General features: G+C 48.5%; 58 protein-coding genes and 1 pseudogene (2 of these 59 running past the window's edge). 37 read left to right on the top strand and 22 right to left on the bottom strand.

All coding sequences use genetic code 11. The features are described from left to right. On the top strand, positions 1-433 hold the end of the coding sequence (locus S7335_RS11825; protein WP_006456504.1) for a polynucleotide kinase-phosphatase. The gene continues 2186 nt to the left of window position 1, outside the view; only the last 433 of its 2619 coding nucleotides appear in the window; its start codon lies off the left edge, out of view; its stop codon occupies positions 431-433. Positions 434-453: 20 nt separating this feature from the next. Here S7335_RS11825 and S7335_RS11820 read toward each other — a convergent pair whose 3' ends face one another. Then, a complete protein-coding gene (locus tag S7335_RS11820; RefSeq protein ID WP_006455988.1) occupies positions 454-1689 on the bottom strand; it encodes a CD225/dispanin family protein in 1236 nt (411 codons plus the stop codon). A gap of 388 nt (positions 1690-2077) precedes the next feature. Between S7335_RS11820 and S7335_RS11815 the strand changes: the two genes are divergently transcribed. The 5 genes from S7335_RS11815 to S7335_RS11790 all read left to right on the top strand — a co-directional run bounded on the left by S7335_RS11815 (position 2078) and on the right by S7335_RS11790 (position 7781). Then, positions 2078-3040 (top strand): daunorubicin resistance protein DrrA family ABC transporter ATP-binding protein, encoded by a 963-nt coding sequence (locus S7335_RS11815; protein WP_006454645.1) that lies wholly within the window; start codon positions 2078-2080, stop codon positions 3038-3040. 179 nt (positions 3041-3219) lie between these two features. Then, a protein-coding gene (locus tag S7335_RS29490; protein WP_369791677.1) for an IS630 family transposase occupies positions 3220-4298 on the top strand; the annotation gives its coding sequence in 2 pieces (ribosomal slippage) (positions 3220-3691 and positions 3691-4298; 1080 coding nt in all). A 162-nt stretch (positions 4299-4460) separates the two neighbouring features. Beyond that, on the top strand, positions 4461-5288 hold the full coding sequence (locus S7335_RS11800) for an ABC transporter permease (protein WP_006454702.1): 828 nt from the start codon (positions 4461-4463) through the stop codon (positions 5286-5288). A gap of 50 nt (positions 5289-5338) precedes the next feature. After that, the gene (locus tag S7335_RS11795; RefSeq protein ID WP_038016146.1) at positions 5339-6175 is read left to right on the top strand and encodes an ABC transporter permease; all 837 of its coding nucleotides are present in this window, start codon (positions 5339-5341) and stop codon (positions 6173-6175) included. A gap of 58 nt (positions 6176-6233) precedes the next feature. Continuing rightward, on the top strand, positions 6234-7781 hold the full coding sequence (locus S7335_RS11790; RefSeq protein ID WP_006455279.1) for a GMC oxidoreductase: 1548 nt from the start codon (positions 6234-6236) through the stop codon (positions 7779-7781). Between the two features lie 138 nt (positions 7782-7919). On the opposite strand, the gene cofH is transcribed toward S7335_RS11790, so the two are convergent. Beyond that, the gene (cofH, locus tag S7335_RS11785) at positions 7920-9077 is read right to left on the bottom strand and encodes a 7,8-didemethyl-8-hydroxy-5-deazariboflavin synthase subunit CofH (protein WP_198011367.1); all 1158 of its coding nucleotides are present in this window, start codon (positions 9075-9077) and stop codon (positions 7920-7922) included. Positions 9078-9256: 179 nt separating this feature from the next. Between cofH and S7335_RS11780 the strand changes: the two genes are divergently transcribed. Further along, positions 9257-9628 carry a hypothetical protein gene (locus S7335_RS11780; protein ID WP_006454012.1) on the top strand — a complete coding sequence of 124 codons (372 nt, stop codon included), beginning with the start codon at positions 9257-9259 and terminating at the stop codon, positions 9626-9628. 104 nt (positions 9629-9732) lie between these two features. Here S7335_RS11780 and S7335_RS11775 read toward each other — a convergent pair whose 3' ends face one another. After that, on the bottom strand, positions 9733-10611 hold the full coding sequence (locus S7335_RS11775; protein WP_006454164.1) for an IS982 family transposase: 879 nt from the start codon (positions 10609-10611) through the stop codon (positions 9733-9735). A 177-nt stretch (positions 10612-10788) separates the two neighbouring features. Between S7335_RS11775 and S7335_RS25935 the strand changes: the two genes are divergently transcribed. Continuing rightward, on the top strand, positions 10789-10986 hold the full coding sequence (locus tag S7335_RS25935; RefSeq protein ID WP_006453797.1) for a hypothetical protein: 198 nt from the start codon (positions 10789-10791) through the stop codon (positions 10984-10986). Between the two features lie 13 nt (positions 10987-10999). Here S7335_RS25935 and S7335_RS11765 read toward each other — a convergent pair whose 3' ends face one another. After that, positions 11000-11449: a gamma-glutamylcyclotransferase gene (locus S7335_RS11765; RefSeq protein ID WP_006454414.1), complete on the bottom strand. Its 450-nt coding sequence runs from the start codon at positions 11447-11449 to the stop codon at positions 11000-11002. Positions 11450-11538: 89 nt separating this feature from the next. Between S7335_RS11765 and leuS the strand changes: the two genes are divergently transcribed. The 5 genes from leuS to S7335_RS11745 all read left to right on the top strand — a co-directional run bounded on the left by leuS (position 11539) and on the right by S7335_RS11745 (position 17832). Then, positions 11539-14145: a leucine--tRNA ligase gene (leuS, locus tag S7335_RS11760; protein WP_006453374.1), complete on the top strand. Its 2607-nt coding sequence runs from the start codon at positions 11539-11541 to the stop codon at positions 14143-14145. Between the two features lie 137 nt (positions 14146-14282). Then, positions 14283-15056: a response regulator transcription factor gene (locus S7335_RS11755; protein WP_006453530.1), complete on the top strand. Its 774-nt coding sequence runs from the start codon at positions 14283-14285 to the stop codon at positions 15054-15056. Continuing rightward, positions 15037-15192: a hypothetical protein gene (locus tag S7335_RS27775; RefSeq protein ID WP_157620202.1), complete on the top strand. Its 156-nt coding sequence runs from the start codon at positions 15037-15039 to the stop codon at positions 15190-15192. Before S7335_RS11755 ends, S7335_RS27775 begins: the two co-directional genes overlap by 20 nt. A gap of 245 nt (positions 15193-15437) precedes the next feature. Next, positions 15438-17117, top strand: coding sequence for a DUF262 domain-containing protein (locus S7335_RS11750; protein WP_006456262.1), 1680 nt, complete (start codon positions 15438-15440; stop codon positions 17115-17117). Between the two features lie 229 nt (positions 17118-17346). After that, positions 17347-17832 (top strand): GtrA family protein, encoded by a 486-nt coding sequence (locus S7335_RS11745; protein WP_006453481.1) that lies wholly within the window; start codon positions 17347-17349, stop codon positions 17830-17832. A 379-nt stretch (positions 17833-18211) separates the two neighbouring features. On the opposite strand, the gene S7335_RS11740 is transcribed toward S7335_RS11745, so the two are convergent. Beyond that, positions 18212-19024: a helix-turn-helix domain-containing protein gene (locus tag S7335_RS11740; protein ID WP_006453916.1), complete on the bottom strand. Its 813-nt coding sequence runs from the start codon at positions 19022-19024 to the stop codon at positions 18212-18214. A gap of 132 nt (positions 19025-19156) precedes the next feature. Between S7335_RS11740 and S7335_RS25930 the strand changes: the two genes are divergently transcribed. From S7335_RS25930 to S7335_RS11725, 3 genes are all read left to right on the top strand, one after another. Beyond that, positions 19157-19531, top strand: a complete 375-nt coding sequence (locus S7335_RS25930) for a DUF2834 domain-containing protein (RefSeq protein ID WP_006456843.1) — start codon at positions 19157-19159, stop codon at positions 19529-19531. Further along, entirely contained in the window at positions 19528-19917 is a 390-nt protein-coding gene (locus tag S7335_RS11730; RefSeq protein ID WP_038016143.1) for a DUF6713 family protein, read from the top strand. Before S7335_RS25930 ends, S7335_RS11730 begins: the two co-directional genes overlap by 4 nt. 258 nt (positions 19918-20175) lie before the next feature. Then, a complete protein-coding gene (locus S7335_RS11725) occupies positions 20176-21399 on the top strand; it encodes a glycosyltransferase (RefSeq protein ID WP_006453559.1) in 1224 nt (407 codons plus the stop codon). A 63-nt stretch (positions 21400-21462) separates the two neighbouring features. On the opposite strand, the gene S7335_RS11720 is transcribed toward S7335_RS11725, so the two are convergent. Then, positions 21463-22689, bottom strand: coding sequence for a tetratricopeptide repeat protein (locus tag S7335_RS11720; protein ID WP_006454675.1), 1227 nt, complete (start codon positions 22687-22689; stop codon positions 21463-21465). Positions 22690-22761: 72 nt separating this feature from the next. Between S7335_RS11720 and S7335_RS11715 the strand changes: the two genes are divergently transcribed. Then, positions 22762-23085, top strand: coding sequence for a YbjQ family protein (locus S7335_RS11715; RefSeq protein ID WP_006454660.1), 324 nt, complete (start codon positions 22762-22764; stop codon positions 23083-23085). Between the two features lie 18 nt (positions 23086-23103). Here the strand turns inward: S7335_RS11715 and S7335_RS11710 are convergent, their stop codons facing one another. The 3 genes from S7335_RS11710 to S7335_RS11700 form a co-directional block, all read right to left on the bottom strand. Further along, the gene (locus S7335_RS11710) at positions 23104-23730 is read right to left on the bottom strand and encodes a DUF938 domain-containing protein (RefSeq protein ID WP_006457228.1); all 627 of its coding nucleotides are present in this window, start codon (positions 23728-23730) and stop codon (positions 23104-23106) included. Between the two features lie 59 nt (positions 23731-23789). After that, positions 23790-24143, bottom strand: a complete 354-nt coding sequence (locus S7335_RS11705; protein WP_255346462.1) for a phage holin family protein — start codon at positions 24141-24143, stop codon at positions 23790-23792. A 148-nt stretch (positions 24144-24291) separates the two neighbouring features. Beyond that, positions 24292-24756 (bottom strand): hypothetical protein, encoded by a 465-nt coding sequence (locus S7335_RS11700; protein ID WP_071776985.1) that lies wholly within the window; start codon positions 24754-24756, stop codon positions 24292-24294. A 502-nt stretch (positions 24757-25258) separates the two neighbouring features. On the opposite strand from S7335_RS11700, the gene S7335_RS11695 reads away from it, so the two are divergent. Then, positions 25259-27505, top strand: coding sequence for a caspase family protein (locus tag S7335_RS11695; RefSeq protein WP_006456638.1), 2247 nt, complete (start codon positions 25259-25261; stop codon positions 27503-27505). A gap of 83 nt (positions 27506-27588) precedes the next feature. On the opposite strand, the gene S7335_RS11690 is transcribed toward S7335_RS11695, so the two are convergent. Further along, entirely contained in the window at positions 27589-28227 is a 639-nt protein-coding gene (locus S7335_RS11690; protein WP_157620199.1) for a hypothetical protein, read from the bottom strand. Positions 28228-28722: 495 nt separating this feature from the next. Between S7335_RS11690 and S7335_RS11685 the strand changes: the two genes are divergently transcribed. Continuing rightward, a complete protein-coding gene (locus tag S7335_RS11685) occupies positions 28723-29367 on the top strand; it encodes a response regulator transcription factor (RefSeq protein WP_006455116.1) in 645 nt (214 codons plus the stop codon). Positions 29368-29475: 108 nt separating this feature from the next. After that, entirely contained in the window at positions 29476-30186 is a 711-nt protein-coding gene (locus S7335_RS11680) for a GUN4 domain-containing protein (protein WP_006455104.1), read from the top strand. Here the strand turns inward: S7335_RS11680 and S7335_RS11675 are convergent. The 4 genes from S7335_RS11675 to S7335_RS11660 all read right to left on the bottom strand — a co-directional run bounded on the left by S7335_RS11675 (position 30140) and on the right by S7335_RS11660 (position 34700). Continuing rightward, positions 30140-30856, bottom strand: coding sequence for an HAD hydrolase-like protein (locus S7335_RS11675; RefSeq protein ID WP_006456622.1), 717 nt, complete (start codon positions 30854-30856; stop codon positions 30140-30142). The two genes, S7335_RS11680 and S7335_RS11675, sit on opposite strands and share 47 nt — an antisense overlap. A gap of 51 nt (positions 30857-30907) precedes the next feature. Then, positions 30908-32722 carry an AarF/ABC1/UbiB kinase family protein gene (locus tag S7335_RS11670; RefSeq protein ID WP_006456805.1) on the bottom strand — a complete coding sequence of 605 codons (1815 nt, stop codon included), beginning with the start codon at positions 32720-32722 and terminating at the stop codon, positions 30908-30910. 184 nt (positions 32723-32906) lie between these two features. Beyond that, positions 32907-33680: an ABC transporter permease gene (locus S7335_RS11665; RefSeq protein ID WP_006454287.1), complete on the bottom strand. Its 774-nt coding sequence runs from the start codon at positions 33678-33680 to the stop codon at positions 32907-32909. Between the two features lie 6 nt (positions 33681-33686). Next, entirely contained in the window at positions 33687-34700 is a 1014-nt protein-coding gene (locus S7335_RS11660) for an ABC transporter ATP-binding protein (protein ID WP_006455223.1), read from the bottom strand. 224 nt (positions 34701-34924) lie between these two features. Here S7335_RS11660 and S7335_RS11655 point away from each other — a divergent pair, with 224 nt between their 5' ends. Beyond that, the gene (locus S7335_RS11655; RefSeq protein ID WP_006455597.1) at positions 34925-35569 is read left to right on the top strand and encodes a hypothetical protein; all 645 of its coding nucleotides are present in this window, start codon (positions 34925-34927) and stop codon (positions 35567-35569) included. 183 nt (positions 35570-35752) lie between these two features. Here the strand turns inward: S7335_RS11655 and S7335_RS11650 are convergent, their stop codons facing one another. Together S7335_RS11650 and S7335_RS11645 are read right to left on the bottom strand one after the other, a co-directional pair. Next, positions 35753-37225 carry an MlaD family protein gene (locus S7335_RS11650; RefSeq protein ID WP_006455013.1) on the bottom strand — a complete coding sequence of 491 codons (1473 nt, stop codon included), beginning with the start codon at positions 37223-37225 and terminating at the stop codon, positions 35753-35755. A gap of 7 nt (positions 37226-37232) precedes the next feature. Further along, positions 37233-38066 carry an ABC transporter ATP-binding protein gene (locus S7335_RS11645; protein ID WP_006456840.1) on the bottom strand — a complete coding sequence of 278 codons (834 nt, stop codon included), beginning with the start codon at positions 38064-38066 and terminating at the stop codon, positions 37233-37235. Positions 38067-38253: 187 nt separating this feature from the next. Between S7335_RS11645 and yvcK the strand changes: the two genes are divergently transcribed. Beyond that, on the top strand, positions 38254-39582 hold the full coding sequence (gene yvcK / locus S7335_RS11640) for a gluconeogenesis factor YvcK family protein (protein WP_006456194.1): 1329 nt from the start codon (positions 38254-38256) through the stop codon (positions 39580-39582). Positions 39583-39799: 217 nt separating this feature from the next. On the opposite strand, the gene S7335_RS11635 is transcribed toward yvcK, so the two are convergent. The 4 genes from S7335_RS11635 to S7335_RS11620 form a co-directional block, all read right to left on the bottom strand. Then, a complete protein-coding gene (locus S7335_RS11635; protein ID WP_006455991.1) occupies positions 39800-40054 on the bottom strand; it encodes a hypothetical protein in 255 nt (84 codons plus the stop codon). A 149-nt stretch (positions 40055-40203) separates the two neighbouring features. After that, positions 40204-40398, bottom strand: a complete 195-nt coding sequence (locus S7335_RS11630) for a hypothetical protein (RefSeq protein WP_006453449.1) — start codon at positions 40396-40398, stop codon at positions 40204-40206. A gap of 368 nt (positions 40399-40766) precedes the next feature. Continuing rightward, positions 40767-41186, bottom strand: a complete 420-nt coding sequence (locus S7335_RS11625; protein ID WP_006457159.1) for a M48 family metallopeptidase — start codon at positions 41184-41186, stop codon at positions 40767-40769. A 42-nt stretch (positions 41187-41228) separates the two neighbouring features. Beyond that, a complete protein-coding gene (locus S7335_RS11620) occupies positions 41229-41597 on the bottom strand; it encodes an iron-sulfur cluster assembly accessory protein (protein WP_006456026.1) in 369 nt (122 codons plus the stop codon). Positions 41598-41837: 240 nt separating this feature from the next. On the opposite strand from S7335_RS11620, the gene S7335_RS11615 reads away from it, so the two are divergent. From S7335_RS11615 to S7335_RS11600, 5 genes are all read left to right on the top strand, one after another. Then, positions 41838-43523, top strand: a complete 1686-nt coding sequence (locus S7335_RS11615; RefSeq protein WP_006455473.1) for a hypothetical protein — start codon at positions 41838-41840, stop codon at positions 43521-43523. A gap of 189 nt (positions 43524-43712) precedes the next feature. Beyond that, positions 43713-44006, top strand: a complete 294-nt coding sequence (locus tag S7335_RS27770) for a hypothetical protein (RefSeq protein ID WP_157620196.1) — start codon at positions 43713-43715, stop codon at positions 44004-44006. Positions 44007-44225: 219 nt separating this feature from the next. Next, positions 44226-44672: a YtxH domain-containing protein gene (locus S7335_RS27300; RefSeq protein WP_083785072.1), complete on the top strand. Its 447-nt coding sequence runs from the start codon at positions 44226-44228 to the stop codon at positions 44670-44672. Beyond that, complete coding sequence (locus S7335_RS11605) at positions 44672-45253, top strand: DUF948 domain-containing protein (protein WP_006455479.1); 582 nt, start codon at positions 44672-44674, stop codon at positions 45251-45253. Before S7335_RS27300 ends, S7335_RS11605 begins: the two co-directional genes overlap by 1 nt. A gap of 145 nt (positions 45254-45398) precedes the next feature. Next, positions 45399-46241 carry a TPM domain-containing protein gene (locus S7335_RS11600; protein WP_006456619.1) on the top strand — a complete coding sequence of 281 codons (843 nt, stop codon included), beginning with the start codon at positions 45399-45401 and terminating at the stop codon, positions 46239-46241. Positions 46242-46269: 28 nt separating this feature from the next. Here the strand turns inward: S7335_RS11600 and pgeF are convergent, their stop codons facing one another. Then, positions 46270-47088: a peptidoglycan editing factor PgeF gene (gene pgeF, locus S7335_RS11595; RefSeq protein ID WP_038016141.1), complete on the bottom strand. Its 819-nt coding sequence runs from the start codon at positions 47086-47088 to the stop codon at positions 46270-46272. Between the two features lie 44 nt (positions 47089-47132). On the opposite strand from pgeF, the gene S7335_RS11590 reads away from it, so the two are divergent. The 8 genes and pseudogenes from S7335_RS11590 (at position 47133) to S7335_RS11565 (ending at position 54168) form a co-directional block, all read left to right on the top strand. After that, complete coding sequence (locus tag S7335_RS11590; protein WP_006457605.1) at positions 47133-47477, top strand: 2Fe-2S iron-sulfur cluster-binding protein; 345 nt, start codon at positions 47133-47135, stop codon at positions 47475-47477. 202 nt (positions 47478-47679) lie between these two features. After that, complete coding sequence (locus S7335_RS11585; RefSeq protein ID WP_006454580.1) at positions 47680-48213, top strand: hypothetical protein; 534 nt, start codon at positions 47680-47682, stop codon at positions 48211-48213. A gap of 14 nt (positions 48214-48227) precedes the next feature. Further along, a pseudogene (gene thiO / locus S7335_RS28835) lies at positions 48228-49229 on the top strand (glycine oxidase ThiO); the annotation flags it as partial. Positions 49230-49373: 144 nt separating this feature from the next. Further along, the gene (locus S7335_RS28830; RefSeq protein WP_227500056.1) at positions 49374-50207 is read left to right on the top strand and encodes a thiazole synthase; all 834 of its coding nucleotides are present in this window, start codon (positions 49374-49376) and stop codon (positions 50205-50207) included. A gap of 164 nt (positions 50208-50371) precedes the next feature. After that, complete coding sequence (gene psb34 / locus S7335_RS27765; protein WP_006455079.1) at positions 50372-50542, top strand: photosystem II assembly protein Psb34; 171 nt, start codon at positions 50372-50374, stop codon at positions 50540-50542. Between the two features lie 178 nt (positions 50543-50720). Continuing rightward, positions 50721-52886 carry a hypothetical protein gene (locus S7335_RS11575; RefSeq protein ID WP_006453690.1) on the top strand — a complete coding sequence of 722 codons (2166 nt, stop codon included), beginning with the start codon at positions 50721-50723 and terminating at the stop codon, positions 52884-52886. 106 nt (positions 52887-52992) lie between these two features. Continuing rightward, entirely contained in the window at positions 52993-53706 is a 714-nt protein-coding gene (locus S7335_RS11570; RefSeq protein ID WP_157620193.1) for a hypothetical protein, read from the top strand. Between the two features lie 30 nt (positions 53707-53736). Then, positions 53737-54168 (top strand): hypothetical protein, encoded by a 432-nt coding sequence (locus tag S7335_RS11565; RefSeq protein WP_006454691.1) that lies wholly within the window; start codon positions 53737-53739, stop codon positions 54166-54168. Positions 54169-54209: 41 nt separating this feature from the next. Here the strand turns inward: S7335_RS11565 and S7335_RS11560 are convergent, their stop codons facing one another. Continuing rightward, positions 54210-54626, bottom strand: coding sequence for a Spy/CpxP family protein refolding chaperone (locus S7335_RS11560; protein ID WP_006456221.1), 417 nt, complete (start codon positions 54624-54626; stop codon positions 54210-54212). A gap of 251 nt (positions 54627-54877) precedes the next feature. Here S7335_RS11560 and S7335_RS11555 point away from each other — a divergent pair, with 251 nt between their 5' ends. After that, complete coding sequence (locus S7335_RS11555; protein ID WP_038016138.1) at positions 54878-56182, top strand: sensor histidine kinase; 1305 nt, start codon at positions 54878-54880, stop codon at positions 56180-56182. Continuing rightward, positions 56179-56634 carry the 5' portion of a response regulator transcription factor gene (locus S7335_RS11550; protein ID WP_006453593.1) on the top strand. The gene runs 273 nt beyond the window's last position, so the window shows 456 of its 729 coding nt (coding positions 1-456); it begins with the start codon at positions 56179-56181; the stop codon falls past the right edge of the window. The genes S7335_RS11555 and S7335_RS11550 overlap by 4 nt, the downstream gene beginning before the upstream one ends.

Below are 56634 nucleotides of genomic sequence, written 5' to 3'. Positions count from 1 at the left end.
TAGAATTGCCCAAGCTGATTTGGGATTGCTGTTGTCAACTCGCCATCAGATAGTTGATTTAGACAGCGATGCTAGCTGTACAGAGGGTATTCGCTGGTGGGAGAGGCTGAGCGCTGCGGGTGGTGAAGGGATGGTCATCAAGCCCATGGACTTTGTTCATCGCGGCTCAAAAGGATTCACTCAGCCTGCGGTAAAATGCCGCGGGGTAGAGTACCTAAGAATTATCTACGGGCCTGAGTATTCTCTGCTAGAAAATCTAAGTCGACTAAAAAATCGAGGACTAAACCGCAAGCGATCGCTCGCACTACGTGAATTTTCACTCGGGATTGAATCATTGGAACGGTTTATCAGCAGAGCCCCTCTGCGAGAAGTTCACGCGTGTGTCTTTGGTATTCTGGCTCTAGAAAGCGAACCTGTCGATCCAAGACTCTAGCGCATCAGCTCTCTAGCGCGTTAGTCCTCAAAGATTTCCTGATAAGGCGTTTTATTACTTTCTGTTAGCTGCTTTGAAATTTGAAAGGTAGGGTTTTCTTTCATTGAATCATAGGCAGCATACCCTAAGGGCAACAGGGTGAAGAACCCTAAGGTGATGCTTCCAGCTACACATAGGCCTTTGACTGCTTTTGAAGCGCTTAGCGCTTCAATGTACTTACCTTTTCTATAAAGGTCTTTTACCTGGGCAGCTTGAATAAAGGCAGGAACCCCGAAAGGTGGAAATAGCATCAGGGCTGAAAACGCTGCTTGCCAGTTGCTAGGAGGACAAGGTAGACCCTTATATAGATCGTATGTTTGGTTCCACTCGGCGCGTCTTACCCCTTCCACATGGCCAATCAAGTGAAAATGGCTAACTCCCGCAAGCTGCATAGGTACTATCTGTTCACGGATGAGATCGGGCAGCGTGTAATAGTTGATACCTGTGCCAACAGCTCGGTAGACATGAATGCTGAGCTGAGAGCCACTGTGTTGAACCTTGATAGATAAATTTCTGAGCGCAAAGGAGGCTGCTAGCAAATCGCTCAGTTCGCCATCATAAGCAGCCTGCTGACTATTGACTAGCTTTTGCTTAGCTTCTTCTAAGGTGAAATCGTTGCAGATAGCCAGTTCCCAGTCGGCGGTGGCACCTACTATATCGCCTAGGTGATGACGTAAATTGCCTCTATGAAGGTATGCTCTAGCAAAAGTTGGGTCGGCGGCAATCGCCCTGTCTAGATCAGATAGCGCCTCTGCGTGTTTCTTCTGTCCAAGATAAACTAGCGCTCTTTGGTAATAGGGTTCTGGGTAGCGAGGCCAGTAGGCGATTGCCGCCGACCAGTCCGCTAGGGCGCCCGCCGTATCGTCCGATAGCTGTCGCAGTTGACCTCTGTAGTGATACGCCTGCGCCAAAGGAATATTTAACGGAGCTTCTAAAGGTGGGGACAAGTCTATCTGAGGCGATACTTTAGAATAGCTAAGTGCTTCACCGATGACTGCTTCAAAGTCGGCGATCGCACCTTCAGTTTCACCTTGCTGAAGCTGGCTAATTCCCCTCATCACCTGAGCTTGTATGCTCGGCGCGAATCCCTTCTCTATTGCAAGGGTAAATGCCGATACCGCTTTACCATAGGACTGATGCCGTAGATGGGTTACCCCTTGTCGGTATACCAGCTTTGCCATTTGCTGTTGATATACAGATTTAAGTGATAGTGCCATGCAAGTTCTCTAAGTGTCTAAGAATGGTAACGCCGGGTACTGATCTAAAGTTGTATGGCTAATAACACTGCTTTAGGTATTAATTTAGTCATCGATTAGTCACCGATCGTACTTGATATTTCTAGCCTAGCGACCTTTCCCTAGAACGCAATCGGCGCTAAGACCGAAGCTTAAAGCTACAAAGCAGACACCCGAATTTACGTATTTTTATTGAGCGAATGTGCTCCAAGTATCGTTCCTTAGAAACATGTGCGTGGGTTTAGAAACCTATGTGTAAATATGCAAAAGACATCCATGCAGTTCGTAGAAATCGCCTGAGACATCGCGCTATGCTTAGCTTGGCCAGATTTGCTATGTCCAGATTTGCTATGTACTTTACCCTGTGTGAATGGTTGTGGGTTTAACCTCTGAATTACCCATTGTAGAAGTTAGCGGCCTAACCAAACGATTTGGGAAAGTGACGGTTTTACAAGGAATCGATTTATCGGCCTATCGAGGCACCGTGTTGGGAGTGCTAGGGCCTAATGGTGCCGGGAAGACTACGGCGATCAACTGTCTGACTACGCTGCTAGTACCCGACGGCGGGCGGGCGACCATCGCTGGATACGATGTCGTGAAACAACCGGAAGCGGTGCGATCGCTCATAAGCTTAACCGGGCAGTTCGCCGCAGTAGATGAGGCCCTAACTGCTAGAGAAAACCTAGTATTATTCGGTCGGCTGCTCAGACTCTCATCGGGCGCTGCCAAACGACGTACCCAAGAACTTTTGGTTCAGTTTGACCTAGTAGAAGCTGCCGACAGGCAAGTCAAGACTTTTTCGGGTGGCATGAGACGACGCCTAGATTTGGCGGCTAGCATTGTTGTACTTCCCCTTGTTCTCTTCTTAGATGAACCGACAACCGGACTTGATCCGCGCAGCCGTCAGCAGCTTTGGGCAGTAGTAAAAGATTTAAAGGCTCAAGGAATCACGATCATCTTGACAACGCAGTATCTAGAAGAAGCTGATGCCCTCGCCGATCAAATTGTTGTGATCGATCATGGGCAAGTGATTGCAGAAGGAACCGTTGACGAGCTGAAAGACCGGGTCGGGGGTAAGTTTTGCGAGCTGCGTCTGGCGAACCTAGCCGACGTGCCCAAAGTGAAGAAGTTACTCTTTGATATTGGAGATATGGTTACTGGCGAGATGGGAAATGGACCGCTGGCGATCGCTGCTCCCAAAGGGGCTAACACACTGACCGAGATTGTGTTGCGATTGGAGGAGGCCGGAATTGCGATCGCCGATATTTCCCTTCGCCGTCCTAGCCTAGATGATGTCTTTTTCAAGCTAACGGGCCACACTACTCAAGACTAATCTATGTTTCACCTGGCAAACTTCAGCATGATACCGCTAGAGCTAGGGAGACAAGTTAGCGTTTGCATGCGTCTATAGCCATCCGGTATAAAAAGCGAAAAGCTGCACTAGCGGTCGAACTAACCCGAACAAGGAGAAATAGAATAGGGTTAGCAATGCTCTAATGCGTGGTTACAGCGATGGATAAGGCGTTTGTTCGAGAGACTGCGGCTGTTGATAAAGTTGAGCAGATAGCCGAGCTCAAAGCGTTCATCCGTAAGGAACGAGATGCGCGTCAGGTGAAGAAGGCGCTGGCGGTCAAACTGTTGTACGAAGGGCACGGCTATCAAGGCGTCGTCGATGTTCTGAATGTATCGCTCGGCGCTATCAGCGAATGGAAGCAGTTGTACGAAGCGTCCGGGCTAGCTGGGTTTGTTCCCCAGCACAAGGGCAAGAAGAGCTTTCTAAGTGGTGCTGAGAAAGCAGCGGTGCTGGCTTGGCTAGGTAGCAAACGTATCTGGACGCTCGGCGAGCTAGAGAGTCATCTGGCAGAAGACTACGATGTGGTCTATGCCTCGAAACAGAGCTACTACGACCTGTTCGAGTCAGCGGGTATCACCTGGAAGAAGACAAGCAAAGTCAACCCGAAGGGCGATGCTGAGGCGGTGGCGGCAAAAAAGCCGACATCGAGCGCTGCTTGGCGCACTACCGAGACGAGATAGGGCGTGGGCAGCTCAGAGTGCTGTTCATGGATGAATGTCACCTGATGAGTGCTGACCTGGAAGGCTACGTTTGGGGTACTAGAGGTCAGCGCGTCGAGGTGCCGATTGTGAACGAACGCGACCGGCAAACTTACTACGGTGCGCTCGACTTGCTGAGCAAGCGCGTGTTGTTTGGGGCTTACGGCGCTGGCAACACGGCTAACACCATCGCCTACTTGCGGTACTTACAAGTGCAGTTCCCACAGCAAAGACTACTGTTGCTATGGGATGGGGCGAGCTACCATAGAGCTCATGAGATTCGAGACTTCCTAGCACGGACCAACGACGGCCTACCAGCGTCGCAGTGGCCGATTCACTGCATTCAGTTTGCGCCCAACGACCCGACTCAGAATCCGATTGAAGATGTTTGGCTACAGGCAAAGAACAGTGTGCGACGATTGGCAGGACTGAAGCCATCATTCAAAGGCGTCAAGTTCTTGTTCGAGCAATTCTTGTCGCTGGAAGTCTTCGACTTTCCCAAGATGCACATGTACGGCTCGTTTTCACAAATCATCTAGGATGGCTATATATCCATAACTGATCCATAACTGACAATAGAGGTCCTACAGCCCTTGGACAAATAGCCACAAACCAGCTAGCCACACCGAATAGCCACGAACCAAATAGTCACAGTGGGAGGATGCTTGTTAGTCTAGTCTACTAATGCGGAGCGTGGCCTTATGAATCTAGAGAGTGATATAGACCTGCTGGCACAACAGATGATTGCTCAGCGGCACGAGAGCGGATGGCGCAGGGCGATTACAGATAGCTGGTTGATTACTAGGCGAAATTTGATTCGGCTAAAGCGCAATCCCATCGTGATTGTGGCGATCGCAATCTTTCCGACTGTCTTTCTAGCAGGCTTCTGGATCATCGGCCAAAAGCTCATGGCTCGCCAAGGCATCGACTACATTCAATATCTCGTTCCCATTATCAACATTCAGGTCCTTTTCTTTGCTGGCTTAGGATCATCTATCATGCTTGCAAAAGACATAGAAACCGGTATGATGAACCGCTGCCGGGTAATGCCTATTTCAAGAGTTGCGGTGGTGGCTGGTCTGGTGATGGCGTACATGGTGCGAGCCATTCTCGCGACGATCATCCTGTTCTTAGTTGCCTATGGCTTTGGTTTTCGCTTTTACGGCAGTCTGTTTGCCTGGATTGGCTATTTCACCCTCATCGTTACCTTCACTGCCACCTGCATCACTGGCTATAGTATTTTGGCGCTCAAGCTGCGCGAACCCACACTAGTAGACGCTGTTTCTATTATTCCGTATACGCCTTTGCTGCTTTTGAGCAATGGATTTAGCCCTACTGAAAACTTTCCTAGCTGGCTTCAGCCTTTTGTACGCTATCAGCCAGTTAGCATCACGGGCGATGCGCTACGAGCGCTTTCGAGTGGAGAGAGTACAAGTTTCCTTTTGTTCATCGCTAGTATGGTTTGGTTGCTAGGTCTATTGCTCGCTTTAGGTGCTTGGTCTATTCGGCTTTATAACAGGCTTTCTTAAGCTTCAGTTGTCCTTATCTAATGCCGATACTCTCAGGTAGCTACAACAATATGACTAATCAACTACCATCACTAGATACTGGGGCGATCGCCGCCATGGTTGCCGCTCGCCGTGAAGGTGGCCTACGCAGAACAGCTCATGACATCGCTATGGTCGCTTGGCGAAACATCCTCATAGAAATTCGTAGTCCAGCCTCAATTCTAGTATCGACTGCCTTCCCAATTTCTCTTCTGTTCGTTTTTACCGCTAGCTTTGCTAGAGTTGTCTCGCCGAATGGAAGCTTCAGTAGTTACGCTCAGTTCTTACTTCCTTTTATCATCGTTCAAGGGTTGTTGTTTAACACAGTGAACCTTAGCAACCTTTTCTACGAAGATCTCGATAGTGGAATAGATATGCGGTTGCGGGCTATGCCAATTGCTCGCTTTGCCGCCGTTGGTGGACGACTGCTTGCTTCTGGCGGGCGGCTTTTGTTTCAAACAACAGGAATTGTGCTAGCTGCTCATCTAATTGGCTTTCGCTTTCAAGGAAATTTATTGAGCGTGCTGGGCTTCCTACTGCTGCCGATAATCTTTGCACTATCGGTCTCTCTATTTGGTTTTTATGTCGCTATCGGAGCAAAATCAGCCGAGGCTGTCTCCGCTGCGATCAATCCCTGGGTGCTGCCGTTAACGTTTATGAGTATTGGCTATGTGCCCAAAGAAGGTTTTCCAGACTGGGCCCAACCGATCGTCACTCATAACCCTGTTTCTATCGTTTCTGGCGCGATGAGAGCACTTTCTTTTGGGGAACCCGCTTTCCGCTCGGTTGGTATCGTCTTGTTGTGGAGTTTGTTTTTGATACTAATCTTAGGGCCATTGACAGTCAGAGCATATAGAAAAAGACTATGATCAGCTGTAGCTAGATACTACTCTTCCTCAGCCGACTTCACCTCTACTGAACTCTACTATGTCAACTTCTGAGCATTACGACGTTATCATCATCGGAACTGGCGCAGGTGGCGGTACATTAGCTCATCGCCTGGCACCTAGCGGCAGAAAAATTCTAGTTCTAGAGCGAGGTGCTTTTCTACCCAAAGAAAAAGATAACTGGAATACCACCGCCGTCTTTCGCGACGGTAAGTATCAAACGAACGAAGTATGGGCGGATAAGGAAGGTAACGATGTTAGGCCAGGCGTGAGCTACTGGGTAGGAGGGAATACAAAGTTTTATGGGGGAGCGCTGTTTAGGCTACGAGAAAAAGACTTCGAGGAAGTGAAGCTCAGTGAGGGGGTTTCTCCAGCTTGGCCGTTGAAGTATCAAGACTTTGAAGCCTATTACGATGAAGCTGAGGCTCTCTATCAGGTACATGGTAAGCAAGGACTCGATCCAACAGAACCGCCACGCAGCCATGACTATCCTTTTCCGCCAGTGAGTCATGAGCCTCGGATTGCCGGACTTGATAAAGCGTTTCAAGAAAAGGGACTAAAGCCGTTCTATCTGCCGCTATCGATTAAGCTCAACGAAAAGGATATGTTCTTGAGCAAGTGTATTCGCTGTAATACCTGCGATGGATTTCCTTGCTTTATCGATGCCAAATCTGATGCAGATGTTAACTGCGTTCGCCCGACTATGGGAAAAGAAAATGTGCATTTAATTACAGAAGCAAAGGTAAATAGGCTGCGTACGAGCGCTTCTGGGCAGGAAATCACAGGTGTTGAAGCAGAAGTTGAGGGAGAAGAACGAATCTTCTCTGGGGATGTTGTTGTTGTTGCCTGCGGTGCGGTAAATTCTGCGGTTCTGTTGCTAAATTCAGCTAACGAGCAGCACCCGAATGGATTGGCGAATAGCTCCGATCAGGTAGGTCGAAACTTCATGAAGCATTTGGCAGCAGCTATTGTTGGCCTGACTTTAAAGGAGAATCAAAGCGTTTTTCAAAAGACGCTGGCAATCAATGACTATTACTGGGGTGAGCCAGGTTTTGAGTATCCAATGGGCCACGTGCAATTGCTAGGCAAGGTGAACCACCGCATGCTGGCGCTAGATGTACCAAAGATTGCACCGACGCTAGCGCTGCGGCTCGCGGCAAGACGCACTGTTGACTGGTGGCTAACCGGAGAAGACGCGCCCGAGCCTCGCAATCGCGTAATGGTAAAGAATGGCAAGATTACGCTGAACTATACGCCGAACAACATGAAGGCGTTCAAGCGCCTAATTAAGCGCTGGATCTCTGTGGTCCGCGAAGTCGATAACCGGGGAAGTGTACTGCCGCTTTCTTGGTACTTTAGTAAAATTTTGCCGATTGGCGCGATCGCTCATCAAGTCGGCACCTGTCGCTTTGGCACCGATCCGGCTACCTCAGTGCTAGATCTCAACTGCAAAGCTCACGACATTGACAATCTCTACGTCGTCGATGGCAGCTTCTTTCCCTCTAGCGCCGCTGTCAATCCCTCACTGACGATCATGGCTAATGCAATGCGCGTAGGCGACCACCTTATCGAGCGGCTAGCAGGATAGGGTAGAAGCGACTTTCAACATAGAGTCATCGACATACTGTCATCGATACAGGTCATTGCTACAGAACCATTGACACAGAATCTCGAAGAGGAGGAGACTTCCTACCGCCTGAAGAAACAGCTATCTTTTAAGCAGCTTTTAGGCAGCCTGCGCAGAATATTGAGTAGCTTGCTGAACCTCTCCATACAGCGTGTCTCTCTGTCTAGCGGGTCTGCCTACAGATTCAATCGCGCTGATCAGATCTGCTTCACTTTGGCAGGTTCCGCCTGTAGCTCCAGCCATCGAGGTAATATGCTCTTCCATCAAGATCCCGCCAATATCGTTGCAGCCCCAGCGCAGCGCTTCAGTCGCACCGTCTAGACCCAGCTTCACCCAGCTAGGCTGATGGTTCGTAATCCAACTGCCTAGAAAGATTCTGGCGACAGCTGTTAGTAGCAGCGCATCTTCTAGCACTGGCTGATCTCTGCCGACTCTGCGGCGTAAGGGTTTAGGCGCTTCTTGTCCAACAAAGGGTAGCAAGATAAACTCTGTTATTCCAGTGTGGCCTGCCGCTTTTGACCTTTGTTGAAGCGATCGCAATAAGTCTAAATGCTTTACCTGCTGCTCTACTGTTTCAATATGGCCTGAGAGCATCGTGCTGGTGGTTGGCAATCCGACCTCATGCGCTAGTCCAACAATCTCTAGCCACTGAGCAGCCGTTGTTTTTTCGGGGCACAGTATCCGCCGTACGCCATCGTCTAGTACCTCTGCTGCCGTCCCAGGTAAAGAGCCAACGCCGACATCGCACAGCGCTTCTAACACAGCTCTCAAGCTCAGTCCATCTTCTCTAGCGATGAACTGCACCTCCTGTGGTGAGAAAGCATGTACGTGCAGATCAGGCGAAGCTGCTTTGATAGTTTCTACTAGCTTGCAATAATACGCTAAAGAAGAGCCTTCGATCTTGGCCTCAGGATTTAGTCCGCCCTGCATACAGATCTCTGTTGCACCTAGGGCTGCGGCCTCTTGCGCTTTTTCTAGAATGCCACTCCAGTCAACCCAATAGGCACCTGCTTGGTCGGCGTCACGGCGGAAGGCGCAAAAGCTGCAGTGCTGCTCACAGATATTAGTGTAGTTGATGTTTCGGTTTAGTACGTAGGTGACCGTATCCCCCGCCTGCTGATGTCGCAGGGTGTCTGCTGTTAGACGAACGGCTTCTCTATCTGTCTTAGAGTCTACTTTGAGCAGAGCGATACCTTCTTCTATCGAGATGTCCTGACCTGCGATCGCCCGCTCTAAAATCATCTTAATCTCTGACATCAACCTGCCTATCAACCCATTGCATCACCCTACTAGCTTAGCCTCTGAACGCCTTAGTGATAAACACCCTTCAAAGAGCTGTTTAGATAGCCGTCTAGGTAAAAGTGCTATCGTTAACCTACTGACCTATCTCGTGCATCCCTCATACCAGTGCCATGGTGCTTTCGAGCGAACATCCAATGGCAAAGCATAACGCAACTCGGGAACAGCCCACCGTTACTTGGGAACCACTTCCAGACAACTTTGTTCTGCCTGATGATCCTGGGGAAAATATTCAACAGCCCCCACTCGCCGCCGCTCTTACTGATGCACTAGGAGAGAATGGCCTTATTCAGCCAGAGATGCTAATCGGTTCAAACTTTGGCCTAGTTGCCAACCTCGACAAACGTATTGTTGTCAAAGCGCCTGATTGGTTTTATGTGCCATCCGTCCTACCTATTCGAGAAGACGTTATTCGCCGTAGCTATACGCAACATACCGAGGGCGACGATCCGGTCGCGGTTGTGATGGAATTTCTCTCCGCCGATGACTGCGGCGAACTTTCTATATAGATCAGTTCCTCCCTATGGCAAGCTCTACTTTTATGAGCAAATTCTACAGGTGCCCACTTACGTCACCTACAATCCCTATGAACCTAGCTTAACGTCAGTTCGGTTTAAGCAGCAGGGGGAAGTTCCCACTCCATATGGAGAGAAGGCTTCTTCGGTTGGTGGCAATAAGCAATCAGTCCACAGAGGATGTTGACCCAGCAGTTGACCGGACTACGGTGACGAGAATGCTCTATCTGCGAAATGTTCTTCAGTTGGTCGATAATCGTTTCGATGATGGAACGTTTGCGCGAGAGCAGCTTGTCAGTAAGCCGCACTAGCTGGTTCTTCATATTGCGCCGAGGCTTAGCAAAGAACTCGATGTTGAACACCTCGAGTAGTTGCTTAGCCAGCTGCTTCGATACATAGCCTTTGTCTGCGAAGACTTTTCCCCATAGTCCAGTGAGTAAGTCAAAGGCGGGCTCACGGTCGTCCGTATTGCCCGGGGTCAGGGTGAGGTTGAGTAGTTCACCGCACTCGTTCACCACGAGGTGTAGTTTGAAGCCATAGAACCAGCCGACAGAGGTTTTGCCCCTAGCCGCCGTATCTTTGCAGACCTTATGCTGCCAGATCCGACGGTTGTGGCAGACCGATAGACTGGTCGCATCGATAAAACTAATGCCTGTACAACGGCCGAAGCAGCGCTTTAGATAACAGCACAGCGGGAACAAACAAGAGGGCGTCCATTCGACAAAGCGGTTATAGCTGACTAGCGTTGGAAACGCTTGCTTCCAGTACTGGCATACATGATGAACGTAGTAGTGTTTGAAGGTGCGGTAGTGGCTTTGGTGAAAGCCGATGAGTATCGTCATGATTTCGCTCAAGCTCAGTGAGCGAGCGCGTTGTCGCGTCTTCAGATGGTGGCTTAGCAGCTGACGCTGCCAGAGGGGTTCAAACACTTGGCAAAAGTCATCGACGTGGCAGAACAGTTCTTCTAAGCTGAACATAGTGGAGGATAGGGCTGATGGGTTTTACAACTTCAGCTTACCTATCCTCCTTTCTTCAAGCTTTCCTTATCCCGAACTGACGTTAGCTTAGAGGTTCGAGGCCTTGAGAACGGTCAATACGTCCTACAGGCCGCTGATGAGGATGGCCGATTTTGGATACCAGAACTACAGCTAAACTTGGGAATATGGAAAGGGGAGCGCCTAGGTAGGACAACTCACTGGCTGCGCTGGTGGGATGAGTCTGGTAGCCTACTGCTGTGGAGCGCTGAACAGGTATTGGTAGAGCGGCAGAAAGCTGAAGCAGCAAGACAGAAGGCTGAGGCGCTTGCCATGCAGCTAAAGGAATTAGGGGTCCACCTGGATACTTTGACCTAATGTTTAAGGCTATTCATCTCCAATCGCCATTAGGTAGGTATATTCCACCACGCGATCGCACCCCTTCCTCAGACATCACATAGCTCCAAGCCGTTTGCAAAGGCTGCTGCGCTAAGTCAAAAGCTGTCATCTCACAGCGCAAGTACTCATTCTCAAAATCGCTTCGATTAGGAGAATAGCCTTCTAACCGATCCAAACCCTGGAGGATATCGGCGCAGGTTTCAGGCGGCTGAACGAACCTAAGTAGAGAGCCCTTCACCCAATCATTGCCGACCGTCATCGCCGGATAGCCTAGACGTGGAAAACTATACAGACGTCCCTTCACCATCGCCGGAATTGCCTCAGTCAAGTACATGCCACAAAATCGAACATGAAAGCGCCCGCCCGGCTTCAGCGTACCATAGACGAATACAGCAAGATCAGCATCGAGTTCACGAACGGACTTGGAAATATCAGATTTCATCGGATTCTAAAGCCACAACATATCCTCAAATCCACTTCACCCTCTAAAATACAACCTTAGGCAAGCGAACAAAAAGGAACTGTAGCAGCGTGGAAGTGCGATATAGCCCAGCAGAAATAGAAGCGAAATGGCAGCAGTACTGGGCTGACAATGCCCTAAACAAAACATCCGCAGATCTAGGGCCAGACGCCAAAAAGTTCTACGCCCTTTCGATGTTCCCCTATCCATCGGGCGATTTGCATATGGGCCACGTCCGCAACTACACGATTACCGACGTAGTTGCCCGCGTTCGTCGAATGCAGGGCTACAACGTCTTACACCCAATGGGTTGGGATGCCTTTGGCCTACCCGCCGAGAACGCGGCGATCAAGCGTGGGGTCCCTCCGGCGGACTGGACGCTCAAAAATATTGCTCAGATGCGCGATCAGCTCAAAGCGCTGGGCCTTTCCTACGATTGGAACCTGGAAGTGGCAACCTGCTTACCTAATTACTACCGCTGGACCCAGTGGATCTTCTTACAGTTTTTTGAGTCAGGCCTTGCCTACCAAAAAGAAGCGGCGGTGAACTGGGACCCAATCGACCAAACCGTTCTGGCAAACGAACAGGTAGATAGTGAAGGCCGTTCCTGGCGCTCTGGGGCAAAAGTCGAGCGCAAATTGCTCAAGCAGTGGTTTTTCAAAATTACCGAATACGCCGATCAGCTCCTAAATGATTTAGACAAGCTGCCCGGCTGGCCCAATCGGGTTAAAACCATGCAGGCGAACTGGATTGGTAAGTCCAAAGGCGCACAGGTCACTTTTCAGACTGGCGCTGGCGAGCTAGAGGTCTATACTACTCGCCCCGATACGCTTTGGGGCGCAACGTTCATGGTGGTCTCTCCTGAGCATCCGCTAATGGAAAAGCTCACCACGTCTGAGCAGGCCGAAGCTGTTCAAGCTTATCGAGCGGCGGCGGCTGAACTCAGCACAATTGATCGCACGGATGAGGGAAGAGAAAAGACGGGCGTCTGGACAGGCAGCATGGCTACCAATCCGGTCAATGGCGAAGAAATTCCAATCTGGACCGCTGACTACGTGATGATGGACTACGGCACGGGCGCAATTATGGCTGTGCCTGCTCATGACCAAAGAGACTTTGAGTTTGCACGTAAGTTTGACTTGCCTATTAAGGTAGTTGTCCAGCCAGAAGGAGAGTCTTTTGAGGGCGCGACGATGAGCGCAGCCTATCCGCATGATGGGGTGATGGTGAATTCTGGGCCGTTGGATGGGGTACCGGCAGGCAAAGGGAAGAAGAAAAGTGTGGGGCGAGCGATCGCATACCTACAAGAACACTCGCTTGGCAAAGGCACCACCAACTATCGTCTGCGCGATTGGCTAGTGTCTCGTCAGCGCTACTGGGGCGCGCCCATTCCGGTAATTCATTGTCCAAAGTGTGGCACGGTGCCTGTTCCCGAAGTGGATTTGCCTGTCAAGCTACCTGAAAACGTAGAATTTACTGGGAAGAGCGTACCTTCTTTGGCTAAGTTCGACGATTGGGTAAACGTGGCTTGCCCGAGCTGCGGAACAGGTGCCCAACGTGAAACCGATACGATGGACACTTTCTTAGATTCGTCTTGGTACTTCTTGCGCTATGCCGATGCTAACAATGAGGAGAACGTCTTTTCTAAGGATCGGGTTAACAAGTGGCTGCCGGTTGATCAGTATGTAGGTGGGATCGAACATGCGATTTTGCATCTGTTGTATTCTCGCTTTTTCACTAAAGTGTTGCGCGATCGAGGGCTTCTCGACTTTGACGAACCTTTTGAGCGCCTGCTCACTCAGGGCATGGTACAAGCGATCACCTACAAGACGTCTGACGGTCAATTCATCGTTCCTGAAAACATCGCCGACTTGAACAATCCCGTCGATCCAGACACAGGCGCACCGCTCAAAGTCTCCTTTGAGAAAATGTCAAAATCTAAGTTTAATGGCATTTCTCCGATTGCTGTTCTAGAAAAGTACGGTGCAGACACTGCCCGTATGTTCATTTTGTTCAAAGCGCCACCCGAAAAAGATCTTGAATGGGATGATGCTGACGTTGAAGGTCAATATCGCTTTCTCAATCGGGTCTGGCGAGCGGTGATTGAATTTGCCCAGTCTGACAACGCCGCTAACCTTGTGAGCGCTAGCGACAAGATCGACCAAAGCACACTCAATAAGGCCGAAAAAACGCTTCGCCGTGCTACCCATACCGCTATCAAAGAGATCACGGAGGATATCGAAGGCGACTATCAGTTCAACACGGCTGTCTCTGAGCTGATGAAACTCAGCAACGCCATCAACGATACCAAGGACAAAGCCACTCCCGTCTTTGCTGAAGCCATCTGCGCTTTGGTAAGGCTAATTGCACCTTTTGCACCCCACATTGCCGACGAGCTATGGTCTGCTCTGACTATAAGCTCGGGCTTTACCGATTCTGTTCATCGACAGCCGTGGCCCAAAGTCGAATCGGCCGCCCTGGTGGCTGATGAAATCACGCTGGTTATTCAGGTGATGGGTAAGACCAGAGGAACCCTCCAGGTGCCTGCTAGCGCCGACAAAGCGGCGTTAGAAAACTATGCTCGTGGATCGGAGATAGCCCAACGCTATCTAGACGGTAAAGAGATCAAGAAAGTGATTGTTGTACCTGGCAAGTTGGTCAACTTTGTGGCCACATAGCAACCCGCATTTGTATTGGGAAATACAAACTTAATCATCGTTAGTATAAAGTCAGGAAAGCATCGCCAAAATTACTGTGCAGACCTGATAAGATTTGCCTAGAGTCTTTAGCCGTAAATATACATAGGACGTACCCCATGGTTGCGCTGACCTCACCTCAACTTCAAACTGATGTTCGAATTGGTTTGGGCAAAGTTTTACTTGTCGAGGATGAAGAACTCATCCGCGAGACAGTGGCGCTCTCCTTGGCAGACGAAGGGTTTGAGGTTTGTGTCGCAGACAACGGTCAGCGAGCGCTAGAGATGATTCTAGGGGGTATAGAGCGAAGCGGAGCAGAAAAGCCCCAGCCAGTGGCCCCAGACATCAGTTTAATCATTCTAGACTTGATGCTCCCTGGGATGAACGGACTTGACCTTTGCCGCCTGGTCAGACACCAAGGCATCGATATCCCTATCCTTATCCTTAGTGCAAAAGGCACTGAGACCGACCGTGTCCTGGGGCTTGAAGTTGGCGCAGATGACTACCTGACTAAGCCCTTCGGTATCCGGGAGCTAATTGCCCGATGCCGCGCGCTTCTTAGGCGCTGCCAATCCCAGGACAAACCCAACGAAAAATCTATTCTCCGCTTTGCCGATATCGCTTTACACACTGATGAGTGTCGGGTTTTCCTAGGTAGTACTGAAGTTAGTCTTTCGCCAAAAGAATTCAAAATTTTAGAATTACTCCTCAGCCAGCCTAAGCGCGTCTGGTCGCGTAACCAGATTATTGATCAGGTTTGGGGCTACGACTTTATGGGTGATAACAAGACGGTAGACGTACATATCCGCTGGCTGCGTGAAAAGCTAGAGGAGAATCCTGGTCAGCCAAAGTATCTAAAAACCGTACGTGGCTTTGGCTATCGCTTGGGTTAGCTTTCGATTCTACGTCAGTGTGGGTGTGCCAGAGTTTTGGCGCTTCAACAGATGGGTGTGGCGTATCTATCAGCTTGAGTCTGATGTCTATGTAGAGACTGATCGCAGCCCAGCTTTTCCTTCTGTAGAAAAATAACAGCTCTATACTTTTCTAAAAGTGGCTGAGGAAGATCAAATCAAAGCGGTAATATACTTGCGCCAAAGTTTTCAGCAGTAGCTTTTGTAGAATGAAGAGTTTAGACGGTGGTTTTAACTAATTCACTGCAGATCTATTCACGACTGCAAACGGCCAAGAATGCATCAATAGATTAGAGACTAGGGTATGCTCTGTGATAACAAGTGCTACTGGCCTCGCTAGATAGCAGATTATCAAGAAAGCATATGCCTGTAGCTATTCATGCGACTGAAAAACCGTTGTTCAAAATTTTTAGCGACGACTTTTTCTTTTCTATTCCACCTTACCAACGTCCTTATGCTTGGACCATAGAACAGGCAAGCGAATTACTGACAGATGTACTTGCATTTCTAGAGGGGTCTTCATGCTCTGTATCAGACGTCAATCCCTATTTTCTGGGGAGCATTGTCTTAATTAAATCTGACGATCCCAAAGCCGATGTTGTTGATGGACAGCAACGTTTAACAACGCTCACTATCCTTCTTTCAGTTCTTAGGAAACTAGACAAAAGCGGTCTAAATCTTGAAAACTACCTTTACCAGCCAGAAAACATAGTAGCGCAAATACCAGCCCGTTATCGGCTCAAACTACGCGAGAAAGATGAGAGATTTTTTCGTGATTATATCCAAGAAGAATTCGGACTAGAGAATCTACTGCAGTTGGACAGTGCTCAAATTTCAGACAGTCAGCAGCGTATCCAAGAGAATGCTCGTTATTTTCTAGAAGTACTGCGCCCCCTAGATGAAGCAAAGCGTCTACGGCTTACTCAATACTTAATGACGCGATGCTTTCTAGTCGTCGTCTCTACGCCTGACTTGGACTCGGCATACCGCATATTTTCTGTTTTGAATGCTAGGGGATTAAACTTAAGTCTCGCCGACTTGCTTAAGTCGGAGATCATAGGAGCCATTCCCAACCACCAACAAGAGAGATATACGCGGATTTGGGACAGTGAAGAAGAAGACTTAGGACGAGAGGCATTTCAAGAGATGTTCTCGCATATTCGAATGATTCACAGGAAGGCAAAGCTTCGCGAAACAGCTCTCAACGAATTTCGAAAGTATATACTGCCAAATATTAAGCCACCCGAACGATTCATTGATGACATTCTGAAACCGTACTCAGACGCACTAGAAACTATTAAAAAAGCGAACTACCAAGGTGGGCAGGAAACTGAAGCGGTTGATGCTTGCTTGCGATGGCTAAACATGATAGATAATTTTGACTGGATTCCTCCAGGAATTTTGTACATCTCAAGATACAAAAGCCATTCTCCTGAGCGATTAGAGAGATTTTTTGTTGATCTCGAAAGGCTAGCAGCAGGACTTATGATCTTGAGAGCAAACATCAACACTCGGATAAATCGCTATGCAGAGCTGCTGACTAGTATTGAGAACGATAGCGATCTCTATGAAGATGACTCACCGCTACAGTTAACTTCAGCAGAAATGACGGAAATAGCAGACACTTTGAACGGCGATTTGTACTTGATGACTCGCATCAGAAAGTATGTTTTGCTGCGTCTTGATTCCGCATTAGCAGCGGGTACGGCAACCTATCAATACCCTATTATCACCATAGAGCATGTCCTCCCTCAAAATCCTAAGGAAAACAGTCAATGGATGGAGTGGTTTGAAGGGGAAGAGCGCGAACAGTATGTACATAAAATTGGCAATCTGACTTTGCTTTCTCGCAGAAAAAATGCACAAGCGCAGAATGATGATTTTGACCAAAAAAAAGAAAGATATTTTTCTAGCAGTGCAGGTGGTGCTAACTCCTTTGTTTTAACTACCCAAGTTTTACAGAAAACCACTTGGACGCCAGAAACAATTGAACAGAGACAACGTGAGTCGGTTGAAACTCTAAAGTGCTTGTGGCGACTTTAAAGGACGTTGTGTACACCACTCGACTAATATCGAACATATTTAACATTCGTACGGTGACGTGAATAACGTATAGCGCAACAGACGATTACTATATGTATATTCAGGTGAGCGCCAGGCGATTTCAGACAGGCTAATAGCGTGGTGCCGATTTATCCTGGCTTCTCTAAAACTACCAAGGCTATTTCACAAACGTTACCGATAGTTGAGCTAGGAGTTTACGAGCACAAGAATGCGCTACTTGCAAAAATTACAGCAATTTCCACTTGGCCGACTTCTACAATTTGGGATTGTTGGTTTCAGCGGTGTTTTTGTCGATTTAATCGTGTTCTATCTACTGCGAACTGAAATTGGGATGACCCGATCGCTTAGCATCCTTCTCTCTATCGAAGCCGCTATCATCAACAACTTTTTCTGGAACGATGCCTGGACGTTCGCCGATATCGCTCAGCAGCAAAAGGGTTGGCCAGCTAGGCTTCAACGATTCTTGAAGTTTCATTCTGTCTGTTTAATCGGCGCCGTACTGCAATATCTCTTGATTGAGGGATTTTTGCTCCTACCGTTTGCGCAACAGATTCCGGCACTAGTGAGTCAGGTGGCTGTGGGGAAATGGGCAAGCGCGGCGGATGAGTATGTGGCAAAAGTGATCGCGATCACCCTAGTCACCCTTTGGAACTTCTGGCTTAATCTCAGACTGAGCTGGCGCAGTCGAAGCTGACGCCCTTAAACGAGAGCAGTAGAAAACAACTCCAAAAACCCAGACACACTAACAACTTCGCTAATAGAGATATGACAGCGTTTAGTCTTACCTGAGATGAACGGCTTAATCAGCCTATCAATGGCACTCAGTCAGCAGGCTACCGGTACTCTGCCAATCCCAGATGTTATCTAAGTAAGAGAAAATAAGGCTTCTTCAATATATTTCTCTCTAGGGTTTGGAAGGGTTTGGAACTAGTTTTGGCTTCTTTATTAGTACGTGATAACTAGCTCGAAAAGGAAAGGTTTTGATAGGTTCGGGTGTACTATTCTAAGTTTGCCCATCGGCATCTGTTCGTTCAATGTACAAGGGCCGCCGCTGTTGAAAACGATAGGTTGAACTACCCACACTCGAAGAGTGTTCGATAGACTTCCTCAGTTGCCCTATCTGTTGGAAAGAGACATTCTAAACGTAGCTCTTGAAGCGTAATGTCTTGAGGCGTTCCCAACGTTGTCAGGGTCGTGAAGAAGCTCAGCCGTCGATCGGACTTCGAGAAAATAGTGTTCAATAGTGGCAGTTGCCAGTTTTCCTTCACAGGCGATCGCCAAAGGTTATCGACCTCAGGATAAGCTAGAAGACTGTTAAACAAGACTTGCGACTGCTGCTCGCCGCCTGTTCGTGTCTCTCGATGAACGCGATGAATAAGATGAGAAGCCACTACCTCCCAGTTCTCAACGTGTTCTTTAACACCCTGTGGGTGCAGCATTAGCTTAATCAGATTAGGGCCAATCTCAGCGGGCAGTTCCTTTCCTTCTGTCAGCCACCCAATGAGGCGCTTAGCTCCCTGATTCATCATGACCTGGTTCCAGTAGCGATCCATCACCAAGGCCGGGTAAGGTTCTTGCTGTCGCAGTGTAAATTCTAAGGCGCGGCGAATAGGCGCAACTTCTGGATCACTTAGGTCAAACTCTGAATAGAGAGCCGCAAAGCCAGCAGCTGTCAACATCTTGTTCTGTTGACGTAGAGGAATATCCAGCACAGTTGAGAGAGTAAGTACCATCTCACGGCTAGGCTTAGAGCGCCCTGACTCCAGAAAGCTAATGTGTCGTTGAGAGACGTTGCTAGTGATGGAAAGGTCTAGCTGACTGAAGTTGCGTTGCGATCGCCACTGCTTCAGCAACTGACCGAACGCATTGTCTATGATTGCTGCCATCGAGGTAAACCCTCCCTTACGACTTGCCTCGAACGTTTTAATCTTATTACCTCACAAGTAATTGAAATAATTATCTCCCATGCGCACAATACAAGCATGCACTCAAAGACGACGAAGCGAAGGAGAGTCAGAATGCAAACAATTCTTACCCAAACGGACAAACGGACTGCTGATGTGAGCCGGTTTTACGGCATCTGTAGCGCACTTAGCGTTATCATTTCGTGGGGCATCTTCTCACAGTTCCTGCTCTCAGGCGACGCTTCTATCAGCAGTTTCTTCGAACAAGCCTTCAGCACCCCTGTTTCAACCCTATTTTCTAGCGACATCGTTATCACAGCGCTTATTTTCTTAGCCTTTGCGCGGATTGAACTAAAGCGACTAGGAATGCCTGCTCATCGACTCGCACTCTATGCCTTAGCCACCTACTTTGTGGGTATCTGCTGTAGTCTCTCTTTATTTCTCTATCAAAGAGAGCAGTGGCTAAACAGGGAGGACCATAGCGTATGAGAAGCTTGTTGTTTCATCTGGGTTTCTCTACATTGCTAGCTCATGAGCTAGACGCAATGACGCAAGCGGAGTGGAGACTCTTGTTTATTCTACGCCAATTTCCCGACCTACTAGCTCGTAACCTGTTTGTCACGCTTCATGTCCCTGTTGTAGCTATCTTGCTATGGCTTATTCAGCATCCGTCGACAGTTGTGCGCAGATGGGCGAGAACAAGTTTAGCTTTGTTTATGGTTATCCATGCAGGACTGCACTGGAATCTAAGAAACCACCCACTTAGTACATTCACGTCGACGCTTTCTCTAAGTCTTATCTATGGCGCGGGACTGCTAGGGTTCATCTATGTGGTCTCTGCTAAGCGGCCTAAAGGTTTATGGCAAGCAGTGTAGTGCTTTTATAATGACGGTTGGTTCTTAGAGTCCGACCCAGTATTATCAGAAGTCTAGCTATCTGGTGAAGTACACTATCAAAAAACTATAGATAGTCTCATTATTTAGAGGTTTCCGTACCTTCAGAAATTATACTTGTGGTTGACCTATAAAACGCCCTTGCTGTATATCCTGCAAGCTTTTGTCCTGTACTGAGTTGCCGAGTAACCTAATCCACCCGTGTTTCAACAAATATAAGAACAGCGGGTGCGACCCCTTATGAGTAATTTGCTGCTTTCTCCCCCTAGAGGACCGTTAGAAGTTCCTGACAGTCTCTCGATAGCAGCCTCATCAAAAGCAACAGAGACTATCCTGTCTTTGATTATCCCGACCTATAAAGAAAGCGGTAACGTCGATAAGGTTGTTGCTCAACTGACTGAGCTTCTAGACAACTTTATTCCAGATAAATATGAGCTAATTCTAGTAGATGACGACAGCCCGGATTCGACGTGGCAAGTTGCACTAGCATTGACAGACAAATACCCTCAGCTTCACGTGATGCGACGTCAAAGCGAGCGTGGTCTTTCCTCTGCGGTTATTCGCGGCTGGCAGATGGCTAGAGGAAAGATATTAGGTGTTATCGACGCAGATCTACAGCATCCGCCAGAAATTTTGCTGAAGTTGTTAAGCAGTACGCTTGACGGCGCAGATCTAGCGATCGCTAGTCGCCACATAGCCGGTGGTGGGGTCAGCGACTGGAGCATTGCGCGTAGGCTGTTGTCGAGGGGGGCTCAAGTCCTGGGTCTGCTCGTATGCCCTCGGGTGGTAGGACGAGTGAGCGATCCGATGAGCGGCTATTTTATGGTGCGCAGAAGTGCGATCGCTAGCCGCCGACTAAGTCCCATTGGATACAAGATCTTGCTTGAAGTGATCGGACGGGGCGAAATAAAAACCATCGCTGAAGCTGGCTATGTTTTTCAAGAACGTAATTCAGGCGCTAGCAAAGTTACCTGGAAGCAATACGTCGAATATATCGGCCATCTGATTCGCTTGCGATCGCAAAAGCGCGTGAGTCGCACTCGCCAAAAGTGGCCAATGAAACGCTTTATCCGCTATGGCATCGTTGGCTTTGGTGGCGTTGTTGTCGATATGGCCTTGCTCTATTTACTGTATCAAGCGGTTGGATTGGGACTAATTATCAGCAAAATTATTGCTGCTGAAGCGGCTATTTTCAGTAACTTCATCTGGAACGATATCTGGACTTTCGCCGATATGCTCAAAGAGCAAACTGGCTGGAGCAACCGCTTTAAACGTCTACTTAAATTCAATACAATCTGTCTGAGCGGACTGGTGTTAAACATTTTGCTGTTACAAATGTTCTTCAGCGTCTTTTTCGAACATAAACTCCCCTATCTCGCCAATTTAATTACGATTTTTCTGGTTGCTGCCTGGAACTTCTGGCTCAACTTTAAACTGAGCTGGCGGGTAACAGCGCTTCAATAGAGAAGATTAGAAGTAGATAATAAAAGACAGACTAAGAGAAATGGTTTAAGCCAAAGAGACAGCCTACCCCTCTTCCCAAACTTCCAATAGCGCCGCTGCTCGGTCTGCGCCTTCTCCATTCTCCTGATCGCGATAGAGCTGTAAGGAACGCTGAAGTTCCTCAAGGGCGCTGTTTTTGCTGCCTTGGCCCCATAGTGCTAAGCCCAAGTTGTAGCGGACGCCAGCATCTTCTGGGAAAGCTCTTGTCAGCTGACGGTAGGCAAGTACCGCTCGAAGGTATTGCTGTCTTTCTAACAACAGTTCACCCAGCGCTGCCTGGGCTTGAAGCAGTCTTGGATTGTGTTCTACAGCTTGTTCATAGTGATTAAGCGCGCTGTTAATATCTCCTCGTTTGCGCAAAATCTCGCCTAAGAAGTACTGAGAGTCTGAGTCTCTTGGATTGAGGGCAACGGCTCTTTGTAAGGAATCAAAGGCTTGTGAGTCGTTGTCTTGCGCTAGCCAAATTCTAGCCAAGTTGGCATGAACACTCGCCCGGTTGGTGTCTATCGACCGGGCTCGCTCTAGGGGAGATAAAGCAGCGTCGTAGTTGCCTTGAGTCAGATAAAGGAGTCCGATAGCTTCGTAGGCCTGAGCATTACCAGGTGCTATAGCAACCGCTCTTTCATAGGCGCTGCGAGCATCGTCGTATTCTTCTAGCCTAAGCAGCGCTCCACCTAAACCGATGTATGCATCTGCCTCTCGGGGTGAGATATCAATCAGTTCACGATAGGTATCAGCAGCTTGCTCGAACGCTTCATCCATGAACAGACTATGAGCTAGGCCATAGTAAAAGGATAGATTGCGTGGGTCACGATCTAGTGCCTGCCGGTAGTACTCAGCGGCAGGCTGAAAATTATCTTGTTTTAGCTGCAAGTAGGCAATGCCGGAATAGATCCGGGGATTGTCACGGTCGATCTGGAGCGATTGTTCGTAGAGTGCGATCGCTCCTGGATAATCACCCGCATCGATCTGATACCGAGCCCTAGTTAACAGATCCGCTAGCTGCTCTTCTTGCTCACTGCTTAAGTTGCTATTGCCAGCTTGAGCAATGAGACCGTTGGGTATTTTCGTGGCTAGTTGGGTCTGCACTTGTTGATCCTGCACGCTCTGGGCTTGCACATCCTGCACATATAGAGAATCGACCTGAGCCGAGATTGCGCTTTCGGCAAAAAGTAGGCTGGCAGACAGGGTCATGCCCGTTGATAACCCAATCCGGGCAAAGCGAATTGTGAACTTGTGTAGGCAGACCATAGACTAATGCCTCCTAATAACTTGACAATGGCAAGGCCACAGAAAAGCACTTATGAAAAACTGCGCTGACCCATGATTCTATCAACAACTGACTCACTTCAAGGCGTCGATATCAAAAACTACCTGGGAATTGTCACTGCCGAGGTTGTCTACGGTAGTAATGCGCTGCGAGACTTTTTCGCGGGTATCCGGGATGTTTTAGGTGGACGTACGGGCGCTTACGAACGTGTTTTTGAAAAAGGACAACAAGATGCGCTCAAAGAGCTAGAGAGCCGAGCAAAGCGTCTTGGCGCGGATGCTGTGCTCGGCGTCCAAATCAGAACGGACACTATCAATATCGATGATCATGGCGTACTGATGCTGATTACGGCCACGGGCACTGCTGTGAGCCTGTAGTTCGCTCGCAATCATCGCCTACTCTCGTCGGAACACTACTGAAAGATTATTCGCAGGCATAGGAACAGTTTCTATCAATGCCAAAGAGTGTTTTTGGGCGACCTCGCTCACCGCTTCAAGATCTCGAATTCCCCAAAGAGAATTGCGATCGCGTAGCAGAGCATCAAATGTCTCGTTGCTAGGTGCCGTTTGCCGCCCCGCTTGCTTGAATGGTCCGTACAGATACAGGGCTCCGCCTGAGGGTAATACTCTCTGTGCTCCAGCCATCAAATGCTGACACATCTCCCAGGCTGAGATATGTAGCATATTGATATTCACAATTGCCGTAATCGGCTGAGCTAGCGCAAAGCCTTCGCTTTCGACTGGCCAGGGGTGCTGGCTTACATCTAGAGCGATAGGGTCCATCAAATTCTTGGCAGGTAACGCCTTTACCCAAGCGGCTACACTCGCCCTAGAATCTCGATCAGGTTCACTGGGCAGCCACTGTAAGTGACTTAACCTAGGAGCAAAGAAAGTTGCGTGCTCACCAGTACCGCTAGCAATTTCTAGAACCGTACCAGTCTTAGGCAGCACTTGCCGCAATACATCTAAGATAGGCTGGCGATTGCGCTCAGTAGCAGGCGCATACCTACGAGAATCTACCATGTGTATCCCAATTCGTATTTCTAGAAGCCTTCAAGTTTTCCGATACTATCCGTTGAAAATCAAGCTTCAGGTAGGCTAGCAGTTCGGCCTTCAAGCAGGTAGTGTCCGAAAGTCGTGCTTAAGAAAGACAATGCAATTGGACCAAAAAGGAAGCCTATGAGGCCGTGAACTGCAAACCCTGGTACGAAGGTAGAGGACAGCCACAGACAAAAACCATTGACTATCAAAGAAAATAGACCAAAGGTAACAAAAGTCAAGGGCAGTGATAGCAGTTGGATAATCGGTTTAACTACGCCATTGACTATGCCGATAGAAATGGCAGCTAGAACAGATGCAGTTACAGTATCAATTGTGATTCCAGGCAGTAGCCAGTCGAGAATTAATAGACTAAATGCGGTAATAACTGCAGGCAATACTATTCCAAGCATCCTAGAAATCTTTCCATTGCAAATTAAACTATCGCCCACAGTGGCTTATTAGTAGCAAGCGAAGCATCTTCATACAGACAGAGTTTTGGGGACTTGAGCCCCCTTTTTGCGCTTTTTATGCTTCTTGGAGACCTTAACGCCTTGATATGGTAAGTGAGGCATTCAATAGCGTTTTGGCAGTAGGGTAGTAGGCCGCCCAAAAGTAGGTTTCAGGATGCGATCGCCACTGTTCTCTGTTAACCTGTAGCGCCAGAATCGGTATTGTGATCCCTTCGCTTTCTACCACCACATTGATAGATACAATTGTGGTTAGCAAATCATCGTTAAAGCTACGCTGTGCACCTGATTTGGCAGCTATTTCGGCTCGATGAACTAGAGCTTCGTAGTTCTCTTCAGCTTCTCGAGCCAAAAATAAATCTAGGCGCGAAGTGTACGCTTGAGAAGCCTGAGGGGCGATGAGTGCCTCGGTAATCCAAACACCTGTGCCACCAAGCACCGCAGCTAGCCCTGCCGATAGAATTGAATGTCCTAGAGAACGCTTTAAAGAGCGCCTACGGCGTCGATAAATGGACCGCTTAGTAGGACGAGGACGCTGCATAGAGTAGGAGTCAGACGAAGGGTTGTGGGTTAAGTAGCGAGTTGACCACATGTGGTTAAATCAAAATTGAGTGTTCAGCAGCCAAATTTCACAGCGTACTACATGCATAGCACTGCATGCCTGCTGAGTTATACCTATCAAGTTTCCCAGTATAGAAGGCTCTCTACTTTTTCTACCTTAAGGTGTTATCTTTCCGAGCTATCTGCATAAAAAAGGCGCTGTGTAAAGCGCAAACGATATAAAACGCAGACAGTATCAGGCCTAGGAGGTGTAATAGCTTCCGGTGTATGCCGGGTCGCTATTTGCCAACTATGATTTGCCAACTATGTTGTTCATAGTGTAGTTGAGCCATCTCATCTATTTAGCTCAGCTGTCTCATCTATCATTTTTGTATGTATGGGGAAGTTTAAAAGACCTCTCTTGGACACATTTCTATCTGTCAAGGTCTAGCTAAGCTAACCGCGCCTAGCAATTTTTCAACGCTATAGTCTGGAGGCTTTCAATGCCTAACTACTGGGCCATCATAATTGGAATCAACCACTATCAATATTCGCGGCCGCTGATGCACGCTGGGGACGATGCTCTCTCTGTGTATCGGTTCTTCACACGTTTAGCAGACGTTGCGTCTAGTCGCTGTGTCCTGCTCAGCGATCTAGTAACAGGTGATCTAGCAACATCTGCCAGTGACCAAGCAGTCTATCCAGACAAGTCCTCGATCACTGAACGAATGCAGACCGTCTTGCAGCAAGTGGGTACCGATGACGTTCTTTGGATTTTCTTCAGCGGTTATGGCGTTCAAGTAGGCTGTACTGATTATCTATTGCCTATCGATGGCGATCACGACAATATTGAGGAGACTGGAGTGGCGATCGCCGATTTGATTGATTCGCTTGCTCAGATTCCTACCAAGAAGGTCCTTCTAATTCTAGACATGAGTCGGTCGCAAGGGGCCACAGCCGATCAGACCATTGGCGCCGAGTCTATAGCACTTGCTCAAAAGTACCAGATTTCACTACTGCTCTCTTGCCAGCCTGGGCAGTTCTCTCACGAAACAATAGATTTGCGCCATGGCTTATTCACAGCAGCGCTTTTAGAAGCCCTAGAGCAAAAATGCAATACCGCAGCAGCACTTAGCGCTTTTGTTGAAAAGCGCTTGCCTGAGCTATGTGAACATTACTGGCGACCTGTTCAAAACCCTGCGAGCTTGATATCTGACACTCAGCGAAAGGCTGTCGTCGTTCCCGCTTTTCAAAAACCGTTTACTGATCTCAACGCTTTGTCGGTTGATCGATTGTCACTCAATCGTTCGTCTCCAGGCAGCCTAGCTTTTGAACCAATTGCTGCCTCAGGTGCTGGCCCGTCTGTCCAGGCCGATGAACCTAGAGCTTCAAAGATAGCAACAAAGTCGATAGCTGCTGAGATTGCACTAGAGCATAGCCACTTCGGATCTAAAGGTCATGACTGCGACGAAAGCAGCGAGATCATGTCAGTCAGTCCAAGCGATCTCGCAAGGGACTTCGAGGAGAAGATTCATAGCAGAGAGATTGAGAAGGGTGCTAAAGGGACTGTAGATTCAGACGGCGGCACTACTGCCACTGTGCATGACAGCCGGAGTCGGAGTTTTGCTAAAACTCTTAACGGCACTAAGCTACGCAACTGGGGCTTGCTAGCGCTAGTGATTTTACTGATAGGCGGCACTCTCTTTGGACAACGGGCTGCTCAAAGAGCAGTGCAAGCGCTGGTTAATGGGACGATAGCTCTAGTCGGAAGAGAGCCAGATAGCGGCTTGAATCAAGACTCGAATCAAATAGACGGATCAGAGGCTACAGAGAACCTGAGTACAGCTACCCCCTTAGAAGAAACTGGCGCCAATGAATCGGCTAGCGCAGAGCTAGAGCCATCTAGCACGCAAGCGTCAGAGCCGGTGCCTACTAGCCCCGTAGCAATATCTTCAGATACCGTACCCCCATCTGATAGCGAAGATTCCGATGGTAACAACACGGAGTCGGCCACCGCTGCGGCACTAATTGCCCAAGCGAATGCTTCTCTTCAGCAGGCACAATATACTGAAGCCCTAAGCACTTTGCAGCAGGTACCCAAGGCACAGCGAGATAGCGCTTTCGCTGATGCATTAGCAAAAGCTAGAGTAGGCGCAGCAGCAGTACAGCAGATAGAGGCTTCGATGCTGACCGATGCGAAAACTTCTATTCAGCCTATCCAAGCTTCTAAGTTTGCAGAGGCAATCAATAAAGCGAAGCTGATTCAGCCAGGTGACCCTTTCTATGAAGAGGCCCAGCAAGACATTCGTAGCTGGAGCCAGGTAATTTTGGATATTGCAGATGGTCGCGCTACGAGTGGAAATTTGGAAGGTGCGATCGCAGCAGCTAGCGTTATGCCCGATGACAACGCTGAGTCCTACCAAAACTCTAAAGACCGCATTGCTTTTTGGCGACAGCGTCAGAATAGCCGTACTATCATTGCTGCTGCCCAAGCAATCCCCCGCTCTGGGCAAGCTAGCTCTTATCAAAAGGGTATTGTCAAGCTGCGCGAAGTATCTATCGAACACCCGGAATACGAGAGCGCCCAGCAGTTGGCAGACGAATGGAGTCAACGGATTTTCAGTATTGCTCAAGCCCGAGCTGCCCAAGGAAGATTTCGCGAAGCCGTACAGGCAGCCGTGCTAGTACCGGCTGGAACAGTAGCTTATGAGCCGGCTCAACAGACCATTAAACGGTGGCAAGCCCAATAGGCAAGACGCTAACGACCACAAATCGCTAGAGATTCTGCAGGGGTGTCCTTTGAGTCAGTTAAGTCAGTCACTCGCTTACTATCTCACTGGCCATCTCTTATAGCAGAGCGGGTACCAGTGAGGGCGTCTACGGTACGCTGTAGCTTGGCTTCGATCGCCTGTTTTTGGCTCATCAGCTGGCGGAATTTCTGGTACCGAGCGATCGCCATGCTGACCATTCCCATTTGCTCAGGCGGACAGTGTTGTGAGATAACTCGTCCACTTTGATCCATGTGACATAGGCGATACGTTGTCGTAGCCTTCTCCCCATCAGCTTGACTACTTTCGGCTTTACCACTTTCGACTTGACTACTTTCTTTAGAGCTAATCACTTCTACATACTGAAGGAGTACGTCTAAATCACCATGGCGCAAGATAGCAGCATCGACTCCGGCGTCCTTTGTAGCCGACTGCGATCGCGCTACCGAGGACTCTAGCCAGCCGTCAACCATAGGCCCTTGATCGTGTAGTGCATGTATGGCATCAACAATCTGTCGTAGTTGCTCGTGCCAAATAGAGACTTCTGATTGAATATCTCTGAGTAAGTTGAAAGCAAGTGCCGGATTGACCTCATGCCTTTGACTAACAAAATGCTTTGAGCGAACGGGTGGCAGCACGACTGTCTCAGATAAATTCTTAAACGTACTCGTGCCAGTATTTACACTCACTTGAGAATAAATCATAGCGGCTGAACCATTGGAAGAAAAACGCCTATAGCCCATGAATCTGAATAAAGGATGAGAAGGAGAGCTATAGCAAACATTGATAATCTAGCTTTTAGAAAACACAACCAAAGTTAGATAAAAAGTTAACAAAAGTATGTAGCTCTACAGATTCTAGCTTGATAAACGTTCCTGGCCTTATACCTACAAAAGTTCTTAGCTTTATACCGGATGCAAAGGCTTGACTTAGGTTCGATCGAATAGCCTAATTCGACAAATGGGCATCTTACCAACAGCGCTCACTGATTAGTACCTCCATCGAATGCCGCGATCGCGAACACGCAGCTACCCTAGGCTCGTCTCGCTTTCAGATAATCAATCTCAGACAATAAGTGCTAACTTTGGTCTGAGATTAATCGTCTATTTCTCATTAGATTACATAGATTTGCGTACCGGCCGCGATATATGGTTTTCTATACGCTCGTTGTTCTTAACGTTGTCTAGTGATCTAGCAGCATGCAAAAAATACTGATCGTTGATGATGATCGCACTCTACGAGCTGCCATCACTCGCTATCTAGAAGATAGAGGGTTTGTTGTGAATAGCGCAGCATCTGGACTAGCTGGGTTCAACAGCTTCAGTCAAGAGGTGCCAGATTTAATCGTCTCTGATATAGTCATGCCTGATATGGATGGCTTTGAACTTTGTACAAAGATTAGAAATACTGACGCTGGCCAGCTCTTGCCTTTCATTTTCTTATCCGCACGTAGTGAGCTAGAAGATCGAATCCAAGGTCATACGCTCGGGGCCGACGACTATCTAGTTAAGCCTTTCCATCCCAGAGAACTTATTGCCAAGATCGAAGCTCAGCTAGCAAGAGCCGATCGTATTCGCTTTCAAATTGAACTTGCCTTGCAAAACGCTCATCCCCGACTGGGGCGTGAAAAGTCACCGCTGCCGCTGACACCTGCTGAAGAAAAAGTATTTTGGGAAGTTATTCAAGGCTATACCAATAAGAAGATAGGCACGCACTTGTTCATTAGTCCTCGAACCGTCCAAACCCATCTCAGCAGCATTCTTAGCAAGCTTGAGTTGGAAAATCGCTCTCAGCTAATTCGCTACGCCTTCGAAAATGGCTATACGCCGCTACAAAACACCTAGTAAACTAAGCAGGCATTCCACTATTCCACCATTACCACTATCATTGGACAAGTCACGACCCCTCAGGCAGTTCCTTTATCTTTACTGCTCTTGCCCTTTGTCTAACGCATGTCTTCAAACGCTACCGGGATAGATACGCTTACAGCCACACTCACCTCAGGCCCTACAAAAAAGCAGCTACAGGCTGTGTATGAGCTATCTAAACTGAACGCTACCGGCAATCGCATTCTCATCGATTTCTTAAAAACTGAGTTAATCGAGCAAAAAGAGGCGCCTACGGCTATTCATGGCAGTGCCTATCAACGACTTGGTACGAGTAGTTCGGAGACTACCAAAGCCTTCATTAATCAGCATTTTCCTAACGGTTTGCTCACACCCCAATCAGAACAGGGCATAGACTATAGCGAACTTCAGAAGCTGTTGGTTAAGCAAGATTATCAGAGCGCTGATAAACTCACCATGCAGAAGCTCTGTGAGCTAGCAGGCGAAAAGGCTGTGCAGCGAAAGTGGGTTTACTTTACCGAAGTCAGTCAGTTCCCTATCACTGACTTGCGAACAATTGATACGCTCTGGCGCATTTATTCAGAGGACCGCTTCGGCTGGAGTAAGCAGCATGAGCTGTGGGAGCGCCTAGGTAAAGACTGGGAACGGCTTTGGACACAGCTGATTTGGAAGTCGGCTGAGGGTGCTTGGACACGCTATCCAACCGAATTTATCTGGGATCTATCGGCACCCGTTGGCCACTTGCCACTTTCTAATCAACTACGAGGGGTCAGGATGATGGATTCACTTCTCTCACATCCGGCCTGGACCCGATAGGCAATCGCCCTCGATAGTCTTCGCGCACCCAGCTAGGATTCACCAGCGTTTGCGCTGCGCCCAATAGCTGACGCGGGTGATCGATTAGCCAAGCAGGTGACTGCTTAGCCAAGGCTTCGCGGCTGCTAAATCCCCAGGTCACCGCCGCAATCGAGATACCCACTTGTTTAGATGCATCGATATCTCTAGTCTCATCGCCTACATAGATTACTTGGGAAAAATCAAGCCCTTCCCGTCGAATGATTTGCTTAAGTGTTCGAGCTTTACTCAATAGGCCAACTCCTCCTTGAATCAGGCTAAACAAATTAGCAATCTGCTGCCGTTCTAAAAACCGTAGAATATTGTGCTTAGAGTTAGAGCTCATAATCATCAGCTGATGACCGTTTTCACTAAGGGCTTTGATCGTTGGCACCAGTTCAGCCGCAACGGGTACAGCATCGAGCTCTGTGGTCATTTCCCGACGGACCTGACGCAGTAGAAATGGCAGCCGAAACAGCGGTATCTCCGACTGTTTGAGCATCTCTTTAGTGCTCAAAGACTGATAGTATCGCAGCTTGTCTGGTGTGGTTGGTGAATAGCCATACTCTGGAGCGATGCGGTTAGTGATACGCACGATCGTATCGAGCGTGTCGGCAATGGTGCCGTCAAAGTCAAAAATTAAAACTGCCACGCTGCCGGAAAGAAACTGAAAGGTCGTTTCATCAGCATACCTTTATCCTCGCTATTGCCAACGACCAGAGCGCAAAATGCTGCCAATTAACCACAGTCCTAAGAAAGATGCTGAAGCAAATAGTGAAACACTCAGCCACTGCAATTGTTCAGTCTGTTGATTAGTTGAAACAATGGCTGCGCCAATGATCAAAGCAGCAACCACTGTACTAAATGCTCGCCGATTGGCAGCCTTTTCTAGACTGCGCTGCATAGAAGATAAGCCTTGAATTTGTAGATTCCATCGTAAAGTTTCGTCACTAAGTCGATCGAGTAAGAAACCAACTTGCCTAGGTGCAGACATCGATAGATTACGCAGCTCTAAACCTGTACGCAAGAAAAGCTGAAGCGGATCTGTTCCAATCAGCTGCTGCTGAAAGAGATCTATCATCAGTGGCTGAATCTCGCTCATAAGGTTGACAGAAGGGTCAAACTGTCTAGCTACCCCTTCTAGATTGGCTAGAGATTTGGTAAATAGACCAATATTAGCCGGCCAACGTAAGTGATTGCGAATGCCCGTCTCGATAATCGCACCGAATGCTTCAGCCGTATTGAACCGGCTAAGATCAAGGCCATAGTAACGGCCTAGCAGGCGAGCGTAGTCACTTTCTAGTCGGACAAGATCTACTGGCTTGAGGGGTTCTGTGACCTGGAGCGTTAGCTGAGCGCAGCGCTGAGCATCTGAGCTAACAATAGCCAACACTAATTCGGTCAGCGTAGCTCGTGTTTTGGGGTCCAAGCGGCCCATCATCCCGCAGTCTAGAATGGCGATTGTCCCGTCGTCGAGATAGAACAGGTTGCCAGGGTGAGGGTCCGCGTGAAAAAAGCCTGTTACAAAATACTGTGAGAGAAAAGCACGAAACAACAGCGTTGTAATTTCGCTTCTTTCTTTCTCTTTTGCGTTTAGGCTATCTGTACTTGCATTTGAAAATGGACTCTCAAAGAAGCTAGGGAAAGTACTTTGAGGCAGGCGACTAATCGATTCGAGCGGATTATCCGTTCTATCGACGAACTGATTGCTAGCAGAGTGGTTGTGGGTAGGGTGATTCTTGGCAGCCCTACGAGCAAAAATATCTGCTTGTAGCAGCGGTTTTCCGTCTAGCCATTCCATCACTAGAATTTTTGAATTCGTCAGTGGCCAAAGAATTCTCGGCACTGTTAACCGCTCGGAATCGACCCAAGCGCTATCCAATAGGTTTTGGCGCAGCTCATCGGTATAACGAGCTTCGGTAGTAAAGTCTAGTTCCGCGGTAAGGGCGGCTTTGAACTCGTCAGCGAGCTCGATGATGTTGTAGCGTTGGCCAAACTGCGTGGTAGAGACTAACTTGGCGATGTCTTTGATCAAGCTCATATCGCGCTCGACCTGTTTGATAATGCCAGGACGCTGCACTTTGACAGCGACAGGCTGGCCGCTCTGGAGGACGGCACGGTGGGTTTGACCAATAGAGCCCGCCGCGATCGCAATGTAATCAATCTCAGCGAATACCTCTTCAGGCGATCGCAGCATATTTTGCCGAATGAAAACTTGAATTTGATCGACTGGCACAGCCGGTACCGTCGATTGCAAATCACTTAGCGCTTGAATGTAAGCAGGCGAGAGTAGATCAGGGCGAGTACTCAGTAGCTGGCCGAGCTTGACATAAACCGGACCTAGCTCAGTCAAGATATTTCGCAGTACGGCCGGTGGCGGAAGTTCTGGTTCGTCTTCTGCGTTACCAGTAAGCAAGCGTCGCATGTAGTCCCAACCATTCTTGAGAAAGACCTCAGCAATCTCGCGCTGCCGTGAGATTAGGCTAGGTGTCAGTATGGAGGGAATAGGACGAGGCATAGTACTAGCACTCTAAAACATATAGGTGAACGTCAAATAACGGACGGAAAAGATGCAGACAAGTCTCTACCCTAATGCTAACAAGTGTGGCATCACCTGTGCTGAAGCCGGTTATGGGCTCCAATATGAGATCAGCCTGATTATGAGGTTGGTCTGGATCTGGTAGGAGTTGTCTTAGCAGTGATTAGTAACTGCCCAGCGTTCCTTGTCGCTTGGCCTGACCTTCTGCCCAGCGGAAAAGTAAGGTGCCGATTGTGAAATAGATCATGCCGTTGAGTAGCGCGATCACCCACCTATTCCAATCTAGCCCTTGATTACGAGCCATCAGATCTCTTAGCAGTCCTGTACTCGGCAGAATTGGCAGTATGTTAGCCACTATCCGCGCGGGTCCTGTCCAATCTTCAGTTGGAGTCGCGAGCAAAAAGAACAAAACGAACTGAAACATACTCAATACTTGCTGAACTTTCTTGAGGACCAGGGCAAATGAGCCAATAAAAAAAGCAAGACCGTAAGCGCTAAGCAATAGGGTAATCAACGGCAGCAATAACACGGGCGGAAAGGCAATCTGACTGCCTGTCATAGCGATGATAATTGCCAGCACAGCCAGGATCAGTAGAAAGCGAAGCGTCAGACTAGCGATCGCTCGCGCTAAAAATACCTTTGGTGCACCAAAAGGTGATAAGAAGACTTGTTCTAACGTGCCGGTCCTTGCCTCCGTCTGCAAGTTCGTCGCAATGTCATTGACAATGTAGACCACCAGCGTCCAAATCACATAGCCAACGACAATCGAATCTAAGCGATCGCCAAAGCTGCCACTAGACCCGGATATATACTGAGCGCCAATGAATATGCCGTAGAATACGGCGGTCAAAATCACAACGCCACCGATGACTTCAGAAGGGTAACGCAGCGTCTGCACCCAAGTACGCTTGAATTCACCAATAAGTAGATCGATCATGGGTGGTTATTGCTTGATTAGCTGTAAGAAAATATCGGTAAGATTAGCTCTTTCCTGTCGGATCTCTACTAGGGGTAGCGGGTCTAGGATGCTGAGGATCTTGTAAAGCTTGTCGGACGCTCTTGTTTTACTATTCTGATAGGTAGAACCATCTGAGCGAGCGGATACGTTGGGGTAATAGTGAATGTAGCTATCACCGACGGTAGCTCCTAGCGCTGTAATCGCCGCCCGCCTGTCCGGGTCCAACCGCCCTTCAATCTCGATATAGTAGCCTGCGTCCTTAGAAAATTGACGAATCAACGCTTGAGTTGTTTGCTCTATGACGATCGTGCCTTCACGGATGATGGCAACCCTATCGGAGAGAGATTCAGCTACGCTGAGCTGATGGGTAGTGAGCAAGATAGCACAGCCAGAATCCGCCACCTGTCGAACTAACTGTTTAACGGTTTCGCCTGCTTCTACATCTAAACCTAGCGTCGGTTCATCTAGCAGTAGCAAATGAGGTTGATGGATCAAGGCGACTGCGATCGCGATCTTTTGTTGCATACCCCGTGAGAGCTTTTGAACTGGAACGTTGCGCTTTTCGACCAAACCAAAAGTCTTAAGTAGGTCCATACCTCGCGATTTAGCCAACTTTCGCGGCACCTGTCGCAGCGCTCCAAAATATTCTAAATTCTCTAAGGGTGTCAGTCGCCAATACAGGTTTCGATTACCTTCTAGCACTGCACCCACCCCTTGAAGCGCTTGCGGATCTCGATGGGGATCTCTACCGGCAATTTCAACTCTGCCTGCATCTGGGCGAATCAATCCCGCAATCATTTTGATGGTGGTCGTTTTACCTGCTCCATTGGGACCTAGAAAAGCCAATACCTCCCCGGGTGCAATCTTCAGCGAGACACCGCGCACCGCCTCAAATTGGTTTTTACCCCGGCCATAGCTTTTTTTAAGTAATTCAGATGAAAGCGCAAAGCTCGGTGCAGATGGCTGATTAGCAAAGAGGTTATCTGGCACCGATGGCATAGCAAGCAAAACCAAAAAATGTTTAAAGAGGCTGTTAGACGTGTATGGTAACGCTCTGACACAAATAATTTTTCTTCCGTAGAAATATAGAAAGCCGAACCTTACAAAGTGTTAATAATCTGTTAACATTCATTTACAAAACGCAAACTTTATAGTCACCAGCTTAATTTGCGGCAAAAAACCACCAAATCTTCGAGCTGTTAGCAGGATCTAAACCCATCAGTATGACTTCTTCCGATTTTCGCGATCCCCTAGAGACTTTTAAATCTGGGTCCTTAGGTATGCAAGATCTAAGTGGACTACTAGAAACTCACCTTCGGCAGAGAATTCAAAACTGGCCTAGCTTCTGCTTTTCTATTATCGACCAGGCATTTTTAATTTGGGGAGGACTGACGCTAATTATCTTTTTGATTGGCCAGTTTTCGTCGGTTAGTTGGATGACGCAGGCGACGTTTGATGCCGCCCTAACGGGTGTGGGTATTGCCAGTACGTCTAGTCTCACCTGGGCCCTAATCAACGACGAACGATTGAACTGGGTAATTCTTTTATGGGCTGGGCTAATGACAGCCGGAATAGTGGTGACAGCCTACGGAATCTATGGAGGGGTAAGCACCCTCATGGTAAGTCTTTGCCCTATATGGATGGGGTTGTGTGCACTAGGCTATGGGGCGATGGCAGTAGGTATGCGATCGCATGCATTTACGGCAGCCTGCCTGGTACATACGCTAGCAATTATGCTGCTATACAATCAGCCTAACTGGCAGTATCTAACGACTGGCCTAGTGATCTCATCGACCCTGCTGTTCTTTTCGATAGTGCCCTGGGATATGCAGATTGCTGAAACAGATACCCTTATAAGTAGTCAGTGACGAGAAGTCTAGCCGTCATAGTGAGTAGATATATTCTTAGCCACTGAAGCCTAAAGCCACACAGTTTGCCTTTCAACGCAAAGTATAAATTGAGTGATTCCAATCTTCTTGCGCGTAACATGTACGAACTGGCTCTTTTGACTTTGCTAAGTTGTTAATTGCTCAAGTACTCGATCGTGGTAGCTACTCAGAAGTTTTTTTAACTAGCTGACTAGGCAGCTTGAAGACGTAGCGTTCACCATCAAGGACTAAGACAGGTTGTTCTAAATCAGCTGGAGATGGCGTGCCTGATGGCTGTATGCTAAGTGACGATATGCTGGGTGACGGCGTACTGCTATCAGCTGCTGCGCCAGACTCAGTGATAGCCTCAAGGGAAAAACGTGATTGCGATCCCTCAGGAAAGACTGGAGCTAAGGCCAAACCAGGTGCTTCTAAATCAGCCATAGGCCGGTTCATAGACTGCTCAGTGAATGAGCGATCGGCTGGTGGCAAGTTTACTGTATTAAGGGATGTACCTAAAGGTTCTAGCAGCTCAGCAATTTCTGTCTGCTGTGCTAAAGAGTCAGTTGAGGAAACCAACGTACCTAACCCATTGATCAAGTCTCGAACTTGACGGCGTAGGTCTGGATCGCCGGTTAGTTCATCCACATCGGCCATTACCTTTTGAGCACTTGATAAAGCATCTCTGGCTGATTCTAATGTCTGCTGAATGAGAATCAGATTTGCTGGCGTATTCAATGAAGCAGTAATCGTTCCTAAATCCTCAGACGCCTGGGCTGCATTGAGTAGCAGTGCTTCTAGGTTGCCAATCAGTTCACCACTTTGAATCGTTGGCCCCAGCGTATCGACTGCGTTGCGTAGCTGCAAGCTCGTTGCCTGTAGGTTGCCCAGCGTATCGACTAAGACAACCCGGTTATCACCGATCAAACTGTTGATATCGTTTGCAGTTGAAGAGAATTGCTCAACCGTACCTTGGATTTGAAGGGCCGCGCCTGTTGCCGCCCCAGTTGCAGTTCGAGCCGCTTCTAAGATTGAGGGCAGTTCGTCACCGACAGTCTGTGTGAGCTGTGTGGCCTCTTGGGTTAAGACACCAGCTTGGGCGGTAGCTTCAGACACGTTTTCTAGCACGACCTTCAAATTATCTAGAACCTCTGGGTCGGCGTAGAGTTCCATCAGGCTAGTCGTAGAACGCAGCAGTGCTTCGTAGCTAGGACCTATCTCTCCTTCCAAGCGATCGCCATCACAAAGAATAACGCTGCTATCGCACGCTTGTTCGCGAGGATAAACCTCTTCCGCAGCCTCAGAAAGCTCAGCCAGTGGGGTAATCTCTACAGAAACTTCTCCAATCAAGCCTGATTCAACTGTCTCTACTAGCACTTCATTAGGAATTCGAAGCTCTTTGGCGGTAATCTCCAACCCTACTTCGACAGCATTAGATTGCGGGGTAATCGACATTACTCGACCGACAGAAACTCCTCTATACATAACAGGCGTACCAATTTGCACACCCATCGTGTCATCGAATTCAGCAATTAATCTGTAAGGACGATTTGCTGGATTGAAGCCACGCAGCCACAGTACTAGCCCTCCAAACAAGCCGATTCCTAGCAAAATCAGCAGTCCTACAGAGCCTTCTCGAATTGTTCGTGCCCGCATGAATCTTCTATCCTCCTACGTGGATTGGCCCTTGCACCTGAGCGCTGAAAAACTGGCGCACAAATGGGTTGTCAGTGGTGTCAATTTCATTTACATACCCGCTCCACTGTACCTGCCCACCGTGTAGAAAAATGACGCGATCAGCAGTGCGACGAATGGTGCTTTCCTGATGAGTGACAATCAGGTAGGACTGACAGGTTTGCTCGTAATGAAGTTCTCGGATGAGGTCTTCAATGACGGTAGAGGCAATGGGATCAAGCCCGGCTGTCGGCTCATCGTACAGCAGAAGACCAGGACTATCGGATGGGTTCTTGGGATTAGCCATAACCGCTCTAGCAAAACTAACACGTTTACGCATTCCGCCTGATAGCTCTGCAGGGTAGAGATCGGCGATATCAGGTAAGCCTACGACAGCTAGCGCTTTATCGACAAGCAACTTAATTTCACGGCGTGAGAGATTAGAGTGTTGATACAGTAAGAAGCCGACATTTTCTTCTACAGTTAATGAGTCGAACAACGCGGCTTGTTGGAACACCATACCAATGCCAAACGGGTCATCCGCATCTTCTATGAGTCCTTCTCGCTTTTGACCGCCTACCCAGATATCCCCTTTGTCAGGTGCAAGCAGGCCTGCTATCACCCGTAGAATAGTTGACTTTCCAGTACCTGAAGGGCCAATGATAGCCACAGCTTCTCCAGGCTGCAGGTCGATACTGACGCCGTTAAGAACTTGATTATCGCCAAATCGCTTAGCAATTCCTTGAACCCTGACAAGAGAATCTGGGCCGCATGGCAGACAGTTTGGATCGGTTTCGCTAGCAGAGTGAGATGGATGGGACATAGATAGACGAAGGTATAGAGAGAGTAGTAGAAGGCCTTTTGACTATTCTGTATCAACTTTTCATAATATTGAACGGAAAAGAGAACAATAGGGTACAAGCTCAATAGTGGGACAACACTTCCTATTACGGTTTAAACCTAGTGCAGTATGATGCCAACTGCGATCTCAACTGTCGTTTGCACTCGCTATGCGCCCAACTCGTAGAAAGCTATATGCAACGCCTCGGCGTTGGGCAAGGTGGCTGAAGCCAGGACTATTTGTGAAACGCTGGCTATTCCTGAGCACGATAGGAATCGTGGCGATTGGCTTAGGCGTGATGGTTTGGCTGAAGCTAACGCCGGTATTCTACACAGTCAGGTTTGTCGGTAACTTACTTAATTTAGTTACTCGGCTAGTTCCTAGCTATATCAGTGGTCCAATGGCAATTCTTGGCGGACTGCTGCTGCTAGTGTGGGGACAAACGCGAACACTTAGCACCATTGTCGAGGTGTTGCTACCGGCAAATGGGAAGGACAATCTTTGGGATGCGATCGCCACGCATCGTCGGCTAAACCGAGGGCCACGCATCGTTGTAGTGGGTGGGGGGACAGGCCTTTCAACGCTTTTGCGCGGACTGAAGCACTACAGCGCAAATATTACAGCGATCGTGACTGTAGCAGACGATGGCGGCTCTTCAGGTAGACTGCGCCGGGAGATGGGGGGCATTCCACCAGGGGATATCCGCAACTGTCTGACGGCGCTAGCCGATGAGGAAAAGCTACTGACCGAGCTGTTCCAGTATCGATTTGAAAATGGGACTGGGTTAAGTGGCCATAGCTTTGGCAATCTGTTTTTGTCGGCAATGAATGAGATTACTGGAGACTGGGAACAAGCCATTGCAGCTAGCTCTCAGGTGTTAGCTATTCGAGGTCGAGTCTTGCCTGCCACACTTAGCGATGTCAAACTGTGGGCAAATTTAAGCGATGGCCGCTACATAGAAGGCGAATCCAACATCACCAAAGCAAGGGGCAATATCGATGAGATTGGCTGTTGGCCCGAAAATCCACCCGCTCTGCCTCAAGCTGTTGAAGCAATTAAGGAAGCAGACTACATCATCGTTGGGCCAGGGAGTCTATATACCAGCATTATTCCGAACTTTTTGGTGCCAGAACTCGTTGATGCGATCGCCGCCCGTCAGGTTCCTAGAATCTATATTTGCAACATCATGAGCGAGCCTGGTGAGACTCAAGGCTATACAGTATCTAAGCATGTTGAAGCAATTGATCGATCTTGCGGACACTACTTGTTTGATGCGGTACTGGTACAGAAGCGGCTGCCGTCTGAATCTGTGATCAACCGATACTTGAAAGAAGGTTCAACCCCAGTCATTTTGGATCGAAAGGCTGTCACCGACTCAGGCCGACGAATAGTGATTGCTAACATTATGAATGAGGAAAACCATACGGTACGCCACGACCCAGACCGTCTTGCTAAGGTTTTAGTGAAGTGGTACGAGCGAACAAGGGGCGCATGGTAGGTGCTTAGTAGGCACTTTGCAGCTATATATAGTACGTATAGTTAGTATGCTCAGTTAGGTCGTATATTCAAGTCATAGCTAAGGACATGCGCAGATATGGACCTTTAATGAGTTCTACAGTAACCGGCTCTACAGTTAAATCACTTCGACTAGATCATTTCGACACTTAAGTCGCTCCGACAGCTAGACCACTCTGCGTAGGCAAACTACCGTCCGCTTACTTTGGTAGAAATTTCTTTCCTACCCAGCTCGATATACCGCTGATGAGTGCCCCTGCCATCAAAATGCCAATCGCAGGCATAAATAGTGAATCCCAAAGGCTGTACCAAAGATCAAAGCCGAGATTGATGTTGGCGGCTCGTCCAATTAGCGCAATCACAAACCAACCAAAGCTCAGCAAGACAAAAAACAGGTTGAACATCAGCCCGGTATTGAGGAGAGTACCTACGCGATCTTTTAGTCGTTCTGTCATGAAGGCAAAGCTCAAACAAATAGTTCAGTCATCTTGGTTATCTTAGTCGATAGTTAGTCGATAGAAAGATGGCCACTTCATGAGAGAAGCGGCCATTTTTTGACTATTCATAATGTCGATTAGACGCTTTTGAGCGTGTACTTGACGGACTAGACTGCTTTGACGCCCTCCATGTCCGAGATAAGGAGATTATCTGGATCGACATAGTGACATACTGCATCATCAATACAGATTAATGCCCAGCCAGATTTATCTAGCTCTACAAAAGTGTAGTCTGCATCTTGAACAAAGCTACCCTTGTGATTACGAGTTTCTGGCTTGATTGCAACTGGTTTAAGGTTCATAATCAGCGACTCCTAAAGTAATTTAGCGCGGTAGAGAAAGTCTTAGTAGCTCACCCAAGTCATTAAGACTTTAAGTTAAGCAGGACTTATCAACCGCTTTACCCAATCTTATCAGTCACTTTAGGGATCGCTCATTAAGTTATTGTTTCAAAGACTGCGAGCCCTTCTGTAGCGCATAGCGGTCAGTGGGTTACTCTTATCAAGAATACTCAAACCTTGACTATAGAAGCACTTCACTAACGTCGTGGGGATCGCTAACAACGCCGATCCCACTCGCATGTTTCTGAATCTTCTTGTTATTACTTAATGAACTAGCGTTAAGCAGTTCTTGGAAGGAAGATAGGTAAAAGTCTTTGGTAACGATTGATTCAGGAATCAAACAGCCATTTTTGGACTCTCTTTAAGCTCTTCCAGTTTGGCTTTCTTCTTAATCCTTCTTCAAAATTCTCTTGGACTTCCGATTTGAGTTCGTCTACGGCGAAGAGCACCTGGGAAACCATGTCAATCTGTTCGCGCACACCACTTTTCCCTGTTTCTAGTAGGGCGATCGCTAGGTTGATCCTTGCTTGGGGATCTTTTGGGGCGAGTTTGACAGCTCTTTGCGCTGCTTTGTAGCCAGCATTAGGTTTATCTGCTAACAGGTACAGCCAAGCCAAACAGGTCTGAGCAGCGCTATTCTTGGGTGCTTGAGCACAGATATCTTTAAAGGTTGGCAAAAGAGCTTCAGCAGACTCGCCTTCTTTGTAGCGAGAGATCCCCTCTTCGAACCGAGTTTCTAAGGTTTGCATATCAAAAAGTGACCTGTTTTCTATCGTTAAATCGCGAGCAGGTTAGGTGCCAAAGGATTTGCCACAGCCGCAGGTCTGGTTAGCGTTGGGATTAGTAAACTGGAACCCGCCACCAATAAGGGCATCACTGTAGTCAAGCATTAGCCCATATAGATACAGTAAGCTCTTGCGATCACAGACGACTTTGAATCCCTCGTAATCGTACACCTCATCGTGCTCGCCAACGTTGTTAGGATCTTCGAAATCCATCATGTAAGACATCCCAGAACAGCCGCCTTGACGCACACCAACACGCAAACATAAATCGCCTTCTTGCTTATCACGAAGGGCTTTGACATGAGCAAGTGCAGCTTCAGACATCAGAATGCCTTTTTCGGCCTGAGCGGCTGGTTGAGTGGTGGTCTGAGTCATAGGGTTTAGTAGGGTATTAATGTAGAGATGTTGATTGGCTATAGTTTAGCGCATCAGTTTTCGATCTTTTAGCTGATGGTTAACTGTCGTGTCGCTCTACTACACCCGAAGGTAGCAGCGCCTACAAAATCGGTAGAATGGCACAGACTCAATAATCGAAATCAAATAATCGAAATCAAACGATCAGATGATCAAAATTAAACGATTAGAACTGAGAATCCTTACAAGCCGTTTAGCCTCATGCATCAACTGAGCCCATTTACCTGCCGTCGCTTGAGCCAGCTACCTCGTCTGACGAGTGTATGGGAGTGCGATCGCAGACCGTTACCAATGGTGCCCAGAGCAGTAGGAGACGATGATGAACCGCTCAAAGGCGACTGCATTCTGTGGGTAGACAGTCTACAAGGCGTAGTGCGTGGCATGAATGTGGTACCCACAGAAACTGGCCATGAGGCGATTGTGCGAACGCTTTTACAAGCCATAGAAGCTCCCCAGGGGCAAGTAGATCCAGCTAGGCCTAGAAAGGTAGTGGTCTGCGATCGCGAAATTCAGTTTTTTTTGCGAGGGGCATTGCAGTCACTAGATATTCCGGTTGAACATGCCTCAGAACTGCCGGTAATAGACGAAATCTTTGAGAAGATTCAATCGGCCGTGCCTGCCCAAGTTGAAATTCCACCCAGCTTTCAAGAGATCTTATTGATGAAGGCAGCAACGCTCTGGCAAGACCAGCCTTGGACCGCATTTAATGAGCAGGAAATTCTAGCGATAGAACTCAACCGTTGGGAAATCGAGACGCTATATCTCTCTATACTAGGCATGGCAGGCGTAGAATTTGGTCTGCTGTTCTACCGTGATTTAGACTCTTTGAGACAGTTTCGCCACAAGCTTCTCAACAGCAACGACAAGCAAGAGGCAATGCAGCAGGCCTTCTTAGAACAAAACTGCCTTTTTGTTAACTTCAGTCCGATCGAGGGTGTCGTCCCTTTATCTCGCATGACAGCGAGTGGTTTACCAGCAGCAGCGGTAGATTACGACTTTGGCAGCGTGCATCCGTTAGAAGGATTACGCTCACAGTTGGCTGAAGAAGAGGCGGCTAGTCTGGTTGTTGCCCTAGAAGCCCTTCATCGGTTCTTTAAAAAACACAATGTCCACACGAAAGACTTTTCACTCCAGCCAGTGAGTAGTCGGTTTCGCATCACTGATCCAACGCGTCTAGAAGAGGGAAAGAAAGAACTCGTCCCCGTTAAAGTTTCTACGCTACCAGAAGTCTCTGCGGCCTTTTTAACAGAGACAACCCGTAGTGGTAGCTTAGTTGATCTAAGCGCTGATCTCGATAGAGAGTTCGGAGATTTTTTGAACTCTGCAAATGCCGCTATCGTCGATGATAGTGTGCCTGAAGGATCACTAATCATATTAGGGCACTACAAAACCAAAGAACTCGAACAGCTCAAAGCGCATCACCCTATCTACTACCAAGATTTTCTTACCTGCCCAAAGAGACAACCATCGACCAGGGCAAAATGGCCAGTCCTAACCATCCAAACCACCCGGCCCAAAGCCAAGCAGCTAGTCGAGCAGTTTAAGCAAGAAGGTGGAATCCAGGCCATCTGCTTCAACCCTGGACATGACCCTACAAGCGGCCAAGTATTTCAAATTGGTCTGATACAGACGGCCGTAGGGGCTTTGCATCTGTTTAATGAATACGAAATCAGCGACCTGACCGATTCTCAAGCGATTGAAAAGTGGATGCTCAATAGTGACAACAACCATAGCTGCTGTGGCTGTATCATCGCAGCCGGAGCAAGCGGCATGAAACGTGGTCGACCTACCATTAAAGAAACAGTTGCCTTCTTTGAAGTCCTGACTAAGCAGCCGGAAGAATTGGGATTGATGCCTCTGGTTATGAGCTATGCACCTGATTGGTAAGTAGCGCAGGTAGTCCTAGAGGCATCTAAACGCAAGGGCACGTGCAGCAAATATACATGCAGCAGATATATAAAAGCAGCAAATATATAAAGTAGAGGTAGATAGAGGTTGATGGAGCCACCTATATCATTGGCTATGTCATTAGCCATTATTGGGGGTAATTGCTTACTAGCAGGGCTAGTGATAGTTATGGCTATAAAGCTTTGGTGCTATCGGTGCGAATTAGCAAGGTTAACGGCTTGGTTAGCGGCAATGACTGAGAGTGGCGTTTACGACAGTGATGGTAGAAGTGCTAGCAACTCAGTGGAGATCGCGTCTCGGCGCATAGGATTAACACTGATGGTAAAGCGATCGCACATAGCAGCAACTCGACTGCAATTAACCCGGTTAAGGTTGATATCTCATCAAATTAATCAATTACTGGGTCTGATGCGTTTACTGATGATGATTAGTCGAAGACGTAGACGTAGTGGCAAACTATGAAGATCACGAGCTATGAAGATCATCAATATCCAAATCAAGAATCGAGTAGATCTTGAACGCACAGAGATCCAAAGACATAAATTCTGAATGCACGGCCAATCTAAAAGCGTGTAGTGCATAGTTCCAGTAGTGCATAGTTTCAAAGTACGCTTGGAGATAGGGTAAAGAATAGTCAAAATCAATCTAGGCTTAGATCAAACCAGTCAGAGGAAGATAGCGATGGCAGGCGAGAAATCAGAGGGACTACTCAGCGGAATAATCATCGGCGCAGCGGTTGGAGCGATCGCAGGTATGCTTGCCGCACCGCGTACGGGTAAAGACACTCGGCGCATCCTAAAGAAATCTGCTGATGCGCTGCCCGAGCTAGCAGAAGATTTGGCTACTAGTATCCAGTTTCAGGCAGATCGCCTATCTGATCATAGTTTGAGCAATTGGGAACAGACGTTAGATCGACTTCGCGAAGCAATTGTTGCTGGACGAGCAGCAGGTCGGCAAGAGTGGGAGCGTCAGTGCGATCCCTTCACTGACAGTCCTACCAAACACGCTAATCACGAATCTAGTATCGAAACGAATAGTCAGTCCACTGGAGAGCCCACGGGGCAGCCGAACCCGTATGAGCAAGTGTCTAACTGGTCTGCCGTTCAACCAACGATTCTGGAAGAATAGTGAACAGTCCCTTCCTATGGCTTGGCGTTTCTATCTTGCTAGTCGCTATTAGTTTGATAGCACTACTTACCGTTGCTATTTTGACACTTCAAGAGTTAGCAAAAGCGGCAAGAAGCGCGGAGAAACTGCTCGATACATTAAACCGCGAGCTACCACCGACCCTGACTGATCTACGTCTTACTGGGAAAGAACTTTCTGGTCTGACTGATGAAGTAAGCCATAGCATGCAAAAGGCCCGTAATGTCGTTGAGCAAGTGGATAGAGGCATTGTAGAAGCCAGCGTTCAAGCAAAAAAAGCACAAATAACGACCCATAGCTTCTTAGCAGGGGCTAACGCCGCGCTAAAGGTCTTGATTCAAAGCAAACCCCGTCGGCGCCGCCGGCCACCCACTCGTCGTCCAGTAGCAGCGCCAATTTCTCATCCGAAGGCAGCCTCTGCGCCTCTAGGCTCTAGAGAAGAATCTGTGAACAGACCTAACACTTCTTACCCGACGCCTAAAGGCGACGCTAATAAGATCACGAAGGAGCCTGTTGAAAAAAATCATTCTACGCCTCCGCCCCCGCTCTCTCCTTCCCCTTGAACCTTAGAGTTTCCTGTTTATCACTGCGTTCCCCCTCTCATCAAAACTCTGATATCTTAAAGTTAGGTAAACAACTGTAAAGATAGGCGTTATTGCCTGTGCTCTTTAACACATGAGAATTTGTTCCATAGCCTTGTCTCGACGAATGACCCGACTAGTTGGAAATTTACGAGAGAGAGCTTCCTTCCAAGGACTAGTGCCAAAATGGATAAGCTGCTTAGTCGCGTCCCTAATCGTACTACTTGCCCTAACGCCTTCCCCGGCTTATGCGGTAAATAATCCTGAGCTTCTCCCCAATGAACCTACTGTCGTCATCGACCTTGCCCGTATCTTAAACACGGCGCAAGAAGATTATTTGAATACAGAGCTACCAGAGTTTGAAGCATCAACCGGCTGGAAGCTACGGGTATTGACTCAGTTTGATCAAACACCCGGCAGAGCGGTCAAAGAGTTCTGGGGACTAAACGAGCGCAGCATTATGATGGTTGCTGATCCTAGAGGCGGGAATTTGCTTAACTTCAGCGTAGGAGATGAGCTGTATCCTTTACTGCCTCGGACCTTTTGGATTGAGTTGCAGACTCGCTTTGGCAACCAGTTCTATGTACGTGATAACGGTGAAGATGGCGCTGTATTAGGCGCGATTAATGCGCTAGAGACCTGCTTGAACCGAGGCGGCTGCGCAGTTGTACCTGGATTACCGCGCGAACAGTGGATTTTGACACTAGTAACTTCTATTTTGGGCGGAGTGATTTGTGGGTTTGCAGCTCAGCCTAGACGCGAAGGGCAGGGTATTGCTTGGCAGTGGGCGCTACTATTTTCTCCACTTTGGGGAATTTTGTTCATTGCCTTTGGTCTAGGTCCGGTAGTTACTCGTACACCGGAGCTGTTACCCGTCATTCGCAATGTTTCGGGCTTTCTCATTGGTGCGATTGTAGCCTTCTTAACACCTGTGTTTGGCAGTCCACCCCCTGCTGACGACAATGCATGATCCCGAACTTAGCAGCTCGCCGCCAGCGCTATATGCTAACGATGCCAGACCACTGAACTTTTTTCTCTTTTGTACGACGGTAAGAGAAAAAAGTATCGGGTTCTTGGTAGGTACAGTGGGGGGCGATCGCAATGCACTCTGGCTGAATTCCAATTTTGACAAGCTGCATCTGATTGATTCGGCGAACGTCTAGTCGAACCCGGCCTTCTACCTGATCGCTTAGTATAGGTGGATTATCTATCGCCATTAGATGTTCGATCAGCGCCTTACCGTCCAGATGGGACACGCTTTTGCCAACTTCAATAGCGACACTGTACCCAACTTGATAGACGCTGCCGTCTATGGCCGGACCTAGCGCAATGCGTAGGTTCTTTAGCTGACTACCTTGAGATTGAAGGCGAGCGATCGCGTTAGGCAATATCTTTTGAGCCGTCCCTCGCCAGCCAGCATGAACAGCTGCTACCTGCCCAGTTTCCACATCGCCAATGAGTGCAGGCGTACAGTCCGCCGAGCATGCCCAGGCCACTTGGTTTGGCTTTTCAGTCGCGATGCCATCAGCTAAGGGAAAAGGGACAGTGGTCGCCTCTGATGGGTGAGAAAGTTCTGATCGGTGAGAAAGTTCAGAGGCTGTGGCCGACTCTATCTCACTGGGCAACAGCACATCACCGCTATGAACTTGCTTGACGCGGTAAACTTCAGCTTTCGGCGAAAGTATCTTGGCTAGTTCAGCCGGAGCTTGAGGATAAAACTGACTCGTGAAAAAGCCATGGGGCTGAGGGAGCAGTACACAGGTTAAAAACGGTTTTCCCGCTTGATTCTTCGCAGGTTGCCAGATCCAGATACTCATATAGGTCAAATAGGTCAAACTCTAATAGGTCAAACTCTAACGACATGCCAACAATTACTGCACAGGGTAAAACGTTTGCTTGCAAACAGGGCGCTAATCTCCGGCAAGTCCTGCTAGATAATGGCATTGACCTGTATAGTCCCCGCGCAAACTATATCAACTGTATGGGTATTGGCACCTGTGGCACTTGCGCAGTAGCAATAGAAGGAGACGTTTCCAAAGCGAACTGGCGCGACATCGCTAGGCGCAGCCTTCCCCCTCATGATGCTCAGAAATCACTTCGGCTGGCCTGCCAAACGCAAGTACTAGGTGATATTAAAGTGACTAAGTTTGAAGGATTTTGGGGACATCAGTCCGAAACGGCTTGGACGCCAGAAGGCAGCGATTAAGCTTGCTCTGCGTCTACTTTATATCTACAAACTACAGGCTACAAACTACAGATTAGATCGATTAGGATGTGTACACTAGCCTGTATTGACTAACTCTATTTAGCTCATTACCTAAAGGTAACTGACTACAAGACAGCTAAACTACAAGTGGCGATTTGCCTTAGGACAGGCGTGGCAATGGCAGAGATAAAAGGCAAAGCTGATGTTTAATAGATACTCGCTTGGGGCTACTGTCTTAGGCATTTTTTCGTTGGCAGTCTTTGGAATCGTTCGAGCTTTTACCTGGTTGAGCGAATCACCTAACCCTGAACCCTTTGTTGATAGAGGTGAATTCGTTGAAGTAGATGCAAACGAAAGATCTAGGAATGAAATAACCAAGAATACTGATGACCAGTTCATCGAAGACACTCGTGTTCGTGATGGCCGTAATGACGATCTCGCATTAACTTTTGCTGACGATCAGCCAACTAGCCCATCTGATCAGACAAACAGCTCATCTGAAGACGACGTATCTTCAGATAGATTCTTAAAAGATGTTCTTGACCCAACTTTGCTGGACACTGATGATGCTGCATTAACTGAGGCTACATCGACACAGAGTGATATTCAAAATGATCAGCTAGTCCCGTCTGATCTTAGTAATGCTAGTCCTGTGAGTACTGATGCTGAGAGTACTAATGCTGAGAATATTGAGCCGACAGCACCTGCTCCTCAATCTGTTCCGGCGCTGTGGTGACTAGAGTTTCGACCATGCAGCAGACAGATGTCATTGTTATAGGCGGCGGAATTATAGGGCTAGCGATCGCCCTAGAGCTTCATCAGCATGGTATGCAGGTTACCGTTCTTAGCAAAGACTTTACTGCTGCCGCTGGACATGCTGCTGCTGGAATGCTTGCTCCAAACGCCGAACACCTCCCCCCCGGCCCAATGTCTGAGCTGTGCCAGCGCAGCTTAGAACTCTATCCCACATGGACTAGCAAGTTAGAAGATCTCACTGGCCAAGACAGCGGCTACTGGCCCTGTGGCATACTTTCGCCCTACCTACAGCCCCGCAAAAATGCAAAGACGGCTTTTCCAATCAATGCGGAGGCTATCCATAGCTATCAGCCAGGATTAAGCCAAAGTGTGATAGGTGGCTACTTTTATCCAGAAGATGCTCAAGTAGACAATCGGGCTCTAATTCGAGCATTACTCACTGCGGCCCAAGATGCTGGTATAGAGATCAAAGAAGGCGTTGCGCTTGAAGGCTTTGTTCAGCATCAGGGTAGAGTCATTAGCCTACGGACTTCAGCTGGCGAACAGCAAGCTGATCATTACGTTCTAGCGACGGGTGCCTGGTCTGGAGGGCTATTGCCAATTCCTGTAACGCCGACAAAAGGTCAGATGGCTGGCCTGCGAGTTCCCCTTGAGTATAGTCAGGCTCAACCCTTGAGCCGCGTGCTCTACGGAGAGAAAGTGTATATCGTACCTAGGCGCGACGGACGTATTGTTTTGGGCGCCACAGTAGAGAAAGTCGGATTTGCACCCCATAATACGCCTGCTGGAATCACTCAGCTACTGAATGCGGCCATTGAGCTCTACCCTGAGATTGCGAATTTTCCTATAGAAGAATGCTGGTGGGGGTTTCGCCCAAATACGCCTGATCAAATGCCCATTCTAGGCACTAGTCCTTGCAACAATTTAACGCTGGCAACCGGCCACTATCGCAACGGCATTTTGCTAGCCCCTATCACTGCAAAGTTAGTAACAGCTCACATAAAAGGTCACGCCGATCCGCTATTAGACTCATTCTCTTACGAGCGGTTTCGAGAATCTACTACTAGCACGCTTACACTGAGATCTTCTACTCGCCCGGCTCCAGACAGTATTAGCTACTCCCCAACCCCCTCGCTTCCCATGCAACTTGCTGATGTTCGCCCCCTTCACTCCGCTCCTACCACTGATTCTCTTTCGATTGCGGGTAAAACCTTCCGCTCGCGTCTAATGACCGGCACAGGTAAGTTCAGCAGCCTAGAGACCATGCGCCATAGTCTGGAGGCTAGCGGAAGTGAAATCGTAACGGTAGCCGTACGACGGGTACAAACTAATGCGCCTGGGCACGAGGGACTCGCTGAAGCAATTGACTGGGAGAAAATTTGGATGCTCCCTAATACGGCAGGCTGTAAGACCGCGGACGAAGCTATCCGGGTAGCCCGACTAGGTCGCGAGATGGCAAAGCTATTAGGCCAAGAAGCCAATAATTTTGTGAAGCTAGAGGTGATTCCGGATGCGAAGTATCTGCTCCCTGATCCAATCGATACCCTTAAAGCCGCTGAACAGCTAGTGAAAGAAGGGTTCGCGGTATTGCCCTATATCAACGCTGATCCACTGCTAGCAAAGCGGTTGGAAGATGTCGGCTGCGCCACGGTGATGCCCTTAGGATCGCCAATTGGATCAGGTCAGGGAATCAAGAACGCAGCGAATATCCAGATCATCATTGAGAATGCAACGGTGCCTGTAGTAGTAGATGCTGGAATCGGGACACCTAGCGAGGCAGCGCATGCGATGGAGCTAGGCGCCGACGCGCTACTAGTAAATAGCGCGATCGCACTTGCTAAAGATCCCGTTGCGATGGGTAGAGCTATGGGCATGGCAGCCGAAGCAGGCCGACTTGCGTATCAGGCTGGGCGTATTCCGGTTAAAGCCTACGCGAGTGCTAGTTCGCCCACTACTGGGACAATTAGTCACTGAGTCAAACTAAGGTATCAGCAGCCTATATAGCTCTGTACCTGTGCTATCGCTAGCTTTTCATTGCTCCTATATCTGCCTTTATGTATATTTAATCTTTAAGGACTAGAAAAATCTCCTTAGCTTTGTTAACATAAGTTTACAAATAGATTGAGAGCTTAAAGCGTATGAGATATACAGAAGATGAAGGTGGTTTGCTAAACAACTTTGCAGTTGAGCCAAAGATGTACCAGGCTGAGCCCCCTACTGGTATAGAAAAGCGTAACTACATTATTCTTGGTAGTCTGGCGGCTAGCCTAATTGTTGGTCTGTTTGCAGTTGCAGCCTCTGTTTCATAGTCGTTCTATTTATTGCGGACTCTTAGCCCCCCTTAAAACTGAAAGCCCGTTTCCCCTAGAGGGAAGTACTTTCTTTTAAAAACCCGCACTTAGTGCGGGTTTTTGCATTGCATGCTGTACTGAATAAGGAGTCTATTCGCTAGATACTAGATCAGGCTCTGATTAAGGAAGGCTAGCAATGGTAGCTCATTGGATTTTCGGCGAGACCCGAAGTGGCAAAACGCAACAGCTGATTCGCTTTGCTCAGCAGGTAGGAGCGCAGCCGCAGCAGCCTCTGTTAGTGTTTGGTGCGAATGGCGACAACCGGATTGCGCTAGCGGGGCGCTTGATAGACGATCTAGGCGATCGCGTCGCTATGCTCACGTCTACCCCAGCTGGATTTATTCAGGACGAGATCATCCTTTTCTGGCCGCTGCTAGTCCAAGCACTCGGCTTACAAGCTCAGTTTCCCCTCAAGCTCCGCCCCGAAAATGAGCAGGTTTTAGCGACAGAACTCTGGCGAACCCAGCTTGATAGCGGCGAGCTAGCAGTAGACGGCTGGCGCGAATCGCGTTTAGTGCGCCGAAGCCTAGATTTTTTGCTGCTAGCCTCTCAAGGTTGCATTCCTATCGAAGAAATTGCCGATATTCTAAAGGCGGGAATGCCAGGGTCTTTAGCACCTGCTGCGCTATGGGACTCGGTAGGCGCAGCGTTAATACGTTGGCAGAGTTGGTGTTTACAACGAGGTCTGTTGACCTACGGCATTATGAGCGCGCTCTATTGGCGGTATCTGTTGCCAATGGAGCAGTATCAACATCAGCTGCGGTCTCGGTTCAAAGGCGTATTGGCAGACGATGTGGATGAATACCCAACGATTATGTCTGCGCTGCTTTCAGTCTTTCTAGAAGCGGATTGTCCTTGCCTATTTACCTTCAATCCGCAAGGTAAGGTGCGGTTGGGCTTGGGCGCAGACCCAGCAGAACTGCTAACGCTATCAGCTCGGTGCGAGCAGATATCACTAGATAGTCCGGTGAAGGACTCTTTGGGAAAATGGGGCAATCGCGTTGCCGAATGGGTCGCAGATCCGCTGGCTATCCCTGCTCTGCCTGATGAGATCACGCTTTTGCAGGCTACTTCTAGAGGGCAAATGCTCCGAATTACCGCCGAGGCGATCACGCTGGCTATCGAAAGTGGTCAGGTTCAGCCAGACGAAATAGCTGTGATCGCCCCTGGCCTAGATTCTATCGGGCGCTACAGTCTGATTGAGATTCTCAGCAGCCGAGGCATCGGTATCGAATCATTAAACGATCAGCGGCCCCTGGTCAGTTCACCGATGGTGCGATCGCTTCTGGCTTTGCTGGCACTGATCTATCCAGGCCTAGGGCGATTAGTGGATCGAGATGCGATCGCCGAAATGCTTGTTGTCCTTAGTCAACATCCTTCTTCCACTCCCTTAGTAGCTCATTCTTCCACGTCTTCTACTTCGCTACGGAGCGCCCCCGATACCTGGTTTGATCTAGTTGCCATCGATCCAGTTCGCGCTGAGCTAATTGTCGATAACTGCTTCGTTCCTGATATTGAAAACCCTCACCTACTTCCTGCCGAGACCTTTTCACGCTGGGATCGGCTTGGCCACCAAAGTGTCAATGCCTACAACCGCATCTTGAACTGGATCGACTCTCAAAAGCAGCTCCGCCAGCAGCGACTCACCCTCAAACCAGTCATCACCATCGACCGCATCGTTCAAGATTTTCTGTGGCGCGGCACTCACCTTCCTGCTGATCAGCTCGCTACCTTACGCGAACTGATGGAAACGGCCCAATACTTTTGGGAAGTAGAAGATCGCCTAAATCTAGTTGATGGTGCGTGGGGCACGACGGAATCATCCGCTGCTAGTCACAGACTAAGCGATGTCGGTCGCTTTATTCAGCTCATCCAGAAAGGGACAGTTTCAGCCAACCCCTATCCAGTGAATCCGCGTGCTTTGGGCCAAAGAGGGGTTACGCTCTCTACTATCTATCAATACCGCGCCCAGCGTTTGAATCACCGCTGGCAATTCTGGCTAGATGCCGGTTCGCCTCTGTGGGGCAGCAGTGCTGGAGAACTCTTTGGCGCACCGCTATTCTTACAAAACTGGCCTGGAAAACCCATTACGTTAGCAGAGATAGAAGCTGCCAACGAGGCTTACCTTAGTCGGACTCTACACGACTTATTGGGCCGCGCTCAAGAACGGGTTTTACTGTGTCACAGCGAGCTAGCACTGACGGGCCAAGAGCAGATGGGTCCTTTGATTTCGCTAGTGGGTGCGGCACAACCTGCTGACGGCTCGTTAACCTCTGATGAAGCGCTTGTGACAGCTGAATAAATAGTTATTCCTCTCTATGTCCATTCTTTAGTAGTGGTATAGATTTGAGTTACAGCAGGTCTATAGCTGGGTTTATATAGAGTAGGGCGAAATCTTGGTCTCCAACGTGGTTTCTAACAGAGAACTATTTGACTACTGGTACTCACAGGTCAGATTCAAAAATGAAACACTGATCGCGGCTCCAGGTCATGTTGAAACATTTAAGCTCAGACACGATTGCACAAACTACGATCAGCTTTGGAAGAGTCCTGCGGTTACGCAGCTACCTGGACTAGAACAGGATCGCACGGTCGCTGTAATCAAATACGTGTGTACCTCTCGCGTTTTGCAACGCCGGTCGACTTTATTGCGATCAAAAATCACAGAGATAGAAGATAGTTATGAACAGCTGGAAGCCGAGCGCTCTAATTTTGAAAAGATCATTCGTAGATTTCAACAGGTCCTCTTTGGTAAAGTCAAAGAAGCGGAAACGCTGCAAGCAAAGATTAGAACGCTGACGACAGAAAACGAAGCGCTGAAAGTAGAAGCAGAAACAAGTAAAGCCTACACAGAATTACTAGAGAAATTTGAAACACTGCAAAAAGCATTTGAGAAAGAATCGAAGCGCCGAAAAGAACTAGGTAAAAAAAACCAAAGCCTAGGAGGACGAGTCGCCCACACCAGACGATTTCGTAAAGAACGAGATGAAGCTAGAGCAATTTTGTTAGAGCAAAAGGAACAGATCGCCCAGCTTACCCAGCTCAATCGAACCTTAGAAACTCAAAATCGGGAGATGCGTGAACAGCTTTCCCAACTTCAGCCCCAGCAGTCCCTAACTTGATATTCTCTTGTAAAGAGAAGCTACATAAGCATGAAGCTATCTAAGCTGAAACAAAAGGTTTATACCACTGCTCAGGTTGGAACGACTCGGCAGTTAAAAGTGCAATATCCCGCGATTAAGGCTTTGGACATGCGCTACAAGAAGTCGTGGGAAAGTGCCTTATCGCTTGTTCAAACAGCGCTTTCGGTAGATTTTGAGCCGAACGATTCGAAAAATCAATCCACGCACCCTGCTCAAATAGACTCAGCCAAAGAGAGTTTGATCTTTCAAGATTGGCTGAGCGATCCGCCAGATGAGTACAAAGACCTCTTTGCAGAAGCAGACGCTGCGTTAACTTCATTTGGTGAAAAGCTAAGCAAAACCAAGCAGCTGACAAAGACCGCAAAAGCGATGGTTGCCAGCTTGGATGAATTTGCCGAAGCGACTGTAGAAGAAGCGCAACAGCTAGCCTCTGCAGATTGACAGCATCAATAGACTCGAATGCTGAGATCTCAAAGCTAGACTTAGCGACGGATGCCGCCACGGCGATCGCGACGCGCTTGACGCATAGACTGAAGCTGATCGCGCTGCTCTTCAGTTAAGAGGGCACGCACTTCTTCTCTAGAGGCTTCGCTGATGCTGCGAATTTGGTCACGCTGGCTGTCAGTAAGATCAAGCTCCTTCCAAGCCCTACGACCTTCAGTGGATTCTAGAATGGCTCTTTGCTCTTCTGTAAGAACGGCCTGAACTTGGCTACGGGTATCGGTGAGGATAGCCTGAATTTGTGAAGACTGGTCGTCGCTCAAATTTAGCTGTTCTAAATGGTGGCCAATGCGATGAGCGCCTCCAGCCTGGGCGGAGCTGATGAAGACAAGCGGCGCAGATAAGAGCGCGATCGCAGCCAGACTACCTAAAGAGAAAGTTTTTAGATTGAATTTCATGTGTACTTAATAGGGTTGAGTTTGCAACGTTTGGGGGTTGTTTCCCCGAGATATGTCTACTGTATGAGGCGAGCAATTGCTTTGAGAGGCGGCAAAGGTCACGATCACACCCATGACTTTTGTCATGACTAGGCGATTGAAACAACCCCCAATGCCGCGGCTAAGGGATAGTTAAACTAGGCGCTCTGTACGATTTCACACTCTTGTGAGTAGCTGCTCCGTTGAGAAAACTTTGATTGATTGATTGCGCTATGCGAGCAATTCGGTTTCAAAATCATCCCTTCCGCTTTTTGCTCTATTTAGAATGGGGCTTATTAGCGATGGCAATGGCTAGCGTGCTGGAGTCACCCCCTGGACGATTGGCTAAACGATTAGGCAACGAGTCATGGCGATCAGGCCGTTCGCCGTCGGATGCAGGTCTAACTAGTTTTATCTGGCACTACAGTCCTGTGCTTGCTCTCGTCTCATTGATGATTTTTGGAGCAATGGGATTGTATCTACCCAGTGGGCGACTGGCAAAATTAGGACATACACTAGGACAAATTCTGCTGGTTTTAGTGGCTTCGGTGACCGTTTTCAATGATGGCCGCACGTTCCCGTTCATTTATTTGGTGCTGGTGATTCGAGGCTGCCTGATGTTTGCGCCGACCGGACGGATCATGCTAGCGGGTATCGCCTTTATCCTATTCTTAGGCGGACTAGTCTTTCGGCTGCGATTACTTTTTGGGCTGGGTGGTCGGCTACCGCCCCAAGCGCGCGATCGCTTTCGAATGCTAGCGATGGGACTACAGCTAAACTTTATTGTGCTGTTTGCGCTATCTCTATTGCTAGTGGTCTTACTAATCAACGCGCTATTGACAGAACGTCAGAGCCAGCACCGGCTTCAGCAGGCAAACCAGACCTTACGCCACTCTGCCCAAGAAATTGAAAAGTTAGCCATGGATCAAGAGCGTAGTCGAATCGCGCGTGACATCCACGATTCATTAGGGCATTCGCTGACAGCTTTGAACATTCAGCTAGAGAGCGCTGTGAAGCTGTGGGAGAAAGATCCACAGCGATCACACCAGTTTCTACAGAATGCTAAGCGGCTTGGGAGCCAGTCACTGCAAGAAGTTAGGCAATCAGTTGCCACCCTACGTCAAGATCCGCTGATGGGTCAAAGCTTGGAAACAGCGATCGTTCATCTGATCGAAGATATTCAGTCTAGCCCATCGAACCATCTCGATATCGAGCATCACATCAAACTAGCAACTGCGCTCCCTAGTAACCTGCAGGTTTTACTCTATCGGATTGTGCAAGCAGGACTCACGAATATCGTCAAGCATGCCAATGCTAAACATGCTCGGCTACAGCTGCTCAGCTCCCAGGCAATTGCCACTTTGAGTTTAGAAGATGATGGTGAGGGCTTTGATCCGCTAGGCGCGAAAGCAGGCTTTGGATTACAGAGTATGCGCGATCGCGCTGAATCGGTAGGGGGAACTTTTGTGCTGAATAGTTCTCGTCAAGGCACCAGCATACAGGTAAGTTTGCCAATTGGGAGGTTGATAGCGTCATGATTAAGATTCTTTTGGTTGAAGATCAAAAGCTTATTCGAGAAGGGCTCAACGCGCTGCTTTCTCTAGAAAGTGATCTCGCGATCATCGCCGAAGCTGCAAACGGCAAGATCGCGCTTGACTGGCTGGCCAATGCAAAACCAGATCAGCTACCTGAATTGGCTTTGATAGATATGCGGATGCCCGTCATGGACGGCGTTGCCACCACAGCCATGATTTCTAAGCACTATCCGGCTATCAAGGTCTTGGTGCTCACTACCTTCGACGACGATCAGCTCATCGCCCAATCGATGGCAGTAGGTGCTCAAGGGTATTTGCTTAAAGACACCCCTTCTGAAGAGCTAGCGGCAGCTATTCGCTCAGTCGCTAAGGGCTATAGTCAATTTGGTCCTGGCATCGTCCAAAAGATGATCGGCGCGTTGCCAAACATAGCAGCGCCACCGGTATCGCGATCT

This window comes from Synechococcus sp. PCC 7335 (assembly GCF_000155595.1).
Classification (GTDB): Bacteria; Cyanobacteriota; Cyanobacteriia; order Phormidesmidales; family Phormidesmidaceae; genus Phormidesmis.
This window is presented reverse-complemented; position numbering and strand designations above follow the sequence as displayed.

Excerpts from the sequence above, each read along its gene's own strand:
- yvcK (WP_006456194.1), top strand. The coding sequence starts at position 38,254 with ATGCGCCCAACTCGTAGAAAGCTATATGCAACGCCTCGGCGTTGGGCA.
- S7335_RS28830 (WP_227500056.1), top strand. The coding sequence starts at position 49,374 with ATGCAACTTGCTGATGTTCGCCCCCTTCACTCCGCTCCTACCACTGAT.
- S7335_RS11780 (WP_006454012.1), top strand. The coding sequence starts at position 9,257 with ATGGCAAAGCATAACGCAACTCGGGAACAGCCCACCGTTACTTGGGAA.
- S7335_RS11685 (WP_006455116.1), top strand. The coding sequence starts at position 28,723 with ATGCAAAAAATACTGATCGTTGATGATGATCGCACTCTACGAGCTGCC.
- S7335_RS11655 (WP_006455597.1), top strand. The coding sequence starts at position 34,925 with ATGACTTCTTCCGATTTTCGCGATCCCCTAGAGACTTTTAAATCTGGG.
- S7335_RS25930 (WP_006456843.1), top strand. The coding sequence starts at position 19,157 with ATGCAAACAATTCTTACCCAAACGGACAAACGGACTGCTGATGTGAGC.
- S7335_RS11765 (WP_006454414.1), bottom strand. The coding sequence starts at position 11,449 with ATGAAATCTGATATTTCCAAGTCCGTTCGTGAACTCGATGCTGATCTT.
- S7335_RS11750 (WP_006456262.1), top strand. The coding sequence starts at position 15,438 with ATGCCTGTAGCTATTCATGCGACTGAAAAACCGTTGTTCAAAATTTTT.
- S7335_RS11710 (WP_006457228.1), bottom strand. The coding sequence starts at position 23,730 with ATGGTAGATTCTCGTAGGTATGCGCCTGCTACTGAGCGCAATCGCCAG.
- S7335_RS11720 (WP_006454675.1), bottom strand. The coding sequence starts at position 22,689 with ATGGTCTGCCTACACAAGTTCACAATTCGCTTTGCCCGGATTGGGTTA.
- S7335_RS11800 (WP_006454702.1), top strand. The coding sequence starts at position 4,461 with ATGAATCTAGAGAGTGATATAGACCTGCTGGCACAACAGATGATTGCT.
- S7335_RS11660 (WP_006455223.1), bottom strand. The coding sequence starts at position 34,700 with ATGCCATCGGTGCCAGATAACCTCTTTGCTAATCAGCCATCTGCACCG.
- S7335_RS11635 (WP_006455991.1), bottom strand. The coding sequence starts at position 40,054 with ATGACAGAACGACTAAAAGATCGCGTAGGTACTCTCCTCAATACCGGG.
- S7335_RS11680 (WP_006455104.1), top strand. The coding sequence starts at position 29,476 with ATGTCTTCAAACGCTACCGGGATAGATACGCTTACAGCCACACTCACC.
- S7335_RS11590 (WP_006457605.1), top strand. The coding sequence starts at position 47,133 with ATGCCAACAATTACTGCACAGGGTAAAACGTTTGCTTGCAAACAGGGC.
- S7335_RS11630 (WP_006453449.1), bottom strand. The coding sequence starts at position 40,398 with ATGAACCTTAAACCAGTTGCAATCAAGCCAGAAACTCGTAATCACAAG.
- pgeF (WP_038016141.1), bottom strand. The coding sequence starts at position 47,088 with ATGAGTATCTGGATCTGGCAACCTGCGAAGAATCAAGCGGGAAAACCG.
- S7335_RS11730 (WP_038016143.1), top strand. The coding sequence starts at position 19,528 with ATGAGAAGCTTGTTGTTTCATCTGGGTTTCTCTACATTGCTAGCTCAT.
- S7335_RS11820 (WP_006455988.1), bottom strand. The coding sequence starts at position 1,689 with ATGGCACTATCACTTAAATCTGTATATCAACAGCAAATGGCAAAGCTG.
- S7335_RS11565 (WP_006454691.1), top strand. The coding sequence starts at position 53,737 with ATGAAGCTATCTAAGCTGAAACAAAAGGTTTATACCACTGCTCAGGTT.
- psb34 (WP_006455079.1), top strand. The coding sequence starts at position 50,372 with ATGAGATATACAGAAGATGAAGGTGGTTTGCTAAACAACTTTGCAGTT.
- S7335_RS27770 (WP_157620196.1), top strand. The coding sequence starts at position 43,713 with ATGGCTATAAAGCTTTGGTGCTATCGGTGCGAATTAGCAAGGTTAACG.
- S7335_RS11650 (WP_006455013.1), bottom strand. The coding sequence starts at position 37,225 with ATGCGGGCACGAACAATTCGAGAAGGCTCTGTAGGACTGCTGATTTTG.
- S7335_RS11585 (WP_006454580.1), top strand. The coding sequence starts at position 47,680 with ATGTTTAATAGATACTCGCTTGGGGCTACTGTCTTAGGCATTTTTTCG.
- S7335_RS11560 (WP_006456221.1), bottom strand. The coding sequence starts at position 54,626 with ATGAAATTCAATCTAAAAACTTTCTCTTTAGGTAGTCTGGCTGCGATC.
- S7335_RS11695 (WP_006456638.1), top strand. The coding sequence starts at position 25,259 with ATGCCTAACTACTGGGCCATCATAATTGGAATCAACCACTATCAATAT.
- S7335_RS11600 (WP_006456619.1), top strand. The coding sequence starts at position 45,399 with ATGACCCGACTAGTTGGAAATTTACGAGAGAGAGCTTCCTTCCAAGGA.
- S7335_RS11555 (WP_038016138.1), top strand. The coding sequence starts at position 54,878 with ATGCGAGCAATTCGGTTTCAAAATCATCCCTTCCGCTTTTTGCTCTAT.
- S7335_RS11755 (WP_006453530.1), top strand. The coding sequence starts at position 14,283 with ATGGTTGCGCTGACCTCACCTCAACTTCAAACTGATGTTCGAATTGGT.
- S7335_RS11625 (WP_006457159.1), bottom strand. The coding sequence starts at position 41,186 with ATGCAAACCTTAGAAACTCGGTTCGAAGAGGGGATCTCTCGCTACAAA.
- S7335_RS11700 (WP_071776985.1), bottom strand. The coding sequence starts at position 24,756 with ATGCAGCGTCCTCGTCCTACTAAGCGGTCCATTTATCGACGCCGTAGG.
- S7335_RS11815 (WP_006454645.1), top strand. The coding sequence starts at position 2,078 with ATGGTTGTGGGTTTAACCTCTGAATTACCCATTGTAGAAGTTAGCGGC.
- S7335_RS11715 (WP_006454660.1), top strand. The coding sequence starts at position 22,762 with ATGATTCTATCAACAACTGACTCACTTCAAGGCGTCGATATCAAAAAC.
- S7335_RS11690 (WP_157620199.1), bottom strand. The coding sequence starts at position 28,227 with ATGATTTATTCTCAAGTGAGTGTAAATACTGGCACGAGTACGTTTAAG.
- S7335_RS11615 (WP_006455473.1), top strand. The coding sequence starts at position 41,838 with ATGCATCAACTGAGCCCATTTACCTGCCGTCGCTTGAGCCAGCTACCT.
- S7335_RS11745 (WP_006453481.1), top strand. The coding sequence starts at position 17,347 with ATGCGCTACTTGCAAAAATTACAGCAATTTCCACTTGGCCGACTTCTA.
- S7335_RS27300 (WP_083785072.1), top strand. The coding sequence starts at position 44,226 with ATGGCAGGCGAGAAATCAGAGGGACTACTCAGCGGAATAATCATCGGC.
- cofH (WP_198011367.1), bottom strand. The coding sequence starts at position 9,077 with ATGTCAGAGATTAAGATGATTTTAGAGCGGGCGATCGCAGGTCAGGAC.
- S7335_RS11775 (WP_006454164.1), bottom strand. The coding sequence starts at position 10,611 with ATGTTCAGCTTAGAAGAACTGTTCTGCCACGTCGATGACTTTTGCCAA.
- S7335_RS11620 (WP_006456026.1), bottom strand. The coding sequence starts at position 41,597 with ATGACTCAGACCACCACTCAACCAGCCGCTCAGGCCGAAAAAGGCATT.
- S7335_RS11790 (WP_006455279.1), top strand. The coding sequence starts at position 6,234 with ATGTCAACTTCTGAGCATTACGACGTTATCATCATCGGAACTGGCGCA.
- S7335_RS11575 (WP_006453690.1), top strand. The coding sequence starts at position 50,721 with ATGGTAGCTCATTGGATTTTCGGCGAGACCCGAAGTGGCAAAACGCAA.
- S7335_RS11670 (WP_006456805.1), bottom strand. The coding sequence starts at position 32,722 with ATGCCTCGTCCTATTCCCTCCATACTGACACCTAGCCTAATCTCACGG.
- S7335_RS11795 (WP_038016146.1), top strand. The coding sequence starts at position 5,339 with ATGACTAATCAACTACCATCACTAGATACTGGGGCGATCGCCGCCATG.
- S7335_RS11665 (WP_006454287.1), bottom strand. The coding sequence starts at position 33,680 with ATGATCGATCTACTTATTGGTGAATTCAAGCGTACTTGGGTGCAGACG.
- S7335_RS11740 (WP_006453916.1), bottom strand. The coding sequence starts at position 19,024 with ATGGCAGCAATCATAGACAATGCGTTCGGTCAGTTGCTGAAGCAGTGG.
- S7335_RS11645 (WP_006456840.1), bottom strand. The coding sequence starts at position 38,066 with ATGTCCCATCCATCTCACTCTGCTAGCGAAACCGATCCAAACTGTCTG.
- S7335_RS11725 (WP_006453559.1), top strand. The coding sequence starts at position 20,176 with ATGAGTAATTTGCTGCTTTCTCCCCCTAGAGGACCGTTAGAAGTTCCT.